The organism is Arthrobacter halodurans, assembly GCF_041877255.1.
In the GTDB taxonomy this organism is placed as follows: Bacteria; Actinomycetota; Actinomycetes; order Actinomycetales; family Micrococcaceae; genus Arthrobacter_N; species Arthrobacter_N halodurans.
This window is the reverse complement of record NZ_JBHDLJ010000002.1, coordinates 1-55260: the sequence shown is the minus strand read 5'-3', so window position 1 is coordinate 55260 and position 55260 is coordinate 1. Positions and strand designations below refer to the sequence as shown.

Sequence of the window (55260 nt, the reverse complement as noted above, 5' to 3'; positions counted from 1 at the left end):
CGGGGCGGGGACGCCGCGGACGGGGCCTTGGCCGTGAACAACCCGCACTACGGCATGGAGGCACACCGGCATGGAGACCCCGCGGACACCCCCGGCCCACAGCTGGAACGCGTCGCTGCTGGACCAACTGGCCTGGCATTGGCGCAGCCAACTGCGGCCCCGCCTGGACGGACTGAGCGACGACGAATACCTGTGGGAGCCCGCCGCGGGCGCCTGGAGCGTCCGTCCCCGCGGGGCGGCGTCGCCGGACTACCCCGGGGCCGTGGCGGTGGGCGCCGGCGACCTCGTGATTGACTTCGCGTTTCCGGAGCCCCGGCCCGCGCCGGTGACCAGCATCGCCTGGCGGCTGGGGCACCTCGTGGTGGGGGTGTTCGGCGCGCGCAACGCGGCGCACTTCGGCGGACCCGAGGTCCGGTACGAAACCCACGACTACGCCGCCACGGCGGACGGCGCACTCGCCCAGCTGGACGCGGCATACGGGCGCTGGCACGACGGCGTCCTGGGGCTCGGGGAGGAGGGTCTCCTGCGTCCCTGCGGGCCGGCGGAGGGGCCGTGGGCGGAGGCCCCGCTGGCCGATCTGGTGCTGCACATCAACCGCGAGGCGATCCACCACGGCGCGGAGATCGCGCTGCTGCGGGACCTGTACGCGCACCGGCCCTAACCGGTTCCGCGGGCTCCGCGCGGGGCGTCAGCCCTTCGGGACCGGCGGGCCGAGGACGAGCAGGACGGCGGTCACGACGGCGACGAAGACCACGCCGGCGACGGCCGCCGGGATCGGGTGCCGCAGACACAGGGCCTGCGCCCGCTCGATCGGGCCCTGCGGGTGCTGGCCCCCGGGCGCCAGCCGCCAGCCGCCCTCAAGCAGGCCGCGCCGTTCCGCGTCGCGCTCGAACGGGACCGTGCAGAACGGAACCACCGCCGAGGCCAGGCCGGCGACGCCGCGTCCGAACGACCAGCGCTGGTTGACCCACACGAAGCAGGTGACGACGCAGTAGGCGATGAACACGACGCCGTGAATCGGACCGAAGACCGGCACCAGGGCCTCGGTGACGCCGGAGTACTTCAGGACCATGCCCAGGATCAGCAGGGCCCAGGTGAACATCTCCGCCAGCGCCAGCGCGCCGTAGAGCCTCTTCGGCGGGAGCCTGGTCGCGGATGGGGCGGGTCGGGTCTCGGTCATGGTGTCCTTTCGTCCACCATCCAGCATGTCACGGCCCGCCGTAGGCTGGGTCCATGAACGATGCGACGACGGACACAACACGCGCCCCGGCCGCCGGTCCGGGACACCGGCCGGTGGCGCTGGTCACGGGCGTGGGACGCTCGGTGGGACTCGGTGCGGCGATCGCCCGGGCGCTGGCCGCCTCCGGCTGGGACCTCGCCCTGGCGTCGTGGGGTGCCTACGACGCCCGCATGGCCTGGGGGGAGAGCCCGGCGGACGGGCCGGCCCTCGCCGAGGAGTTGGAGGCCACGGGCGCGCGCGTGGTCCTGGCGCAGGAGGACCTGCGGGACCCGGCGGCCCCGGAACGCCTCTTCGCGGCCGCCGCGGAGCTGGGTCCGGTCTCGGCGCTCGTGCTCTCGCACTGCGAGTCCGTGGACTCCTCGCTGGTGGACACGGAGATCGAGTCCTTCGACCGGCACTTCGACGTCAACGCGCGCGCGTCGTGGCTCCTGGTCCGGGCCTTCGCCGCGCAGTTCCCCACCCAGCTGCACGGCAGCGGACGGATCGTGGCGCTGACCAGCGACCACACCGTCGGCAACCTGCCCTACGGCGCCAGCAAGGGCGCGCTGGACCGCATCGTGCTCGCGGCCGCGCGGGAGCTCGGCGCGCTGGGCGTCAGCTCCAACGTCGTGAACCCCGGACCCGTGGACACGGGCTGGATGGACGACGCGACCCGCGCGGCCCTGGCCGCGCGCCAACCCGGCGGGCGGCTGGGCACGCCCGCGGACGTGGCCGGCGTCGTGTCGTTCCTGCTTTCCCCGCCCGGCGGCTGGGTCAACGGCCAGCTGCTCCACGCGGACGGCGGCTTCTCCGCCTGAACCCGGCGTCCCCGGCGGGTTTGCCGGAGCATCGGGACGCCGGGCGGACCCTGGCGGCGCCGTCGTGCGGTCCCCGGACGCTAGTCCTGGTGGAGCTGGACGAAGTTGCCGACGGTGTCGTCCAGGACGACCGAAACGCCGGAGGGGTCCTCGGCCGGTTCGCCCTGGAAGACCACGCCCTGGCCGCGGAGCCGCTCGTAGGCCGCGGCGACGTCGGGGACGCCGAACACGATGGCGGGCATCCCCAGGGCGTGCAGTCCCTCCATGTAGGCCTTGGCCACCGGGTGGTCGCTCGGCTCGAGGAGGAGACCCGTGGCCATCCCCGCGTCCCGGGACCGCACGATGTAGAGGTTGTGCTCCGGCATCGCCATGAGCGTGTCGAAGCCGAGCACCGAGGTGTAGAACGCGTGCGCCTTGGCCGGGTCGGTGACGTGGATGGAGGCCATTTTCACGCGCACGGGAGCGCCTTCCGCCGGCATGCCGCTAGCGCCAGCGCGTGGTCATCACGAAGCCCACCATCGCGAGACCGAAGCCGATCACGATGTTCCAGCCCCCGGCCACGACGATGGGCAGCAGGCCCTGGGAGATGTAGTAGACGATGATCCACAGCAGGCCCAGCAGCATCAGGCCGAACATCACCGGCTTGTACCAGACGGGCAACGGCTTGTAGTCGGCGGTTCCGGTGGCCGGCTCGGCGGCTCGGCGCGCCTTGCGGCGCGTCTTCGACTCTGGCACTGCGTCTCCTGACGTCGCGCGCCGGAACTATCCGCGGATCCGGCCGCTGGGCGATATTGTGGCTGGTGGGGCCCGATGGCGCGAACCGCCGGCCGGGCACCGATGGTGCCTCAATAGTAGCGGGTGCCGGACGCGGCGTGCCGGATACCGGGACGCCGCGCGACGGTGCGGACCGAGGGAGACGCAGTGCGGGCGGAAACGGCGAACGGGGACGGCGGTGGCGCGGCGCGGCGCATCGCCGGCGTGCTCGGCGAACTGCTGATCACGTGCGGGTTGATCGTGCTGCTCTTCGTCGCCTGGGAACTGTGGTGGACCAACCTGGAGGCCGACCGCAAGCAGGACGCCGCGACCTCCGCGCTGGTGCGGCAATTCGGCGACGTCCCCCTGCCCGAGCGGCCGTCCGCGCGTCCGCCCGCGGGGACGGCCGGCCCCGAGGCGCCCTCCTCGGCAGGCCCCCAGGCGCCGGCCGCAGCCGACCCCGGAGCGTCCTCGAAAGCCGACCGGGAGGAGTTCGGGGCGCCGCCCGCGGCCCGCCTCGACCTCGACGGAGCGACCTTCGCGGTCATGTACATCCCCCGCTTCGGCGAGGACTTCGCGCGGCCCGTGACCAACGGGGTCGGCCTGGACGTGCTGAACAACCTGGGCATCGGCCACTACCCTTCGACGCAACTGCCGGGCGAGAAGGGGAACTTCGCGGTCGCGGCGCACCGCCAGACCCACGGCCAGGTGTTCTACGACATCGACAAGCTCGGCGCGGGGGACCGGATCTACGTGCAGACGCGCGAGGGCTTCTACACCTACGCCTACCGCTCCACGGAGATCGTGCACCCGACGCGCTCGGAGGTCCTCCTGCCCGTGCCGCACCGTCCGGGGGCCGAGCCGACCACGTCCATCCTGACCCTGACGAGCTGCGATCCTCCGTTCAGCACCGCGATGCGCATCATCGCGTACGCGGAGCTCGAGTCCTGGCGGCCCGCGTCGAGCGGTCCGCCCGCCGACATCGCCAACGCCGTCGCCCACACCCTCGCCGGATAGGAGGAACGCACCGTGTACGCCTGGATCTTCCGCCACCTGCCCGGCCCGCTGTGGGTCCGCATCCTGATTTCGCTGGTGATGATCGCCGCCGCCATACTTGTCCTGATGGAATACGTCTTTCCGTGGGCCAACCAGTTCAGCCCCTGGACCGATTCGACGATTGGCTTGGTGCTCCCCCGATGACCGCCCCCGCACGGATCCTGGTGATCGACAACTACGACAGCTTCGTGTACACGCTGGTCGGCTACCTGCAGGAGCTCGGAGCCGAGACCACCGTCGTGCGCAACGACGACGTCACGCTGGCCGAGGCCATCGAGCTGGCCGCGGCGCGCGACGGCGTGCTCGTCTCGCCCGGCCCGGGCAACCCGGCCGAGGCCGGCGTGTGCAAGGAACTCATCCGCTGGTGCGGCGGAGCGAAGAAGCCGATGCTGGGCATCTGCCTGGGACACCAGGCCCTTGCCGAGGAGTTCGGCGGGACGGTGACGCACGCCGAGGAACTGATGCACGGGAAGACCTCGCTCATCCACCACGGCGGCCACGCCGTGTTCCGCGACGTCTCCGACCCCTTCACGGCCACCCGCTACCACTCGCTCGCCGCCCTGCGGGAGACGATCCCTGCCGAGCTGGAGATCATCGCCGAAACCGAGGGCGGCGTGGTCATGGGGCTGGCGCACCGAGAGGCACCGCTCTGGGGATTGCAGTTCCACCCCGAGTCGGTCCTCACCGAGGGTGGCTACCAGATGCTGGGCAACTGGCTGGAGTCCCTCGGGGTGCGCGGGGCGGCGGCACGCGCGGCGTCGCTGAGCCCGCTCATCAAGGACTAGCCGGCCCGCTCAGGGACGGTTGCGCCCGGGCGCCGCGCCGGCCTTCCCGGCCGAATCCGCGGAGGATCCGGACCGATTCGACCGGTCCCGCGATTCACCGGCGTCCTTCGACGCGGGTTCGCTGGCCGCGGAATCCCCGGATCCTGGTTCGTCGGCGTCCGGTTCGCCGGCGGCCGGCTCGCTGGCGGCCGGTTCGCTGGGTGCCGTTTCGCTGGGCGTGGGTTCGTCGGACGACGGCGGTGCGGGCGACTCGCTGTCCGCGTCCTCACTCGGCGCCGCCGGGGGGGCCTTGGCCACCGTGACCGTGACGACGCCGCCCTGCGGGAGGTCCGTCCCGGCCTCGGGCTCCTGGCGCGTGATCGTGCCCGGCTCCAGGACCGTGTTCACCACCTCGCGTACGTCCAGGCGCAGCTGGACGGCCTCGTCCCCGAGGACCTCGCGGGCCTGCTCCACCGTCAGGTCGTCGTCGATGAGGTTCGGCACCGTGACGTTGCCGGTCGAGAGCACCAGGTCCACGGTGCTCCCGGACTTCACCTGCTCGCCCAGGCGCGGATTCGTGTCGATGAGGCGGTCCCCGGGGACGGTGGAGCTGTTGGCCGTCCCGACGTCGCCCACGACGAGCCCCAGCTGCTCCAGCTCGCTGCGCACGGAGGCCTCGGTCTGGCCCGCGAGCTCGCTCGGTAGCGTCATCTGCTCCGGTCCCTTGGAGATCAGCAGGGTCACCTCGGACTGCACGCGCGCCGCCTCGGTGGCGGCGGGGTCCGTGCCCACGGCCAGCCCGGAGCCGATCGAGTCGTGGAAGACCTCCTCGGTGATGGGGATCAGATTCGCCGACAGGAGCGCGTTCTGCGCCTCGGTCAGCGTCAGGTTCGCGACCGACGGCACGGCCACGGTGGCGGTTCGCGCGCGCTCCTGCTGCGTCCACGTCCAGAGGAACCACGCGCCTGTGGCGAGGACGACGACGGCGACGATCGCGAAGACCGTCATCCACGCCCCCTTGCGGCGGCGCTCGTCGTGGCGGAACGCCTCCAGCTGGGCCCGCTCGTCGTCGCGCTCCTCCAGCGAGGCGAGACCCAGCGGGAGGGACCCGCGGGGCGGCTCCGGCCCCGCATCGTTCGGCGTTTCCGAGGCCGCCGCGCCGGCGGCCAACGCCGCGGCACCGAACCGCCGTGTCGTGTGTCCCGCGTCGGTCGCCGGACCGGTCAGGGCGTCGGCGGGGGCGTCCGTGACGGCGACGGCGCCCATCGCGCGCGTGTCCGGAGCGGACACGGCCAGGGCGGCCGTGGCGTCGCCGAGGTCTCCCGGGATCTCCGCTCCCGCCAGCCCCGCCGCGAGCGCCCTGCCGAACGCGGCGGCGTCCTGGTAGCGGTCTTCGCGGTCCTTGCGGAGCGCGGTCGCGATGACCCGGTCCAGCGCGGGCCCGACGTCGGGGTTGAAGTCGCTGGGCGGCGCCGCGTCCTCGCCCACGTGCTGGTACGCGACGGACACGGGACTGTCGCCGATGAAGGGCGGCCGTCCCGCCAGGAGTTCGTAGAGCAGGCAGCCCGCGGAGTAGAGGTCGCTGCGGGCATCGACGGTCTCGCCGCGCGCCTGCTCGGGCGAGAGGTACTGCGCGGTGCCCACGACCGCCTGCGTCTGCGTCATGGTCGCGCCGGAGTCGGCCATGGCCCGGGCGATCCCGAAGTCCATCACCTTCACGGCGTCCTCGCCCGTGACCATGACGTTCGCGGGCTTGATGTCCCGGTGGACGATCCCCTTGCGGTGGCTGTACTCCAGCGCCTTGAGGACCCCCAGCGTGTAGCGGCCGGCCGACTCGACCGTGATCTCGCCGGCGCGGAGCAGGTCGCGGAGGGTGCGCCCCTCCACGTACTCCATGACGATGAAGGGGGCGCGCACGTCGTGGTCGGCGGCGCCCTCGACCTCCTCCTCGCCGGTGTCGTACACGGCGACGATGGAGGGGTGGTTCAGTCCCGCGACGGCCTGCGCCTCGCGGCGGAACCGCGCCTGGAACATCGGGTCGCGCGCCAGGTCGCTGCGCAGCAGCTTGATCGCGACCTCCCGTCCCAGGCGCAGGTCCCGGCCGTGGTGCACGTCGGCCATGCCGCCGCGCCCGATCAGCTCGCCGACGTGGTACCGCCCGTTGAGGATGCGGGGCTTCGTCACGGTGTCCCTTCGTTCACCGGCGCCTAGCCTTCCTCGGCGGGCGGCGTGGACGTTGGCGGCACCGACTCGGAGGCGGACGCCGATGCCGATGCCGTCGGCGACGGCGTGGGCGTCGGGGTCGGGGTCGGGGTGGGCGTGGGCGACGGTGTGGGCGTCGGGGTGGGTGTGGGGCTCGGCTCGGCCGGTCCCTCCGAGAGGACGTACTGGACCTCGGAGCCCGGATCCAGCTCGGTTCCCTCAGCCGGCTCGACGCTCACGACCGTGTTGGCCGGCTGCTCGCTGGGCACCGTGCCGCCGCTAACCGGCACCAGGCCGGCCTCGCGGATCGCCGCGGCGGCCTCGCGTTCCCCCAGCCCCACGAGGCCCGAGGGCACGGCCACCTGGTCGGCGGGGACGGCGTAGACGAGGTTGACCGTGGCCCCGCGGTTCAGCTCGCCCGTCGGGGAGACGTCGAGGACCGTGTTCTCCGGCTCGTCGCTCTCCTGGGGCTCGTCGGTGACCGCGAAGCCGAGCGCGGTGAGGCGCGCCCGGGCGTCCTCGAGGCTGGCCCCGAGGTATTCGTTGGCGTTGACCGTCACCGTCTCGACCGGCGCGGGGGCAGATGTCCGGGGCGCCTCGCTCGTCGGTGCCGAGGACGACGACGACGCGCTGCTCGATGCCGACGTGGACGGCGAGGCCGAGACGCTCGGCGGCGCGGTGGTCGGCCCCGGATCGTCGTCGCCGGCGGTGAGCAGCGGCAGCAGCCACGCGCCGAGGACGGCGAAGAGGACCAGCGCGATGAGCACGATCAGCGGCAAGGTCCAGGGGCTGCGCCGCTTGCGCTGCTCCTCGGCGTCCGCCGCCGCGTCCTCGGGTTCCGCGGCCTCGTCGTCGTCCGGGTCCCAGCCGCGGCTGGCGCCCACGACGGAGTCGGCGTCGTCTTCCCGCGACGCCGCAGCGGCACCCACCGCGGCGCCGGCCGCGGCGGCCCCGACCACGGGCAGGGCGCTGGTGCTCGGTGCGGAGGATCCGTTGCCCGCCGTCGTGGGGTGGGCCTGCGTGGCCACGTCGTCGACTCCGACGGCGGCCGTCGGGGAGGTGTCGGCCTCGAACAGGAGCATCCCCGGCACGGCGGCCTCGGCGGCCTTGATGTTGCCGGCGCGGATCGCGTCGGCGGCCTCGGCCAGCTTGGTGGCGTTTGCCGGGCGGTCGGAGGGGTTCTTGGCCAGCATGGACATCAGCAGGGCGCGCACGGGGGCGGGAATGGAGTCCGGCAGCGGCGGCGGGGTGTCGTTGACCTGCGCGAGGGCGATCGCGATCTGCGATTCCCCGGAGAAGGGGCGGCGCCCGGCGAGGCACTCGTAGCCGATGACGCCGAGCGAGTAGATGTCGCTGGATCCGGTCGCCTGCTGCCCGGTGGCCTGTTCCGGCGCGAGGTACTGGGCGGTGCCCATGACCTGGCCCGTCGCCGTCAGCGGCACCTGGTCCGCGATCCGCGCGATCCCGAAGTCGGTGATCTTCACCCGGCCGTCCGGGAGGATCAGCAGGTTCCCGGGCTTCACGTCCCGGTGGACCAGGCCCTGGGCGTGCGCGGCGGCCAGGGCGCGCGCCGTCTGGCTGATGATCGAGAGGGCGCGGTCCGGGGACATGACCTTCTCCCGCTCGATTAGCGCGGAGAGCGGCTGGCCGGGCACCAGTTCCATGACCAGGTAGGCCGATCCGCCCTCCTCCCCGTAGTCGAAGACGTTCGCGATGCCGCTGTGGTTCAGGAGCGCGGTGTGGCGGGCCTCGGCGCGGAACCGCTGGAGGAAACCGGGGTCACCGGTGTACTCCTCCTTGAGGACCTTGATGGCGACCGTGCGCCCGAGGATCTGGTCCCGGGCCTTCCAGACCTCGCCCATGCCGCCGATGGCGATGCGGTCGGTCAGCTGGAATCGTCCGCCCAGGGTGATTCCGGATGTTGGCCTCACTTGTTGAACACCGCCTCTAGGATCTTCTTCATGTTGGGACTGGTCAGCGTGCGGCCTGTCGCGTAGTCGATCTTCTCGACCACGATGGTGACGGCGACCTGCGGGTCGTCGGCCGGGGCGAACCCCGTGATCCACGAGTTCACCAGGTCGGAGTCGCCGATCTCGGCGGTGCCGGTCTTCGCCGCGATGTCCAGGCCGGGGATGTCCGCGGACGCCGCGGTGCCGCCGTCGAGCGGCCCGCGCATCAGCTCGGTGACCTGGTCCGCGACCTCCTTCGACGTCGCCGTGCTGAACTCCTCGGGCTGCGTCTCCTCCAGGACCCGAAGGTCCGGGGCGACCACCTTGCGCACCAGGTTCGGCTTCATGATGACCCCGTCGTTGGCGATGCCCATGGCGACCATGTTCATCTGCAGCGGCGTGGCCTTGACGTCGAACTGGCCGATGGCCGACTGGGCCAGCTGGGCGTCCGTCAGCTCCGCGGGGAACACGCTCGGCGTGACCCGCAGCGGGGTCTGCAGCTGCTGGCCGAAGCCGAAGCGCTCGGTGACGTCGCGCAGCGCGTCCTGCCCGACCGTCTGGCTGATCTCCACGAACGGCGTGTTGCAGCTCTGCGCGATGATGAAGCTCAGCGTCGCCTGCGGCTGCTGGACGCAGATGCCCTCGCCGAAGTTGCTGAGCTGGGCGCTGGAGCCGGGCAGCGTGACGGTGGCGGGGTTGTCGATCACGGTCTCGAGGTCGTATTCGCCCGACTCCAGGGCCGCGACGACGTCGAGGATCTTGAACGTGGACCCCGGGGGGATCAGGTGGCCGATCGCGGGGTTGATGTTCGGGCTCAGGCCCGGCGTCTTGAGGATCTCCTGCATGTTCGCGGCGGCCCGGCCCGTGCTGTGCACGGCGAGGTCGTTGGTGTCGTAGCTCGGCTTGGACACCATCGCGAGGATGTTGCCGGTGCTCGGCTCGGAGACGATCGCCGTGGCCTGGACGCCGTCGGGCAGGATGTCGTAGACCTCGCGCTGCAGCTCGTCGTCGATGGTCAGCTCCACCGAGGCCCCCTCGTTGGTGCCGCCGGAGAGCAGGGCGACCATGCGGTCGTAGAACTGGCTGTCGCTCTGCCCCGTGAGCTCCTCGTTCATCACGGATTCCAGGTGCCGCGAGCCGAAGGCCAGCGAGTAGAACCCGGTGAGGTGAGCGTAGAGCTCGGGGTCGTTGTAAACGCGCTGGAAGTCGAACTGCCCCTCGGACTCCACGGACTCGGCGACCGGCTCGCCGTCCACGAGGATGGCGCCGCGCGCGAGGTCGAAGTCGCGGAAGAGCTGTCGGTTGTTCAGCGAGTTCGCGTTCAGCTCCTCGGCCGCGAAGAACTGGATGTAGCTCAGCGAGCCCAGCACCAGCACGAAGAGCGCCATGATGGCGATCCAGACGTTGCGGATGGCCTGGTTCATGGGGTGCCCCCTTCGGTGGCGGCGGACTGGCGGCCGGGTCGTGCCGACGGCGCCGAGGTGGCCTGGTCGACGTCGGACGTCGGCCCGACGACGGCGGGGCGCCGCGCGTTGTGCGAGACCAGCAGGAGCAGGGCCACGATGATCCAGTTGGACAGCATGGAGGAGCCTCCCGCGGACATGAACGGCGTCGTGAGGCCGGTCAGCGGGATCAGGCGCGTCACGCCCCCCATGACGACGAAGCACTGCAGCGCGATGGTGAAGGACAGTCCGGCAGCGAGCATCTTGCCGAACGCGTCGCGGGTGCCCAGCGCGGCGCGCATGCCGCGGCTGACGAGCAGCACGTACAGCAGGACGACGGCGGTGAGGCCGATGAGGCCGAGCTCCTCGCCGAGGGCGGCGACGATCATGTCGGAGTTCGCCAGCGGGACGAAGTCCGGCCGGCCGTTGCCGATCCCGGTCCCGGCCAGGCCCCCGTTGGCGAGGCCGAAGAGCCCCTGGACGATCTGCCGGCTGCCTCCGTACTGGCGGTCGTAGATCTCCGGGTCGAACGCGTTGAGCCAGGAGTCCATGCGCAGCGACACGTGGGACATGAAGCGCGCGGCGAGCACCCCGGCGACCGCGATCATGCCCAGGCCGATGAGGATCCAGCTGATCCGGGCCGTGGCCACGTAGATCATGACCATGAACAGGCCGAAGAAGAGGATCGAGGATCCGAGGTCGCGCTGGAAGACCAGCACGCCGATGCTGACCAGCCAGGCGAGGACCATGGGGCCCAGGTCGCGGGCGCGGGGGAATTGCAGCGGGCCGAACTTGCGTCCCGCGAGCAGGATCAGGTCCCGGTTGCTGGAGAGGTAGCCGGCGAAGAAGATCGAGAGCGTGATCTTGGCCAGCTCGCCGGGCTGGAAGGAGAACGGGCCGAGGCCCACCCAGATGCGGGCGCCGTTGATCTCCACGCCCACGCCCGGGATGAGCGGCATGAGGAGCAGCGCGGCGCTGACGGCCAGGAAGATGTAGGTGGCGCGGCGCAGCACGCGGTGGTCGCGGATCGCCCAGAGCGTGATCATGGCGGCGGTCATCGCCACGCCGGTCCACAGCAACTGTCGGGTGGCGGCGGTGCCGTCGTTGACCAGGTCCAGGCGGTGGATCATGGCCAGGCCGATCCCGTTCAGGGCCACCACGCAGGGCAGGATGATCGGATCGGCGTAGCGGGCCCAGATGCGCAGCACCACGTGCATGGCGACGGCGAGGCCGGCGAGGATGGCACCCTGGGTCGCGAAGTCGGGGTCGAGCCCGTCCGGGTTGCTGAGGCTCACCAGGTAGTTGGCGCCCACGCCGACGGCGAGGGCGAGCATCAGCAGGACAAGTTCGGTGTTGCGGCGGGCGACCGGCGCGGTCTGGACGTCCATCACGGTGCCACCTCCTCGCAGTAGGGGGGCACGTCGGGCGTGGGGGTGTCGGAGCCGGGCGCGGCGGGCACCACTACGGGGCAGGCCTGTTTGGCGCTGATGAGCAGGTCGCCCACGATGTCCTGCGCGTGCCGCAGGTCGCGGGCGGGCAGCGACGAGGTGAGGCGCTGCTGCGTGTAGGCGGGAAGCGCGTCGAGCGGGATGTCCGTGACGGTGTCGACGCGGGAAAGCGGGACGAAGCCCAGGTCTTGGGAGATGCCGTTGAAGATGGCCACCTTGCCGCCGTAGTTTCCGACGTAGTACTGCGTCTGGGTCCACGCGTAGCCGAACCAGAGCACGGAGGCGAGGATGAGCGACATGAAGGCCAGGAACGCGGGGATCAGCCAGGAGCGGCGCGGGCCGCGGTGGTCGTCGGCCGGCACGGCGTCGTCCTCGGACGGCAAGGCCGCCTTATGGGTGAGGATGGCCGCCGCGCGCTTCTGGGCCGAGCGCTGGGTCACCATGGGGATCTGCCCGCTCAGGGTGGCCAGGGCCGCGGAGCCGACGAGAGCGTGGGGGCGGTGGGCCATCTCGTGGCGGATGATGGCCGCGCTCGCCTCGAGGTCCCCGTTCTGGGCGATCTGCAGCGTGCCGGTGTCGGGGGCGGCGGCGTCGTCCGTGGTGGGCAGGGGCGCCGGGGTCGCGGGGTCGTCCTCGACCACCTCCACCATGACGATGGTGACGTTGTCGGGAGAGCCGTTGGCGAGCGTCACGTCCACCAGGTCGTCGACCGTCTCCTGCAGCGACGCCGTGCCGCGCACGATGCGTTCCGTGACGGTGTCCGGGACGACGGCGTTGAGGCCGTCGGAGCACAGCAGCCAGCGTTCGCCCGGCTGGACCGGGAACTGGGCGATGTCCAGCTCCGGGCTGGCGTCGGAGTCGCCGAGCACGCGCATCAGGACGTTCTTGTGGGGGTGCGTCTCGGCCTCCTCCGGCCGGAGGCGCCCCTCGTCCACGAGGCGCTGCACGAACGTGTGGTCCTTGCTGACCTGCTCGAAGACGCCGTCCTTCAGCCGGTAGGCGCGCGAGTCGCCGATGTGGGCGTACTGGAAGCGGTCCCCGGTCAGGAGCAGGGCCGTGACGGTCGTGCCCATGCCCGAGAGTTTCGGGTTGGCGCTGACGAGTTCGTTGAGGATCGAGTTCGCGGTCTGGATCTCGTCCGGGAGCACGGTCTCGGCGTCGGCGGCCGGGGTGTCCTGGTCCAGGTGCACGAGGTCCAGGACCGCGGACGCCGAGGCGACGTCGCCGCCGACGTGTCCGCCCATGCCGTCGGCGACCACCGCAAGGTACCGCCCGGCATAGCCGGAGTCGTCGTTCTTGGCGCGGACCTTTCCCACATCGGACCGTGCCGCGAACCGCAGCGTGAGAGCCATGCTACGGCCTCAGCTCCATAACGGTTTTCCCGATGCGGATCTTCTGTCCGGCCTCCACCGGCTGGGCGCGCGTGAGCTGGGTGTCGCCGAGGTACGTCCCGTTGGTCGAGCCGAGGTCCTCGATGAACCAGCGGCTGCCCTGCGGGAAGAGGCGGGCGTGGCGGCCCGACGCGTAGTCGTCCTCCAGGACCAGGGTGGCCTCCTGGGCCCGGCCCAGCAGGATCGGGCTCGCGGCCAGCTCCACGGTGGTGCCGTTGAGGGGCCCCTCCACGACCTGCAGGGAACGGAACGGCTGCCGCGCGGGCTGGGCCGGCTCGGGCGCGGACGCCTTGTGGGCTTCCCGCACGGAGGGAGCACCGGTGTTGGCGCGCTTGCCGACCACCAGGTCGCGGCGCAGGGCGCCGACGATGCTGAGCACCAGGACCCACAGCAGGATCAGGAAGCCGAGCCGGAGCGCGGTCAGGACGAGTTCGGTCACGGGCGGCCTCCAGGCCGTTGGGGCAGTAGCCGGAAGGTGATGCGCGTGCGGCCCATCGCGATGATCGAGCCGTCGAAGAGTTCCGCCCGCCCATCCACGCGTTGGCCGTTGACGTAGCTGCCGTTCGTGGATCCGAGGTCGACCGCCCACGCGGTGCCGCCCTCGCGGAGGATCTCGATGTGTCGGCGCGAAACCCCGGGGTCGTCGACGGGGATGTCGGCGTCGGAGGAGCGCCCCAGCACGATCGAATCCGAGTTCAGCGCGTAGCGCTGCCCGTTCAGGTCCAGCACCGGCTGCAGCCTCGAGGGCTGCCGCGCCGGCGTGGCGGGGCGGGGGGGCTGCGGCGCCGGCGCCGCGTCCTTGGTCATGGTGGCGGTGACGGTGAAGTGCCCGGCCTTGAGGTCGGCGTCCTTCTTGAAGGACACGCGGACCGGCCCCTGCAGCGTGTAGCGCTGGCCCTTGGCGTGGTTGACGACGACGTCGCACAGCTCCTCGGCGAGGGTCGGGCCCCACTGGCGCGCCTTCGCGAAGTCGTCGGCGGAGAGCCGGATCTCGAAGGAGTTGGGCGCGAGGGTGCGTCCCTGCGAGAGCGTGAGGGACCTGGTGTCCATCTCATGGCGCAGGCGGCTGGCGAACTCCACGGGCTTGACGTCGGAGGAGCCGGACCCCCGGAAGACGTTGGTCACCAGCTTTTCCAAGCCGCGCTCAACGTTGTCGACTAGACCCATGGGCGCTGCTCCTCTCGCGGTTGTTGGCGTGCACCGAGGCCCCCCGCATCGCGCGGTGGATCGGCGGGCCCGGCGGCCCGTGCCTTTCCGATACTACTTGCCCCGCCTGAGAAAGCTTTCGGGCGGTGCGCAATCGCATCCATTTTGAAACGAACACGCGGCGCCCCGGGTTCCTCGGCGGGACCGTCCCGCACGGCGACCCGGCACGGGGCCCCGGAGCCCGATTAGGCACGGAGTCGCGATGCTGGTTATGATTGATCTCGCTGTTGAGGGGATAAACCCCGAGGCGGTGCATGCGCGAGTGGCGGAATTGGCAGACGCGCTGGCTTCAGGTGCCAGTGCCCGCAAGGGCGTGGGGGTTCAAGTCCCCCCTCGCGCACCGAGGGATGTTTGTGAAACACGGTATGCCGTGTTTGCGAAACGCCCGAAGTGCGAATGGAAAAGCCGGTCATCCCGAGGGGATGGCCGGCTTTTTCGTGCTTTTCGGTTGAACGTGTTGCGAGACGTCGTGCTCGAGGGGCAAGGGTCTTCAACCGGCTGCGTGCGGGCGGCGCGGCGTTCCCCGGTCAGCTTCGGCGAATCGTCCGGATTCGGGGCCGGAACACTTGTTTGTTCCTGCTGCCATTTCCGGATCTTGCGCAGGTTCGCCGAAACGACCGACAACATTGGGAGCAGGAGTTGCTTGGCGAAGCCGCGGACCCGCCGCCGGCCCGGGTTCTCGAGGTCCTCATGGGCCGCATCCTTGAGGTGGGCGTTGGAGCCTTCGATGGTGTTTCGATTGGGGCCGTACATCTTCTGCCACGCGTCGCTCTTGTACTGGAGTTTTTGGGCGTACTTGGCGCCCGCGGTGGCTGGGAAGGACGCGCCCGAGGCGTTGGTGCAGATCCGGTCGGGCTGCGCGGGAGGCTCGATGACGGGGGTTAGCGCACGGAACCTGGGCATCCCGAGCCCGGTCTTTCTCGGCTTAGTGGCCTTCGCGGGGCGCAGGTCGCACGAGAGCGTGGGGTACGGTCCCCTTGCGGGGCTGCTCATGCGGTAGGCCCCCTTTTCGTCGCGCGTGTCCTTGGGCGACAAGAGGTATTTGGCACGCTGCGCGATGCGCTGAGCAACGACGACTCTGTTGTGGGAATCGCGGAACCAACAGCGGATTCGGCGCTTCAACCGGTTCACCTCTGGGAACCGGGACCTGACACTGGGGCTCTCGCTGGCTTCGGTGGCGGTGGACGTCTACGGGATCTCCGGCATCCCCCAGATGTCCCGGGGTTGACCTTCACACCAGCGCGACGGTCTGGCCTCATGCTATGCACACGACCCCTTCTGAACCCGTACGTATCGCACGCGCTGTCATGGTCCACGGCTACACCGCCGATCCCCACCGACACTGGTTCCCCTGGCTTACGAACCAGCTCGCGTCGCGCGGCGTCCAGGTCCAAGCCGTGGTGTTGCCGAACCCGACGGCCCCGGACCCGAGAGCATGGCTCGGCGCTTTCGCGGCGGCCCTCGCGACACCCGACGACGACACGTGGGTCATTGCCCACAGCCTGGGCGCGATTACCGCGTTCGGCCACCTCGCTACCCTGCCGCTCCCGTGGTCGTTGGGGGGCCTGGTGGCCGTTTCCGGGTTCACCGACCCCTTGCCCGGCCTGCCGGAACTGGATGGCTTCGTTTCCTCCGGCGTCGATTTCCAGCCGATCGTCGCAAACGTCGCCCGCCGCATCGTGGTGCGCTCCGACAATGACACCACCGTTCCGCCCTCCGCCACGGACGCCCTGGCCAAACGGCTGAGGACCGAGCCCGTCGAAACTGGGGCCGCCGGGCGCCCCCACCCGTGGTGGCAGCCGAAGGCCTCCGGGCGTGGGGGGGGTCCCAGCGCCGCTGCGCAGGGTGAAGGCGCCGGCCGGGAGGGCCGGGTACCTTTTCCCCACTCGCACCTTGAGAGGAATTCCAACGTATCGGGCCGGACTGAGCGCGGCCGCTGCGCCATGGGGTGGTGGGCGGCGTCGGTGGTGGTTGCGTGTGTTCGGTCGTGCGGGCGGTTTCGGGGTAATCGCCCGGAGCGCCGTCGGATTCGAAGCGAGGAGGCATGCTAGGGCCGGGGTGCATGCGCCCCGGCCCTAGCATGTTCCTATCAGAGGGGACGGGTATCGCTGGAACCCGGGGAACCGCCGGCGTCGCCGACGTTCTCCTTGGCTTCCTTGGCGCGGTCCCCGACGTCCTTGGCCCCGGACTGGGCCTCGTCCTTGACCGTCTGCGCGGATTCCGCGGCGGTGGACTTCATGGATTCGGCCGCGTCGCGCGCAGGTTCCTTCATCTCCTCCGCGACCTCCTTGGCCGCGCTCGCGAGTTCGTCGGTCAGCGGCTGCGCCTTTTCCTTCAGGGCGGTCGCGGCCTCGCGTTCCTTCTGGCTCGCCGGGATCAGCGACGCGGCGAGCATACCCGCGCCGAATGCGATCAGGCCCGCGGCCAGGGGGTTCCCCCGGGCCTGGCGGATCACCTGGTGCGGGGCGTCCTGAACCGCGCTTCCCACTCCGTGGACGGCGTCGCCCGCGTCGTGGAGCCGATCAGAGGCGCCGCCCCTCACGTCGTCAGCGGTGCCCATGACGTTGGCGCGCACGTCGCTGGCGGTGCCCATGACGCTATCGCGGACCTTGTGCGCCGCGCCGCGGACCTTGTCGGTCTGGCGCTGCGCGATCGCGGACGGGTTGACCTTGTCGGAGAGCGCGTCCACGTCGGAGCTGAGGTCCTGGCGCGTGCGTTCGATGTCGGCACGAATCTCATCGGGTGTCTGGCTCATGGCGTGGTCTCTCCTGGTTTCATGGTGGGGGGGATTTCCTTCACGGTGGCCGCCGTTTGGGGCAGGCCCTTCACTTCCTTGAGTTTCTTCTTGCCGACGGAGGCGAGGATCGCGGCGGCGATTCCCCAGAGGACCGCGACGACGAGCGCGGACCAGCCCAGGTGCATCACCGAGCCCAGCGCCCACATCAGGGCCAGGGACAGGAACAGCAGGGCGAAGTGCCCCGCCACGCCGGCACCGCCGAGCATGCCGCCGGCCTTCCCCGCCACGGACGCGGACTCCTTCATCTCGGCTTTGGCCAGTTCGACCTCCTGGCGGATCAGCGTGGACAGGTTGCGCGTCAGCTCCCCGAACAGCTCGCCCAGCGAACTGGTTTCCGCCCGCTCGCCCGGGGTCGTCCGCGGGACCCCGGCGGCGGGCGAACCCTGTGGTTCGCCGGAGGCCATCGGCGTGAATCCGGGCACTTGTGGTCCCTGTTCGTAGCCGCTCATGGCCGCGGGTACCCCCGGTCTGTGGTCCCCGGGAACCCCTCGGGCCCGTCGGCGGCGGCCGCAGGGTACGTTGCCGTGGGAGGGTGCGTTTCCGCGGGCTGGTACGCGGGTTCGGCCGGCGTGCGCACGCCGGCGGCGGGGGTCGCGTACGTGGACGGCGCGCCGCCCGTGGCTGCGGTCCCGGCACCACCCGTGGACGTGTCCTTGGCGGTCGCGCCGCGGGCGAGGCGGCCCGCCAGCAGGCCTGCGCCGGCGGCCACGGCGAGGAAGACGCCGGGGCGTCGGCGCGCGAAGCCCCTGACCTCTTCGAGTAGCGAGCCGGGATCGCGCCCGTCGAGCCAGTCGGCGATGTCCCCCGTCTTCCCGGCGGCCTGGTCCACGAGGGAGGTGGCTGTGCCGCCGTCGGAGCCGTCGGCCATCTTGCGCAGCTCATCGCTCATGGCCCGCAGGCCCTCGGCGACCTTCTGCTGCTGGGCACCGGCCTGGGACTTGAGGTCCGAGCCGAGCTCGGCGACGAGGTTGCTCACCTGGTCCTTGGCTTCGTGGGCGACCTTCCCGGCCTCTTCCTTGGCCGTCTGGCCGACGTGCTTCGCGGCCTCGACGCCCTCATGGCCGACCTCGCGGGCCTCGTCCTTGGCGGCGGTCTTCGTGTCCTGGCCGCCGGTGCCGGAGGTCCCGGTGCCGCCCGAGAGTGGGACGGTGCCGGGCGCGTGCTGGCCGGTGGTGCCGGCGACCGGGGCGGTGCCGGGTACGTGCCTCGCGGTGGGGGTGGCCGGCGGGCCGGCGGACGGCTCCGTGAACGGATCCTCGGGAACGATCGCAGCCGACTTCAGCGGGCCCTTGCCGCTCGGCGTCGGTGTGGTGCGGGACGGATCCCGCGGGAAGTCCTGTGTGCTCATGGTGTGGTCTCCAATGGGGGTGGTTTTCACGCGATGGACGAATCGGGTGGGGCGGCGTCCCTCACAATCTCTACGCTGTAGACGTTACGCGTAGAGTATCTGGTTGGCAATACCCGGCGCGGGCGGATTCCGAGGCGAGCGTCGGCCTCGCGGGGGCTTCCGGGTCGGTGTCGCAGTCTCCGGGAGCCCGATTCCGCAACCCTCGAACCGCAGGACGCGGGCCCGTGCGGATCGGGGTGCGCCGCGTGTTCTCCTGGTCATTCGCCGCATTACGGCCGGGTGAGTTCCGCGCGGCCGCGCACGGCGCAATCTCCTCCGCTCTTCGTTCAGCCCGCCGCGCGGGGACCGCGACGGCCGCCCCCGGCCGCCATCGACGCCTTTGGCCCACGTGAGGCTGACCAAACGTTGCGGCCCTCGTTTCCCCGACGGCTGGAGTGCGCCCATGTGCGGTCAAGGCAGTGCGGGAGGCGTCGTCGAGGTCGCGCCCAGGGGGCCGCCTGCCTGTCCATTGGCCGCGCGGGGGCGGCGAATCCGCCGCGGACGGGTGGATGTCGCCGCTCGTCGAGCGCCGGGGCCGCCTAGTGGGCAGGGACCGCTTTGGGGTGGAGGCGTTCCTGGAGGCCTGTGAGGAGGATGGTGATCCCCTGGTCGAGCTCGTCCTCGCCGTCGTAGTCCGCGAGGAGGTGGGCCATGCCGCGCAAGTTGGGGAATTCCTTGGCCGGAAGCCGGTGCAGCCCCAGCCGGAGCAACGCCTCGTTTTCCTCGGCATCCACCACGAGCTCCTGCAGCTCGTTGAGGATGTGCCCGTAGAGGTAGCCGTAATAGGCGCGGTAGACGTGCAGGGCGTTCTCGGGGGAGAAGCCGGCGCGGGTGAGCAGTCCCAGGATCTGTTCAAGAGGGCGCAGCGCCCCCGGGGGCCGCAGGCCCAGGGGCGTGGACAGGGGTCGGGTGACCAGCAGCGGCACCACGTGCGGGTGGGCCAGGGCCATCCGCCGGAACGCGTGGGCGGTCTTGCGCAGCTGGGACTGCCAGTCCGGGTCCGCGGGTTCGATCACCAGTTCCTGGATCACCTGCTCCGCGACGCCGTCCAGCAGCGCGCCCCGGTTCGGCGCGTACCGGTACAGGGCCATCGGGTCCCGCTCGAGGGCCTGTCCCAACCGGCGCATGGTGAGTGCGTCCAGGCCGTCGGCGTCCACCAGGCGCAGGGCCGCTGCGAGGACGATCTCCCGGGTCAGGCGGGCGCGCTTCGGGGAAGCGCCCTTGCCGGGCCGTTTCTGCGGTTCCGCTGCGGCCTCTTTGCCGGTCGGGTTCTCGGGCATGCGGTGATCAGTCTCCTGAGGTTGCGTTCCCCTCCACCTTACGGCTCCGGAAGGTTCGGGCGGTGTTTGCCAATACAAAAGTCTACGGGTAAAGTCTACAGCGTAGATATCTCTTGCGCGGTCTAGGCGCCGCCTCGGGACCCCGGCCGATCCGGCCCACCCACAACTCTTCAGGAGCCACGATGACCACGAACACCACGAACCACCAGAACGCAGAGACCATCCACACGAGCGGCCACAAGAACGCCGGGACCAAGGCCGCGACGAAGACCACCGAGTTTTTCGTCTACGTCGCCATGGTCATCGCCACGGTAATCACCGCTCTCGTCGTGGGCGACAACGGCAACAACGGCGAAAACGCCGGGGATCCGTTCGATGCCGCCCAGGCGATGCAGTACATCACCTACCTGACCATCGGCTACATGCTCGCCCGCGGGCTGGCCAAGTCCGGCAACCGCAGCGGCACCCACGCCTAACACGCGTGGCTGCGCCCGGACCCACGGGACGTCGGCGCAGACAGGCGGCGGGAGCGCACCGGACCGGTGTGCCCCGCCGTTTGCTTTAAGCGCACCCGCACGGGGTGCCGACATGATCCGCCAATGCCGAGGCCCAGATATCGTTGCGCGACTTCCGCGACCAAACGCTCTGCGAGGTCGCGCACAAACCGACCCGGTGCGAACGGCCGCCTCAGACGGCGAAACGCCAAGTCCGCGCCGGCCGTCCGCGGGGCTGAGCGCTGAAGGAAAGTACACAAAGAGGGTCCGCTGCGGCGCACCCGTAATCGAGAGGGGCACGCCGTGTTTCTGTTGTTCGGCATGAATTCCATCCACCGCACGTCGATGGCCGGTCCATCGACCTGTCGCTTCTGTGGCCGCAGGGCCCTCCAGGAGGTCAGCGAGCACGGCACCCGCCTGACGGTCTTTTTCGTCCCGGTGTGGACCTTCGGCCGCGGCCGCCGCGTGACGTGCTCCGCCTGTGGCCGGCAGTCAAGCCTCGGCCGGCGGGAAGCGGCGGCGCTCAGCCGCGGCTGACAACCGCCCCGGGCCATTCCACGGGACCGCGCCGGATACCCGTCCCGCGCAAGGGTGGGACTTCCCCGTGGGAAGCGGGGGTGGCAGGCGCCGCGCGGCACCCTCGCCCGCCGCCGGGCCGGCGTGCTCCCTAACCGATGGTGGGCAGGGCGCGGGGCACGTTGCGGACGCGGACGTCGGTGTCGGCGGGACCGACTTCACTTCGCCGTCGATCTGGTACGGCATCGGCTTGATGGTGGTGAACTCATAGCGCTCGACGCTGGGCTTGTCACCCAGACCCTTGAGCGCGGCGCGCGCGGCGGTCACCACGATCCGCCACTTGGGCATGTGCGGGAAGGCGATGACCCCGAACTTCCCGTCGCGGGGCTGCTCGTCGGCGTCGCTGAGCGTGGCGTGCTTCGCCATCTCGGGGATGTCGGCGAACACCAGGCTGTCCAGCGTCTGGCGCGTGCCCTCGGAGTGCCGGATCTCAAAGGGCTGGAACTTCGAGGGAGCGGCCGCCGCGTTAGAGGAAGGGGCGCAGCGGAACCAGGATGGTCTCGCTGACCGGCGCGGCGACGTGCCGTTCCTTCCATTCCGACAGCGTCAGGACCCGGCAATTGGCGCTGTCGATGCCGAAGATCCTCTCCATGTCCGCCGCGAACGCCTCGTCGTGGATCTCGAGGTTCGTTTCGTAGTTCCCGGTCAGGCTCAGGCGGTCGATGTTGGCGGTGCCGACCGTGGACCAGAGACCGTCGACGGTCGCGGTCTTGGCGTGGATCATGGCGTGGCGGTAGAGCAGCACGGTGACCCCCTCCCGCAGCAGGGAGGTATAGAACCCCCGGGAGAGCCAGTCCGCGAGGACGTGGTTGGAGTCCTCCGGGAGGATGAGCCTGACATCGACGCCCCGCGCGCTGGCCGCGAGCAGCGCCCGGAGGATTTGCTTGTCCGGGATGAAGTAGGCGGTGGTGATGTAGATGTGGTGCCGCGCGCGGTTGATCGCGTCCAGGTAGATGCCCCGGATCGGATACACCAGATGCGCCGGGATGTTGTTGACCGCGCGGATGTGGGGATCCCACGCCCGGGGCGGGTCGTACGAGATTTCCGGGACGGCGCCTACGGTGTTCCACACTCCCACGAAGGCCTGGCGCAGGTCCCAGACCGCCGGACCGTTGATCCGGACGTGGGTGTCGCGCCATTCGGTGGCGTAGACGTCGCCGATGTTGTAGCCGCCGACGAAGCCGGTTTCGTCGTCCACGACCAGCAGCTTGCGGTGGTCCAGCCCGGTGCTGCGCAGCGGGGTGAACAGCCTGGACGGGCGCAGGACCGGGAACCGGTAGACGTGGATGTTCGGGTGGAAGCGGTAAAACGCCCGGGGAACAACGAGGTTGGCGAACCCGTCGTAGACGACGAACACCTCCACGCCGCGTTCGGCCGCGTCGGCCAGTGCCTCCCTGAACCGCCGCCCGGTCGCGTCGGACTTCCAGATGAACGTCCCCAGGAAAACCCGCGTCCTGGCGCCCCGGATGGCGGCCAGCATGGCCGCGTACAGGTCCTCGCCGTAGGTGTAGATCGTCACGGCGGAATCCGCGACGTTCCCGTCGAACACGCCCGGATGCGGGAAATCCGGACGCCTCGTCCTCCGGCGGTGCTTCAGGGCATCGAAGAGCACCAGGCCGCCGATCACCGCGGCCTGCACCCCCAGGAACGCCAACAACAACCTGGCGGCAGATTTTCTTGCCACGGCCACGAAGGGGCCCGATATGACGGGAAGCATGCCCCGAGCCTAACCGGGGCCGGGCCATGTGCCACGAAACCGGGCACACACGCCTCGGGGGACCGCAAACCACTCCGGCCCCGGACGCCCGAGAGTGGTTGCGCGGTATGAGGCCGGGAGGTTTGGTGGCCAAGGATTTCCCCACCTGCTCGGTCTGGCCCCCCGTCTTCGCCCACTACGGCGGCGCGGACGGGCTCCACCGGGGCATCACCATCCTCCTCACCGGCCTCCGTGAACGCCTCGACTTCGAGGCGGTCCCGTAGCGCAAGGCACCCCGCCGTCTGGGGTTCCCGGGGCCTCAGGATGTCCCGGCGACCCACCGCTCCACGGTGGCGAGCAAGCGCGGGTCTCCGACCGGCCGGAAGTGGCCCATCGTTGGCAACTCGATGTTCACGGCACCCTCCAGATAGCTTCCCCCAGGGATGTGCGGGTCGAAGACGCTATACAGGGAGACGATGCGGTGGTTGGCCTTCGGGTTGCGGGCCAGCTTGAGCAGTTCGGCGTCGCCCGGGGAGAAGTCCCGCACGCTGCGTAGCGGCGCGAAGCGTGCGAAGAATGAGCCGGAGAACGGGGTGTTGATGGCCGTCATGCGGGACACCCGCCATGCCCGGTCTGACGCGCTCATCACGTACTTTCCGATCAGGCCGCCCTTGCTGTGCGCGACGATTACCACGCCGCGCAGGTCGTTTTCCTCCAGGTACCGTGCCATGACCCGAGCCATGGCGGGCACCGTGCCCTGGTTGTGTCCGAGGCCCTCGATCACGTGGACGGGGTGCCCTGAGTTGTGCAGTCGTTCGGCGATAGGGCGCAGGAATTGCCACGTCTCGTAGACCCCCGGGATGAGCACCACCGGGGCCGCGCCGGGCTTCGTGCCCGCAAGGAAGTGGTGGTGCGCTGCGGGAAACAAGAATGCGTGGACCTGCCAATGCGCGACGTAGAGGTAGTCCAGGCACCATGCGCGGCCCCGCCGAAGGAGCTCGACGGGGTGGATCATCCGGGGACGGCGAGTCCGCGGCACAGCCGGGCCACTTCCGGCGCTGATTTCATCATGAGCACGTGCGCCTCGCCCGCAACTTCGGCGGTCTCGGCACCCGGTCTGAGCTCGGCCAGTTCCTCGATCCAGCGCCGGGGAACGATCGGATCCCGGGCGCCGCGGGCGATGAGCAGCGGCGCCCGCACGCCGCCTATGCCGTCCTCGATGTGGTGCCCGAGCATCGACGGCGTGGTCTTCAGGTACCAGGACAGGCCACACCGGAACCCGTAGTCGCTGAACACGACGGCGTTGACGGACGGCGGCTCGCGCAGGGTGTCCTGTCCCAGCCGAAGCGCCTGGCGCCAGAAACCGCGCTCGGGCGGGAAATTCGTCGGTCCCAGCAGGACGACGCCGTCCAGCGGGCGCCCGTCGAGGGCCATCTCCACGACGACCTGTGCGCCCATGGAGTGCCCCACAAGGACCGGGTGCTCCACGCCGAGCCTATCCAGGGCCGTCCACACCACCCGGGCGTAATCCGGGACGGATAGGCGACGGGCCGGCTTGGGGACCCGCCCGTGGCCGGGCAGGTCCACGCTGTGGACCCGGGCGTCCCGGGACAGCTCCTCCGCGAGGGGGCGGAAATAGCGCGAGGAGGTCCCGAGGCCGTGGACCAGGACGTAGGTCGCGGGTCCGGCGCCGGAGGTGTGGATGTGCACGGTGGCGTCTTCGAGGACAACCTCGCTGTGAACTGGCGCTGCTCTCATGGCCCGGTGGCTCCTTCGTGCGTGATCACATCGTAGAGCACCTATGGCCAGACAATGTGGCGTGGGATTTTTTCGGGCTAAGCGTGGGAAGTGTCGCGGGAACAGATGCCATTAGCCGCGTGATCTGGGGTTTCGCAAACGACCCACCGAGGGATGTTTGTGAAACACGGTATGCCGTGTTTGTGCAACTCCTCAAGTGCGAATGGAAGAGCCGGTCATCCCGAAGAGGATGGCCGGTTTTTTCGTGTATGGGGTCGGTGCGGCCGTGGTCCGGGGCTGGATCGCGGCGGCGGTTCCTTTGTGCTTCGGGATCTGCGTGATGTCGGGCACGACGACAGCGTTGGACCGCGCGCCGCGCGGAAGCCGGCGGCAGGTTTCGCGCGCTTCGGCTGGAACGCGGTCTATCCGAGGAATCGGTCGCCCTCGAGGCGGGCATGAGCCGCAACTCCGTCATTGGCATCGAATGGGGACGCAAGAGCATCGCCTACGAACGCCTGAGGGACCTCGCGGACACACTGGACGTCAACATCACCGAGATCGTTGGAAGTGCGTGAGAAGTTCCTGCCCACGGTAACGTGACGATCGGCTCTCCCGACCGAGGTCGGGAGCGAAGATCCTAGGTGAACGTCGGGTGTGCTGAATGGCGACGATGCGAGTCCAACCGCGCCACTTCCGCGGCCCTCCCGTCCCCACATCAGGTCCAGGTCCCGGTGGGGACTCCTGCCGATTCGGTCGCCCGGACCGCTTCCAGTGCCAGATTGCGGTCGGCTTCGCGGTCGCCGGCGGCTCGGGCGGGTGGGCGGTGGAAACACCGGGAGTCCTGGCCACCCGGGTCCTTCGTGGATGTGTTGCTACCGCGGATCGTGGGGGGATTTCCCACTGTTCGCGGCAGGCGCCTTCGGGGCGGGCGCGCTCACGGTCTCGCCCGTGGGGTTGCCTTGGTAGACGTCGGGGATCCCGTCGCCGTCGGCATCGACGCTTTCCTCGGCCTCGATCATCCGGTAGTGCTTGTTGCGGGCTCGGAGGATGACCGCGGCCAAGAGGGCGGCCAGGATGGAGGCCGCGAGGATGCCGACCTTGGCGTGGTCGTTGGTGGTTCCGCCGGGGGCGAAGCTCAGGTCCGCGATCAACAGCGACACGGTGAAACCGATCCCGGCCAGCAGCGCCACGCCGACGAGGTCCACCCACCGCAGGGCCGGATCCAGATTGACCCTGGTCGTCTTGGTGAGGAGCCAGGTGGTTCCGACGATGCCGATGGGCTTGCCGACCACCAGACCCAGGATGATGCCCAACGCCACCGGGTCGGTAACCGCCGAGACGAACCCGTTCCAGCCGCCGATCGTGACCCCGGCGGAGAAGAAAGCGAAGACGGGAACGGCGAAACCCGCGGACAAAGGACGGAACCGGTGTTCGAAGAGCTCGGCCAGACCGGGCCCGGCGTCTGGTCCCGCGTCGGCCTTGCGGTGCAGGACCGGGACGGCGAAGCCGAGGAGGACCCCCGCGACCGTGGCGTGGATGCCGCCGGCGTGGACCAGGGCCCAGACCACGAAGCCGAGGGGCAACAGGATGAACCACGCGGCCGCGGGCTTCAGGTGGAAGAACTGGCGGTACTTCTGCGCCAACAGCGCGTATAGGGCGAAGGGGATGAGGGCCAGGAGCAGGGGGGTGGCCTGGATGTTGTCCGAGTAGAAGAGGGCGATGATCGAGATGGCCAGTAGGTCGTCGACGACGGCGAGCGTCAGCAGGAAGATCCGCAGCGCGCTGGGCAGATGCGAGCCCACGATGGCCAGGACGGCGACGGCGAAGGCGATGTCGGTGGCCGTGGGGATGGCCCAACCACGCATCGTGTCGGGGCTGAAGATGTTGATGCCCACGTAGACCAGCGCCGGAACGACGACGCCGCCGATGGCGGCCGCGACGGGCACGATCGCCTTGGCGGGGCTGCGGAGATCGCCCGCGACGAATTCCCGTTTCAGCTCCAGGCCCACGAGGAAGAAGAACACGGCCAGCAGCCCGTCGGCCGCCCAGGCGCCCAGGCTCAGTTTCAGGTGCCATGGCTCGTAGCCGAATGTGAAGTCCCGGAGCGCGAAGTAGCTCCCGGAAGCGGCGGAGTTGGCCCAGATGATCGCCGCGGCCGCGGTGATCACCAGCAGGATGCCGCCGACGGTTTCCTTGCGGAGGATCGCGCCGATTCTGAGGGACTCGGAGTAAGTGCCGCGGCCCAGCACCTTGGAGGGTGGTTTCGGGGTGGGCTCGGATGATGGTTCTGCCATGGGGGGCTCCTGGATCGGGGTCGTCAATGGACACTGCCGACCAGTCTTCCCGGCTCACCTTCTTCCCAGTCTACCCGTGTACGGCGCATCCCACCTCGGCGGGCCGTTTCTGGCGCGCACCGAAACGACGGGTTGGACGGTGTACCTCTCCTCGCTGCGCGGGCTGCGCCCCCGAACGAGGGGATGTCCGGCAGACGGTTCGACGGGAACGCGACGGCCTGCCTGTGGAGGCGGCGGGGATGGCCGGCACACGGCTTCCGCGCCCGCTGGGCGGCTCTCTCCCGCGCTCGCGCATCCGGGGTTTGGAGCAGGGGGCCGGGGCTGGACGCCTTTGCCGCGGCCCGGCACACTCAAAAGCGGGGGTACCCGAAGCATCATGACCGGGAGAGGGGCCCAATGGAGCACCTCCAGCGATTCGGGCATGAATTCGGCACGGCGCTGAAGAATCTCGTGCCGATCGTGGCCGTGGTCGTGGTGTTCCAGCTGCTGGTGTTCCGTTCCGTGCCCGAGAGACCCCTGGAGTTGGTCGCCGGACTCCTGATCGTGGCAGTGGGGATCTCCCTGTTCCTCTACGGACTCGAGTTGAGCATCTTCCCGGTCGGCAAGAACCTGGCCAACCAGTTCGTCCGGCGCGGCTCCCTGGGACTGCTCCTGCCCTTCGGTTTCGCCATCGATTTTGCGGCGTCCATCGCCGAGCCGGCGGTGATCGCCGTCGCGGAGCAGGCGCAGGCGGTCAGCGGGGGGCGCATCGACGGGCTGGTGCTGCGCTTCGTCATCGCCGTGTCCGTCGGCCTGGTGATGACCCTGGGAATCCTGCGTGTTCTGCGGGGCTGGGCGGTCCACAAGCTCCTGATCGCGGGATATGCCGTGGTGCTCTTGCTGACGTACGCCGCACCGCCGGAGATCATCGGCCTCGCCTACGATTCGGGGGGCGTCACCACGAACATCGTCAGTGTTCCCCTGATCGTGGCCATCGGTCTGGGACTGGCCAACTCGATCCGGGGGCGCAGCCTCGTGGCGGATGGCTTCGGACTGGTGGCCCTGTGCGTGATGGTGCCGATGGTCGGGGTCCAGCTCTACGGGACCTGGGTGTACGCCTGGGGCGGCGCCGGGGCAGCCGCGCCGACCACCGATGCGGGCGCGGATTCGGCCAGCTGGGTTGTCGGCATGATCCTGGGACTGGCTTCCATGGTCCGGGAGGTCCTGCCCATCGTCGGGGTGGTCCTGTTCTTCCAGTACGTGGCCCTGCGGCGGCGCCTGGCGCACCCGGCGCGCGTCGTCGCGGGATTCGTCATGGTGCTGGTGGGGCTCTATGCCTTCGTGGTCGGGCTGAAACTGGGGCTCTTTCCCATCGGGACGCTGATGGCCGAGCAGCTCATCGACCAGGGCGCGCCCGTCCTGATCGTGCTGTTCGGACTGCTGATCGGTTTCGCCACGACCATGGCCGAGCCCGCTCTGTTGGCCATCGGCGCCCAGGCCGAAGCCGCCGCGCCTGGCCGAATCAGCGGGGTCGCCATCCGGGTGATCGTTGCCGCCGGCGTGGGAGTGGGCATCGCCTTCGGGGTCTACCGCATTCTGACGGGTGGCCCGTTCCACTACTTCATCATGGCCGCCTACGCGGTCGCGGTGGTGTTGGTCTTCCTCGCCCCGAAGCGCATCATCGCGCTGGCGTTCGACCTCGGAGGGGTGACGACATCGGAAGTGACCGTGCCGTTGGTGACGGCCCTGGGCATCGGCCTGGCCGCGGCGGTGGAGGGAAGGGACGTCCTGATCGACGGGTTCGGGCTGATCGCCTTCGCCTCGGTCTTCCCAGTCGTGGCCGTCATGCTGTATGCCATGGTGATGGAGAGATTTCCCCGGCTGAGGAGGGAAACGGCATGAAATTCACCGCCATCGTCGTCATCGCCCCGGACGATCTCGAGGACCGGGTCATCGAGCGGGCGCAGCAAGCCGGCGCCGCGGGGGTGACGATCCTGACCGGAAAGGGAATCGGCGGGGAAGCCAAGAAGACGTTCTTCGGACTGACGTTCGAGGGAACGCAGTCCGTGCTGCTGATGGTCGTCGGGGCGCACCTCGCCGCCACGATCCTGAAGGAGCTCCATCGCGTCCTGGTGGGCGGGACGGAGAGCCGCGGCCTGGCCTTCGCAGTCCCCATCGAGCACCTCACGGGAATCGACATGCGGCAGGTCGTGAAATTCGAGGAACACCTGCGCCAGGACGACGCGTAAGCCGCACGACGCTTCACGAGGAGGAAGAGATGCTCACTGTTAAGGATGTGATGGTCGCCCAGGTGCTGACGATCTCCCCGTACAGCACTCTGCGCGAAGCGCTGTCCATGATGCGGGACCGCCAGGTGAAGAGCCTCGTGGTGGACCGGATGCACGCCCACGACGCCTACGGGCTGTTGGGCTACCGGGAACTTCTGGACACCGTCGTGGCGCAGGAGGGCGACGTGGACCTGCTCAACGTCTACGACGCCGCCACTATCCCGGCGATCACCGTGAACGAGCACCTGTCCGTGCGCCAGGCGGCGGCCCTCATGAGCCGCTACCACCTCAGCCGGCTCGTGGTGGTGGAGGGCAACCAGCTCGTGGGGCTGCTTGCGATGAATGACATCCTCGCGCGCCGCATGGAGGAACTGGCGTGACCGCAGCCGGTGGCGGAACGCTCACTCTTCCCCCGAGACGAGGACGTCCGCGGGAGGACCGGCAGCACTTGTTGTGTCAGGCGTCCCAGGAGCACCTGTTCCGGCGGGACCAAGTCACCGCGGCGGTCAGGACGCTGTTCCCGTGTGCTCCCACGATCGCCAGATCTGCGGGCAAGTCTTCGGCGCGGGCCTCGATTTACGCGAAGGCATTGCCGAAGGCGACGTGGGTGCCGGCGGCGATCCCGTGCTCCGCGTGCGACTCCCCGGCAGGGCCGGCCAGCTGTTCGCGGGCGGCGTCGATGACGTGCAGTTCCAGGTCCTCCGGGACCCCGGGAACAAGGCGGCGCAGCTTCTCCCAGCCGGAGAGACTGGCCGCATGGAACAGTTCGAGGTCCGCCCCCACTTCCTTCGCAAGGAGCGCGGCACGGTGCGCGGCCTGCCCTGCCCCGATGAGAAATCGGTATCGACGATGAGCTGACGCGGCGTGTTCATGCCCCGGCTTCCCGTCCGTCCTCGCGATGGCCCCGCTGAACTGTGGATACCTGCGATTGATCCGACGGGTCGTTGCGGTGCGACCAGCGGCGCACGCCCTTCTCGGCCTCGACGATGATGAGGACCGTGGATCCCACCGCCGCGCACGCGAGCCATTCCCCGGCGGTCAGGGGCGTGAGCTCCAGGAGGCCGGCGGTGGCGGGCCAGTTCATAACGGCCCAGTGCAGGCCCAACGCGGCCAGAGACGTGTAGAGGAGCGGCTGGTTGGCCAGCAGCCTGAGTTGGAAGAGGGACTTGTTCTCGGCCCGGGAGCTGAAGACCTGGAAGAAGCTGAGCATGACGAACATGGTCAGCGCGAGGGTCCGTGCGTGGGCCTCGGGGTAGCCGGCGTGCAGCGACACCAGAAAGCTGAGAATGACCGCGAGGGCCATCCAGGCGCCCGTGATCCCGGCCCGGAACCAGAGCGTGCGGGAGAGGATGCCCTCCGACGCCGGCCGGGGCGGACGGTCGAGCTCGTCGCCCTCGGCGGGTTCGAAGGCCAGGGCAATGTCCTGGACGCCGTTGGTCACCACGTTCATCCACAGCATCTGCACCGGAAGGAACAGCAACGGCGTGCCGGCGAAGACGCTGAGCGTCACCGCCACGAGGGCGGCCGCCCCGGTGGAGAGCAGAAAGTACGTCGTCTTGCGGATGGCGGCGAAGGTGACGCGGCCCTCCTCCACCGCGTGCACGATCGTGACGAAGTTGTCGTCGGTCAGGACGACGTCAGCGGCCTCGCGGGCCACGTCCGTGCCGGACCGGCCCATGGCGACGCCGATGGCCGCGGCCTTCAGGGCCGGGGCGTCGTTGACGCCGTCGCCGGTCACCGCGACGATTCTGCCTCCCCTCTGGAGCACGCGGACGATCCTGAGCTTGTCCACCGGGGAGACCCGTGCCACGACGCTGACCTGTTCGAGCGTGGCGGCGAGCATGTGGTCGTCCAGGTCGGCCATCGCGGCGCCGGTGAGGGCCGGCCGCTCCGTCGGCAGGCCGATGCGTCCGGCGATGGCCAGTGCCGTCACCGGGTGGTCTCCGGTGATCATCACGACCTTGATCCCGGCCCGCCGGCACTTCGCGATCGCGTCGGACACCCCGGCCCGCGGGGGGTCGGTCATCCCTTCCATGCCCAGGAACGTCAGCCCGGAGGGCGGCGACAAAGGCGTGGGAAGCCGCTCGTCGTCGTCCAGGACGCGGGAGCCGGTGGCGATGACCCGCAGTCCCTCGCGGCCCATCTCCTCGTTGGCCGCGTGGATCAGTGCCGGGTCCAGGGGTACGTCGCCGTCGTCACGCGCCAGGCTTTTGGAAGCCGCCATCAGGGCCTCGGGGGAACCCTTGACGTACAGCACCCGGCCCCCCGCACCGTGGGAATGGACCGTCTGCGAATACCGCAGGTGCGGTTCGTAGGGCTGGTGGGCCAGCGGGGTGGCGGCCCGGTCCGCTTCGCTGATGGCGCCGCGGCTGACCGCCGCCTTGGCCATGGCGGCGTCGACGGCGTCGCCCGAGTACTCCAGGTCCTCGGCCTCGGCGGAGAGCGTCGCCTCGTTGGTCAGCGCGCCCGCCCGCAGCACGGCCCGCACCGGTGCCGGGTCCGCGGCGCCGCCGTCGGGCCCGGCGGACACGTCCAGCAGGCCCGCGGCGGTCCAGATCCTCTCCACGGTGAGGCGGTTTTCGGTCAGCGTCCCTGTCTTGTCCGATCCGATGACTTCCGTGGAACCGAGGGTCTCCACCGCCGGCAGCGTGCGGATGATCGCGTTGCGCCGGGCCATGCGGGACACGCCCAGACTGAGCGCCACGGTCAGGACGATGGGGAGCGATTCGGGGATGGTCGCCACCGCGAGCCCCACGGCCGTGCGGAACATGGTCGAGACGTCGTTTCCGAGCACCAGCCCTGCGATGAAGATGAAGACGAGCGCGGCGAGCACGATCAGCCCGATGCGCCGTTCCAGTCCATGGGTGAGCAGTTGGAGCGGCGACGTGCCGCCCGGGCCCTGGACGAGGGTGTTGATCTCGCCCAGCGCCGTGTCGGCGCCGGTCGCCACGACGACGCCCCTCCCGCGGCCACTGCCGACAAAAGTGCCACTGAACGCGATGTTCGAACGGTCCGCGTCGCCGGTCTCGGCGGGAATCCGTCCCGTGTGCTTCGTGGCGGCGAAGGGCTCGCCCGTCAGCAGCGACTCGTCCAGCTGGAGGCCGTTGGCCTCGAAGAGCCGGAGGTCGGCGGGGACGCGCTCGCCGCTTTCCAGGAGCACGACGTCCCCGGGCACCACGTCGCGCCCGGGTACCACCCGTTCCGCGCCGTCACGGAGCACGCGGCAGGTCGGCGTCGACAGGGACTGCAGCGCCCGCACGTCGGACTCCGCCTTGCGCTCCTGGACGAAGCCCAGGGCGGCATTGATGCAGAGGATGACGAGGATCGCGCCGGCGTCCACCCAGTGCTCCTGGACGAGGGACACCAGCGCGGCGATCAGCAGGATCCCGATGAGGGGGCTGATGAATTGGCGCAGCAGGATCCGCCACCAGGGGGTGGCGCCGGCGAAGCTCAACTCGTTCGGTCCGGCGTCCTCCAGACGGAGGGCGGCTTCGGTGGCGGTTATTCCCTCCGTTTCCGAGGACAGGCGGGTGAAGACGTCTCCGGGTTCGAGGGAGTGCCACGGGACGGGTGGCGGCGGGGCCGCCGCGGACGCCTTGCGGGGGGCGTTCATGGTCCCAGTCTTCATGTGCCGTCCCGGCGCGGCAATGCTTGTGGGGTGCCGTCGTCGATCCTTCGTGGACTGGTCCGGACGCGGTCGGCGGAAGCCGGCCGCCGACGGGCAGCGTCCGGCACGGCGTAGGCGCTCAGGGCCCTGTCGCGGAGAGTTCGGCCTCCAGGCGTTGGACGTCGCCAGGGCGGCACAATTCCGTGGCCGGGGTCATCGCCGCCGCGCTGCCGGCGGCGATGGCGCTGCGGAAGGCGTTCTGGACCGAACGCCCCTGCGCGAGCCGCAGCACGAAGGCGCCGAGGAAACTGTCCCCTGCGCCCACGGTGCTGACCACCGGCACCTCCGGGACCGGCAAGCGCACGACGCCGGCCCTAAACGCGAGGACCGCACCCGCCTCCCCGAGCGTCAGGGCCACGTACTCCGCGCGTCCGTCGGAGACCAGCGAAGACGCCGCGTCGACCTGGCTCTGCTCGCTGTCCAGCGCCGCCCCGACATACTCTCCCAGTTCGCGCCTGCTGGGCTTCACCAGGAACACCCCCTCGGCAAGGGCGGCGGCGAGGGCGGGCCCGGAGCTATCCACGACGCAGCGTGCACCGCCCTGCCGCGCCGCGCGGACGACCCGGGCGTAGAAGTCCTCCGGAACGCCCGGCGGCAGGCTCCCGCTGGCGACCACGTACCCGCCGTCCGGGACCGCCCGGGTCAGAAGGTCCAGGCAGGCATGCCATTCGGCGGCACTGAGTTCCGGGCCTTCGAGGACGAACCGGAACTGTCTTCCGGTGGAAGTCTCATTGACGGTGAAGTTCTGGCGGGTACCGCCCTGGATCGGTGCCACGAGGCTGGGGATGCGTTCGGCCTCGATGAGCCGCCGGTACGCCTCTCCCACCGGGCCGCCGGCCGTGTATACCGCCAAGGTACGCCCGCCGAGCCGCTGGACTACACGCGAGACGTTCACGCCGCCGCCGCCGGGGTCCACCCGGCTCGCGCCGCAGCGCAGCTTGTGGAGGCTGACCACCTCCTCCGTGGAGGTACTGACGTCGAGGGCCGGGTTCACGGTCAGGGTGAGGATCTGGTGGCCGCCCGGGATCCGCGAGGCTTCCATGCGCCCAGCATAGGGCGATCCGGCCGCAATGGCGTATGGACGCGATCTCTGGTGGACCTGTCGGTTCTAGCGTTGTTTTTGTCCGGTGCCCCACGTGGAACGCTGGTCCCATCTCATGGACTTGCCAAGCGAATGACACGGCTTTCACGATGCACGGTGAGGCCGAGCACTTTTGCGTCGCTCATTTGCCGCGGCGAGGTTGTCAGCTCTTTCGGGTATTGATCCAGTTCTTGCAGTCGCGGCCTGCGATCCCCCGGTGAAGTGTCGTCCGGGACACGAGGCAGTCGCGAGAGTCGTTTGCGCGGATTGTCAAAGTTCGCGTGCGCCCGCGGGGCGACTCATCCCGAACGGGTGGACGGTTCCCCAACCGCAGATCTTCGTGCCGCCTGCCGCTCGGCGAGGCGCGTCTCTTGGCGTCGGAACTCCTTCGCGGCGGCGGGGTTGGTCGGTGTGACCCCACCGAGCGTGCAACGGCCGAGAACAGCGCTGCGCCATCAGTGAGGAAGAAGCGTTCAAGCGATCCACGTCCCTTTGCGCATCACCCGGGCTACCTGCAGATCGCTCCCGAGAACCACTGCGTCCGCGTCCAGTCCCGGGGCCAGGCGCCCGACGTGTCCGGTCAGGCCGAGGACCCGGGCCGGGACCACGGTCGCTGATCTGAGTGCGTCGCCGAAGCGGACCCCTGCCTCCACGGCTTCCTTCAGGACGCGGACCATGGTCGCGGTGCCGCCGGCAATTGCCCCCGTCGTCTTCAGGGTCGCTTCCGCACCGGTGACGCGGACTTCGGCCGGTCCCAGCCGGTAGGTGCCGTCCGGTAGTCCGGCGGCTGCCATGGAGTCGGTGACCAAGGCGATGTTGTCCGCTCCCACGAGCTCGAACACGGCTGCGACCATGTAGGGATCCACGTGGGTCCCGTCCGCGATCAGCTCCACGATTGCCTCGCCCCTGGCAGCCAACCGGAGCGATGCCAGCGCGGGTCCCGGGTTGCGGTGGTGGATTGCCGGCATTGCGTTGAAGAGATGGGTCACGGTGGGGAGCAGGTCGCGGTTACGGCCGGGGCCACTGCGCAGGAGATCCCGCGCCGTGGCCAGCGCCATCTCCGTGGTCGGCGCGTCCGCGTCGGTATGGCCGATCGATGGCACGACGGCATGCGCCGTGAGGAATTCGACCAGTTCCCGGGAGCCCGGAAGCTCGGGGGCATAGGACATCACCCGGATCGTTCCCCGGGAGACACGGATCAGTTCCTCGGTCAGTGGCAGGTCCGGTTTCCGCAGCCACTGCGGATCCTGGGCCCCACACCGGATGTGTGAGAGGAAGGGGCCTTCCAAATGTATGCCGGCCACCAAGCCTTCCGTGGCCAGGGAACCGAACAGCGAGACGGCGCGCAGCAAATCCTCTTCCGACGCGGTGACCAGGCTGGCCACCGTGGTTGTCGTGCCGTGCCGGTGCAGGAGATCCAAGGCTGTCCGCACCGGCGCCTCGCCGGAGGAGGGGAAGTCGGCACCGAAACCACCGTGGCAGTGCGCGTCGACGAGTCCGGGGACGAGCACCTGTCCCGGTTCCAGGACGTGGGGCGCGGGCCAGCCTGCCGGGTCGAAGCCGTCCCGGGGGCCGGCATGGCGGATGCGCCCGCCTTCGACGGCGAGCACTCCCTCCGCGTGGTCGGCGCGTCCGGTGTGGAGTCGTCCCGAAACGACCTGTCGCTGTCCGCTGCTCACTGGGCTCCTGTGCTGGGGTTGAGTTCTGGGGGGTTTCCTGACGCGGCTCCGAGCAGGGCGGCCCCGAGCAGGCCCGCCCGCGGTCCGGCCCGGGAGAGAGCCAGGGTGGGGGGCTCCCGCCAGCCGAGCATGTCGTCGACCGTGGCGCGCAGCGGGCCGAGCAGGAGGGGGCCCGCCGCCGAGAGGCCGCCACCGAGGATGACGTCGGTGGGGTCGAGCAGTGCCGTCAGGGTGGTCACCGCCGTCGATAGCGCGCCCACCGCGTCGGACCACACCCGGTCGGCCACCGGGTCCATTCCGAGCAGGCCGGCGACCTCGGCGGCGTTCCGGGCCCGGCGTCCGCCCGCGGCGAGATACCGGGCCCGGATGCCCTTGCCCGAGGCGTAGGCCTCGAGGCAGCCGAATTGCCCGCAGGGGCATGCCTCGCCGCCGGGCACGACCGGAATGTGCCCCAGTTCGCCGGCTTGTCCCCGCGCGCCGCCGATGATCTGCCCTCCGAGAACCACGGCGGCGGAGATCCCGGTGCCGATCGGCACGAAGACGAAGTCCCCGGCGCCGGACCGGAGGGCCATTTCCGCCCGGGCCGCGGCCCGGGCGTCGTGGTCGATGGACACCGGGAGGGCGAATCGGGTCTCGAGGAGCTGGGCCAGCGGCAGGTGCGCCCATTGCAGGTTTGCCGCGTAGACCACCACCCCGCGGCGCGCGTCGACCAGGCCGGGAACGCCGACCCCGATCGCGGTCGGTTGGAGGCCGAGCCCGCGGGCCGTCTCCGCCAGCTTCGCGAGGACTGCGAGGACCGTGTCCAACGCGCGCGAGGAGACGGAGAACGTCGGGGCGGTGTGCCCGCCCGCGACTTCCCTGCCGTCGGCGAAGATCGATCCTTTGATCGTCGTTCCACCGATGTCGAGGGCCAGGACCACGCCGGGTCGCGCCATGTGCACTTCCGGTGTGCCGTTACTTCAGCAGGCCGTTCGGGGACTTCCGAATCGACAGGTCCGCGACGATGGGCAGGTGGTCGGACGCGGACGTCTTGATGACAGCGGCCGATTTCACCGCGATGCCGCGCGAGGCGAGGATGTAGTCGATGCGCAGGCTGGGGTTCTCCACGGAGCCGCTGCCGGGAGCGCCCTCGAGATCCGGAGCGAAGGTGTAGTCCTGGTCCTGGCCGAGCGCGGCGAAGGTGTCCGTGAGGACCGAGAACAGCGGCTGCAGGGAGGCCTCGTCGGGCTCGGCGTTGAGGTCCCCGACGACGACGGCCGGGCGCCTGCTCTCCTGGGTGATCCCGGCGATTTCGCGGGCCTGCAGTTCGCGCTGTTCCGCGCGCTGGTGGTCCAGGTGCGTGCTGTAGAACGAGATGTGGTTGCCCCGCACGTTCACCACGGCTTCCAGGAGCCCGCGCTGTTCGGTGGGCATCACCGGGTAGTCGATGCTTTCGAGCAGGTGGTTCTCCGAGGAGATGATCGGGTATTCGCTCAGGACGGCGTTGCCGTATTGCCGGTTGTCCGCCGCACCGTCCAGGGGTGCCTCGTCCAGGTTGGCGCCGTAGGCGAAGTGCATGTCGAGCCGGTCGGCGAGCCAGGCCGCCTGGTCGACGAAGTCGCTGCGCGAGGACCAGTGGTTGTCCACTTCTTGGAGCCCGATAATCTCGGCGCCGGATTGCTCGATGACGCGCGCGGTGCGCTCGAGGTTCAGGTCATCCTCGCCGTCGGCCCCGTGGTGGATGTTGAAGGACATGACCCTCACCTCCGTGGTCTTCGCGCCGGGGTTGCCGGGCGCGGCGAGGGCCGAGGCCGATCCGAGGACCGCGCCCGCCGCGACGAGCGCCGCTACCGAACCGGTTGCCAATAGTCTGCGGAACATGGTGGTTCTCTCTTTCACTTGTTTTGGTGGTTCTCTCGGTTGCTGGTCGTGCGCTCGGCGGGGAAGAGGTCCCCGCCGGCCAGGATTTCGGACAGGGGCACGGGACTGGGTATCTCGCCCACGAAGAGGCCGTCGACGCTGTTCTGGAAGCCGAAGACCATCCACTCGCCGTCGCGTTTCGGGAACATCTGCGCGGCGTAAAGCCCGGGAACGAAGAAGCTGGAGCTGCCCTCCAGGTCCCAGGGTCCCAGGAGGCTTTGCCCCCGGGCGATCCAGGTGCCCGTGTTGGAGGCGTTGGACGCGATGCCGGGGGCCTTGTCGGGCAGGCAGGAGAAGAGCAGGAGCGCCTCCCCGTTGATGTCCCGCGTTTGGATGACTTCCATCTCGCCGAATCCCGCCGGCCGCGACAGCGGCGGGCGGATGTCCCACTCGTGCAGATCCTCGCTGACGGCGTGTCCGACGACCGCGCGCTGGTCCGGGTTCCCCGTCGCCGCGCGGGCGGTGACCAGCATGTTCCAGAGGTTCGCCGCCGGGTCGAAGAACACGAACGGATCGCGCCAGGCCTCGTCCGGCCACGTGCCGTGTCCGAGCTTCTCGTACCACCTGGGGTCCGCCTCCAGGGGCGGCATGGCGGACCGCGTCCAGGTGATGAGGTCCTTCGAGACGGCGGATCCGATGCGTTGTTGGAGGCCGTCCTCGTTCCGGCTGACGCCGGTGTAGAACAGGTGCCAGGTCCCGTCCGCGGCGCGGACCGTCGAACCTGTCCAGGTCGCCAGATCGTCCCAGGCCGGCGTGTCGGCGGCCCGGAGGGCGTCCGGCAGGAGCTCCCACTCCTCGAGGTCGGCGGACACCGCGTGCCCGATCACGGCGCGGTGGTGTCGCTTCTGGGGGTCGGCGAGCGACCGGCTCGCCCGGAGGAAGAACAGGTGGTAGTTCTCCCCGTCGTCGGCGATCCAGCTGTCCCAGACCCAGTGGTCGTCCAGCCGGAAGCTCATGCGAGTGCCCCGATCGGGTTGTCTTTCGCCGCGTGGACGCCGCGGTAGTAGTCCGCGAGGGCCAACCTGCCGGCGGAGGCCTCGTCCAGCACCACGGTCACGCGGCGGTGGAACTGCAGGACCGACGCCGGGCACATGCTGGCCACGGGGCCCTCGATGGCGGCGGCGACGGCCGCGGCCTTGCGTTCCCCTTGGGCCACCAGCACGATCTCCGCGGCGTCCATGATGGTGCCGAGCCCTTGCGTGATGCAGTGCGTGGGCACGGTGTCCCCCGAGGGGAAGAAGCGGGAGTTGTCCTTCCTCGTCTGTTCCGACAGCGCCTTGACGCGGGTTCGCGAGGACAGGGACGACGTCGGTTCGTTGAAGCCGATGTGCCCGTTCGTCCCGATGCCCAGGATCTGGAGTCCGATCCCTCCGGCAGCGGCCAGGTCCTCCTCGTAGTCGATGCAGGCCCGCGCGATGTCCCCGGCGCTGCCGTCGGGAACGCGGACGTTCGCCGGCGCCAGGCCGAGCGGACCGGTGATTTCCCGGGCCACGAAGGCCGCGTAGCTGCCCGGATGGTCCGGCGGCAGCCCGACATACTCGTCGAGGGCGAAACAGCGCAGCCCGTCCAGGCTGATGGCCTCGCGCGCGCGCAGGCGGGCGAGCTCGCGGTAGATCCCCAGCGGAGACGATCCCGTGGCCACCCCCAGGACGGTCCCGGGCGAGGCGGCGACCCGGCGGCCGATCAGCTGGGCCGCGAATGTTCCCACGTCTGCCGGGGTTGGCAGGATGACGACGTCCAACGCCTGTCCTTTCGTTGCTGTTGGCGGGCGGCGCCAGGAGCGGCTCAGCCCTTGACGGCCGAACTGGCCACACCCTCGATGAACCATCGCTGGAAGGTGAGGAAGACCACGATGACGGGGACCACGAGCAGGACCCCGAATGCCATGACCTGGCCCCACGCCGGGGGGAGCTGGCCAGCGAAGACGCTGATCTGGAGCGGAAGCGGGCGCAGGTTCGGGTCCGAGATCATCAGGACCGGCCACAGGAACGAACCCCATTGGGTGAGGAACGTCAGGATGGCCACTGAGGCGTAGGCGGGCTTGCTCATCGGGGCGACGATGCGCCAGAAGATCCGCCACGGGCCGGCGCCGTCCATCTTGGCGGCCTCGTCGATGCTCCGCGGGATGCCGGAGAAGAACGAGTAGAAGAGGAAGATCGACAGGGCGTTGCCGATGAAGGGCACGATCTGGATCCACAGCGTGTTCCGCGCGTCGTTGTAGAGGTAGAACATCGGGACCGCGACCGCTTCGAACGGGACGATCAGGAGCAGCAGGATCGCCAGCAGGGTGATGCCCCTGCCCCGCCAGGCCAGCCGGGAGAGCGCGTAGGCGGCCATCGAGTTGACGATGAGGCCGAATCCGACCACCGCGATGGTGACCGTGAAGGAGACCGCGAAGAAGCGCCACAGGTGTCCCGTGCTGTCCGAGGACAGGCTGGAGGCGACGCCGGAGTAGTTGTGCAACCCCCACTGTGTGACGTCGAAGACCTCGAAACCGGCCAGGGTCCTGCTCGCCGGGGCGAGGGATGCCGCGACCATGTATGCGACGGGGGCGAGGAACAGGACGCCGGTCACCAGCAGGGTGACGTAGTGCGGCACGCGGGAGGCCAGCGCGCGGCGGCTGGTCCTGCGCCGGGGTGCGGTTGTCTGGACGGTCATCTCAGCTCTCCTTGTCGCGGGTGGCGCGGCGCTGGACCAGGGACAGGACCACGACGATGACGAAGAAGACCACGGAGATCGCGCTCGCCCGCCCGATGTTGTTCTCGTCGAACGCCGCGGTGACCGCCTCGTACATCACCGTTCGTGTCGCTCCCTCGTTGAGGCCGCCGCCGGATTTCGCCAGCACGTAGATCTGGTCGAACACCCGCAGGGAAAGGATCATCGTGTACAGCGCGACGAACACCAGGGTGGTCTGGATGCCGGGCACCGTGACGTGGATGAAGCGTTGCCACGGACCTGCCCGGTCGAGTTCGGCGGCTTCGTAGAGCTCGGCGGGGACCTGTTGGAGGGCCGCCAGGAGGATGACCATCTGGAACCCACAGCCCTGCCATATCGACAGGACCATCACCGAGGCCAGCGCCGTCATCTCGGATCCGAGCCAATCCTGGGCTCCGAACGTCCCTCCGGAGAAGAACGCCAAGGCAGAGTTCAGCAGCCCCTGGTCGCCGCGGGCGAGGATGAGCCGCCAGATGATCGCCACGAGGGCGATCGGGAAGACGACAGGAAGGAAGTAGAGCGAGCGGAAGACCCCGATGCCCGGGATGCTCTTTTTGACCAGCAGCGCCAGGGCGAGGGCCAACGCCGTCTGCACGGGGACCACGACGGCGGCGAAAATCAGGTTGTGCAGCAGCGCGCTGAGGAACTGCCGGGACACGTCGGGGTCGGTGAGGATCCGCGCATATTGGGTCAGGCCCATGAAGGACGGGGGACGGGGGTCCCCCAACCGGACGTTGTAGAGCGAGAATCCGATGGCGGAGGCGAAGGGAACGCCGACGAACAGGACCAGGAGCAGCACCGCGGGAGCCGCCATGAGGGGCCCGGCGAACCCACCGTTCCTCTTCGTCCTTCTCGGGCCCAGTTTCGTTGCCGTGCTGGCCGGTGGGGGTTTCAGGCCTGTTGAGATGGCGATGCGAAGCTCCTCTGACAGGGAAGCGGGGCCGGTCCGGCCCCGCTCCGCGCTTGGTTAGTCGTCTTGGTACCCGTTGTTGTCCGAGAAGTCGGAGTCGATGGCGCGGGTGGCCGAGTCCAGTTCGCCCTGGACGTCCGCGCCACCCCAAATGGCCAGCAGCGCGCTGCCGAAGGCACTGGTCACGGACGGGTAGCCGGGGGTGACCGGACGGGCCACGGCGACGCAGTCCGCGGTGACGCTCTCGGACCCGCACGCCGAGGCGAGGTTGGTGGCGAACAGCTCCAGCGGCTTTCCGGACCCGTACAGTTCGCTCTGCTCCAGGGCCGTCGTGCTGCCCGGCACGGCCGCGTTGGCCTCGACCATCGAGGTGATGCTCTCGTCGGTGAGGAGGTGGTCCAAGAAGGCGCCGGCCGCGTCCGTGTTGCCCTCGGCCGCCGGTGTCACGCCCCACTGCCAGGAGCCGTGCCCGGACTTCGTCCCGCTGCCGAAGTCGGGCAGCGGCATGAGCACCAGGTCCTCCCCGAGCGCTTCGCTGAACGTCGGGTACATCCAGTTGCCGGTCACGGTCAGTGCGATGTCCTCGTCCGGGAACGCGCTGCCGCTGGTGTTCGGGTCCGTGTGTTCCTTCCAGGACGCCCATTCCGTCAGGGCCGCCACGTTTTCGGGGCTGTTCAGCACCCCGTCCGCGACGCCGTCCTTGATGATCGTCCCGCCGGCGGACCAGATGACCGGCGTCGTGGTGAAGGTTCCCCATTCCGCGGCGAACCCGTTGGCCTCACCCAGATCGATCGCGTTGCCGGAGGGTGTGACATCGGCCAGTTTCGCCAGGTTCGCGGAGAACTCCTCGGTCGTCCAGGCGTCCTCGGCGACAGTCGGGATGTCGATCCCCGCCTCGTCCAGGAGCTTCTTGTTTCCCCACAGGCCGAGCCCCACGTCGAACATGCCGACCGCGTAGGTCGCGTCGTTGTAGGTGCCGCTCTCTGCGACGCCCTGGATCCTGTTCTCGAGGGTCTCGGGGGAGACGATGTCCTCCAGGGGGACGAGCTTGCGGTCGTAGGCGAAGGACGCCATGGTCGGGGCGTCCATCTCCATGACGTCGGGCAGTTCCTCGGCCGACGTGGCCTGGATGGTGCTGGTGTAGTCCGCCTCCGGAATGAGTGTCAGGTTCGCGGTCACCTCGGTCTGCGAGGAGTTGAACTCCTCCACCAGCTCCTGCAGAGCAGCCGTTTCCGAAGCCTGCCCGGTGTGGGCCCACACCTCGATGGTCCCGTCGGCGGACCCCTCTCCCGCTGAACCGCCCGCGCACGCGGAGAGCATGAGCGCCGCCGAGAGGCCGACGCCAATAGCCGCGGCGGAATGCCGGGACCTCCTAGGTGAAAGCATTGCGATGTTCCTTTCGATTCCCCGGTGAGTAGTTGCCCTATCAATCCAATTAGCTTGGCCTAGACCAATTTGGAAGTCAACAGATTGGCCTAGGCCAATTCGCGATCGACTGCGATAGCATCGTCTGATGGACAACTCCGCGCCGGCAGCACCGAAGTACTACCGGCTCAAGGAGGAGCTCCGCGGCCTGGTGCGGGACGCCGAGCCGGGGTCGCCGATCCCGACTGAGCGGGCGCTGGCCAGCCGTTATGAAACGTCCCGGACGACGGTGCGCCAGGCCATCGCGGAACTGGTCGCGGAAGGGGTGCTCAGCCGCACCCAGGGCAAGGGCACCTTCGTGGCGCCGTCGAGCCCCACCTACGTCCGCCAACTGACGTCCTTCACCGACGACGCGGCCGCGCAGGACCTCCGGAGCTCGTCGCGGATCCTGGGCATTGAGCACGTCACCGCGGACGCGTCGCTGGTGTCCCGTTTCGGCATGCCGATGGCATCCGAGCTGACGAGGGTTGAGAGGGTGCGCCTGATCAACGGGGAACCCCTAGCGCACGAGGCGGCCTACCTGCCCGGCGTGCTCGACGGGCTTCGGGGGCACCTCGAAGGCAACGGGTCGCTGTACGCGACCCTCAGCGCCCACTACGGAATCGACATCGCCGAGGCGGAGGACACCGTGGAGACCATGGTCGCGGGGCCGGAGGACGCCCTACTGCTCAAGACCGAGATGGGCGCGCCGCTCTTGCTGATACACCGGCGGGGCTTGGACGCGGAAGGCACCCCCGTGGAATGGACCCGGTCGGTGTTCCGGGGGGACAGGTTCCGCTTCTTTGCGCGGACCCGCCGCTGAAGCGAAGGCCGGTCCCCGGCTGAGGAACCGTGGTTTGCCTGGTTTCGGTCGTTTCGTCGTCAGGGTTGTGGCGCTCGCCGTAGGTCCCTGGCCTGGTCCAAGGATTTCGGACAGTTGTCCCCGCAGCCGGACCAGCAGTGTCGGGGCATCCCGGCTCCCGGGTTGCGCGCGTCCATGTCCGGCAAGGCGGACGGGTGTGAAGGGGCGCTAGTCCCTGAGCGTGAGCAGGAGTTTGGCGGCGGCGGCGAACGACCAGAATGCGGTCCAGAAGAACGCCCGGCGGCGAGCGAAGTCCCACGCGGCGATGGACGCGACGCCGATGCAGGCCGTGATCAACACCCTCCTCTACGCCGAAGTCGACGCGATCGTCGGCGCCGAGTGGGGAAGCCCACTCCGTCCCGCACCGCCTCTACGCCCTGGTCGACGACCACGTGAACCATGTCATCCGTGACACCATCGCCCACAGCCGGGAACCACACCGCGGCACCCGGGCCAACGGGTTCCGCATCAAGAGGAGCCGTCATGACCGAGGAAACGAAGATCGAGCACACGCTGTCCGAGCACACCCACGGCACGGACGGCTGCAAGCACGAAACCTTGACGCACGGGGGCCACGTGGACTGCGTCCACGACGGGCACCGCCACGCTGAGCACCGGGACCACTACGACGAACACTGACCGCGCGGGCGGGATCCCGGGGCCCGATGCCCGACGGCAACCTCCGTCGGGCATCTCGGTGCCGGTTTGGGGGCTTCCGTCGGCTTGGCGCGGCCCTGCCTGCGCGGCAGGGACGGCCGCGAGCCCTGGAGGGAAGCGGCCGCCACCGCGATAACCGAAATGAGGATCAGCGCCGCGGCGGGCGCCGCCGTCGCCCCCGGTCCGCGCTCGACGTAGTCGATGCCCTCGGCCAGCAACCGCCCCCACTCCGGTGCCGGAGCCTGCGCGCCGAGCCCCAGAAAGCCCAGGGAGGCCAAGGCCAGCGCGACTCCGGGCAGGCGCAGCATGCCGTGTCGCGCCAACGCCGGGGCCACGACGGGAACCACGTGGCGGACCATGACCTCGAACGGGCGCACGCCCGCCAGGGGCAGCCATTTCACGTGCGGCATCGCCTTGGCCTCCTCCACCAGGGCCACGGCGTGCGAGGCGAGCGGCGGCCAGCTCACCCAGAGGACGGCCGCGGCGGCCCCGCCGATCGTGGGACCGGTGAGCGCGGCGATGACGACGCCGGCGATGATCGGAGGGGTGGCGTTGGCAACCTCGATGGGCCCGCGCACCGCGTGGGGAGCGAACGCGAGGACCATGCCGATCGCGATGGCCGCCACCACGATGGACAGCGCCGGCACGAGTGTTCCGAGCGCGCCGTGGGCCACCCGGGCCAGCAGGTCGCGGCCGCTCGCATCCGCCCCGAACGGCAGTCCCGGCGAGGGTGCCTGCAGGCGGGCGTGGGCGATCTCGAACGGGTCGCGCGGTAGGCCGAGGACCAGCAGCAGCACCAGCACCGCGCACCCGATCCCGAACGTCCACTGCGCCGCGCGGTCCCCGTGCGGGCGTTCCGGCGGCGGGGAGACCGCCCCTGCGGGCAGCGGTCCGCCCAGCAGACACAGCCGCGCCGCCGCGGCGGCCATACCGATGACGACGGCGGCGCCCGCCATGGCCAGGACGCCGGCCTGCAGCGCCGGCAGATCCTGCGCGTTGGCGGCCCCCAAGAGGTAGCGGCCCAGTCCGGGCACCGCGAAGATCTGCTCGACGGTGACCGCGCCGCCGATCACGCCGATCACGATCAGGCCCAGCTGGTCCAGCACCGAGGCCGCCGCCCGGCGCAGCACGGCGGGCAGCAGCGTCCGGCGCGGCGCGCCCGCTAGGCGCCAGACCTGGACCCAGGTTTCGCGGGAGGAGCCGGCAAGGGCGTCCCCGAGCAGCCGGCCGAAGAGTCCCCCGGCGGGGATGCCCAAGGCCAACGCGGGCAGGATTGCGGTGTCCAGGCCGGTCCAGCCGTAGGGCGGTAGCCAGCGCAGGCGCACGGCGATGACCACCAGGAACCCGCTGGCGAGCAGGAACTCCGGCAGCGCCGTCAGGGCCACGCCGGCGGGGCCGGAACCGCGCACCGTCCTGTCGCGGGCGATCGAGCCCAGGACGGGCGCCACCAGGGCCGTGGCAACCAGGACGGTGACGACGAGGGCCAGGAGTGTCAGCGTCGCGGAGACGCCCACGGCTTGGGCAAGACCCGGGCCGATCGGTCCGCCGGAGACCCACGAGGATCCGAGGTCGCCCCGCAGCACGCCTCCCCACCAGCGGGCGCTGATCGCCAGCGGGCCGCCGTCGAGCCCGAGCTCGGCGCGGACCGAGGCCAGCGCTTCGGGGGTCGGTTCCAGCTCGGCGTAGCGGGCCCGCAGCACCGACAGCGCGGGATCGCGTTGGGAGAGCCAGGGCAGCGCGCCCACGACGGCCAGCAGTGCCAGGCCGGCGACGGTGCGGGAGCCGAAGGCGGTCCGGTTAGCGCTGCGTTTCAACCTGGGTCTCCCCGGTCACCAGGAGCCGCTCGCGCGGGTCCCGGGCGGTTCCGGTGACGCCGGCGGCCTCGCCCTGGATGACCCGTTCGTGCAGCAACGGGATGGCGGTGTCGGTGGCGAGGATCCTCGCCTCGGCGGCCATGATCGCTTCGCGGCGCTTGTCGCCGGCGTCCGTCTGGGCCGCCGCGGCGATGGCCTGGTCCACCGCGTCGTCGCAGAGCTGGGAGATGTTGAATCCGCCGTCGCAGGTGAAGTCGGCGGCGAAGTAGGCGACGGGGTCCCCGGAGTCCAGCACCGTGGCGCGGGAGAGGATGAACGCGTCGAAGGCACCCTCGAGGGCGTCGGTCTCGATGAACTGGTACTCGCGCACGTCCTGCTCGACGATGAAGCCGGCTTCCTCCAGTTGCTGCTCGATGAGCACGGCGACCTCGGGCAGCTCGGCCCGGTCGGTGAACGTGCCGAGGGAAACCTTGACCCCGTCGATCCCGGCCGGGTCCGGACGTCCGGCGAGGATCTCCCGGTAGGAGGCGTCGTCGCGCATGTCGACGGTCCACGGCAGGGCCGGGCCCAGCAGGCCCGAGGCCCCGTCGGCACGGTCCTCGTAGGTGGACGCGATGATCTGCGCCCGGTTGACCGCTTCGCGGGCCGCGGCCCGGACGGCCGGGTCGGAGAATGGGCCGGTTTCGGCGTTCAGGTAGAGCGTGTTGGTGCGCGGCATGGGGACCTCGTTGATGAGTCCCTCCTCGATGGAGGCGGCCTGCCCTGCGGGGACGGCCTCAACGATGTCCGCGGTGCCGGTGCGCAGCGCGGCGGCGCGGGCGGTGCCGTCCGGAACGAAGTCGACGTCGATGCCGGACGCGGCGGCCGGTTCGCCCCAGTAGTCCCCGTAGCGTTCCAGGGTGGCGCTGGAGGTGCCGTCCACGCGGGTGAGTTCGAACGGCCCGGTGCCCGTGCCGACCGGGTTCACCGCGCCCGTGGCGTACGCGGCGTCGGACAGGATGGACAGCTGCGGGCTCGAGAGCCGGTTGGGCAGGAGCGGGTCCGGATCCGCCGTCGTGAGGACCACGGTTGTGCCGTCGACGTCGACCTGGAGATCCACACCGTCGAGGATGCGCGGCACGGGGCTGGCTTCGGTTGCCTTGCGCAGCGAGTTGGCGGCGGCCTCGGCGGTGAGTGCGCTGCCGTCGTGGAAGGTCACGCCCTCGCGGATCGTGAAGCGCCATGTCAGTTCGTCGGTTTGGTCCCAGCCGGTGGCGAGTGCCGGCAGCGGGTCGCTGGCGTCGTCGAGGACCACGAGGGTTTCGGCGGTGCTCCAGCGGGAGAGTTTGAAGGCGTCGTCGCTCAGCGGGCTGAGTCCGGAGCGCGGGGGCTGGAGCATGGCGAGGGAGATCCTCCCGCCGCCCGCGGATGCGGCGTCGCTCGTCCCGCTGGAGAAGCATCCGGACAGGGCCAGGGTGAGCGTGAGTGCGCCGGCGGCGAGCGTGCCGGGGCGGAGGCGGTGGTTCATGGGAGTCGTGCCCTTTCCAAGGTGATGCCGGCGGCTGCCGGCGTGCAGTGCGTGTGGTGGTGGAGTTCGTGGGCCGGTCGCAGCGCGTACCAGGCCAGCGGCAGCATGGCCGCGGGCAGTGCCGCGGCGAGCGGCCAGGCGGCCGCGGTGAAGGCGTGCTCGGCGACGGCACCGGTTGCGAAGCCCGCAGCTGGAGCCCGGGGGTGGCCCGCAGGGGGCGGGGTGTCCCTCACCGGCTCTGCTCCACTTTTCCCTCCCGCACAGTGAAAACGCGGTCGCAGCGAGTCGCGAGGGCATCGTCGTGCGTGATCAGCAGCAGCGCTCCGCCGGTGCGCCCGGGCAGCGCCAGTAGCGCGTCGGCGAGACCCGCGGCCGTGTCGGCGTCGAGGGCGCTGGTGGGCTCGTCGGCGACGACCACGTCCGCGCCCACGGCGACGGCGCGGGCGATCGCGGCGCGCTGCGCCTGCCCGCCGGAGAGCTGGTGCGGGGCGCGCTCCAGCAGCGCCGGGTCAATCCGCGCAGTCTCGGCCGCCCGGGCCAGGCGGGCGCGGGGGTCGCCGTCGACGCCGAGCCGCAGCAGGGCCCGCTCGATGGAGCGGCGCACGGGCACCCTTGGTGGCAGCGAGGCGCCCGCGTCCTGCGGCACGCCCTGAACCACGTGGCGCAGGTGCGCCCGCGGGCCCCGGGCGTGGCCGCAGAAGTGCTCGCCGTGCACCAGGACGTCGCCGGCGCTCGGACGGCGCAGGCCCAGAAGGATCTCCGCGAGGGTCGACTTGCCGGCGCCGGAGCGGCCGACGACCGCGACCGACTCGCCCGCCCGCACCGTGAAGTCGGTGGGATGCAGGGCCGTCACGGGCCGCCGGCGGGTCCCGTAGGCCATGCCGATGCCGCGTGCCTGCAGGACCGCGCGGCTCACGCGGCCACCCCCGCGGCGTCCCCGACGCACACGCGGCCCGCCTCGACCCGGACCAGCCCCGCGTCGAGCCCCGACTGGACCAGGGGATCGTGCGTGGCGACGACCAGGGCGCTGCCCGTGGTGTCGGAGAGGCCACGCAGCATGGCCAGGGTCTCGTCGCGGGAGGTGTTGTCCAGGGCGCTGGTGGGTTCGTCGGCGATGACCAGCGCGGGGGATCCGAGGAACGCGAGCGAGATGGCCACGCGCTGCAGCTGCCCACCGGATAGCTCTGCCGGGCGCCGCCGCCCCAGCGCCCCGGCATCGAGTCCGACGTCGGCGAGGACCCGGGCGACGCGGGCAGCGCTCGAGCCGGTCACGGCGCGCAGTTGTTTGCCGATCGGCAGGAGGGGGTGCAGGGCCTCGGCTCCGCGCTGGGGGACGAACCCGATGCGCAGACGGTCCGCCGCGGTCCGGGTGCCGGCCAGGACGACGCCACCGGGCAGCCGGCCTGTCAGGGTGGAGAGCAGCATGGACTTCCCGGCTCCGGATAGTCCCATGACGACGGTGCGGGAACCAGGCACGACGGCCAGCGCGGGGATGGCCAGGAGGGTCTCGCCGGTCCGCCGGGCGGTGACGGACACGCCGCGGAGAGACAGGAGGGGGGTGGACGGTGCGCTGCGAGCCATCACGGGAGAGGTTCCTTGCTGAGAACGGGACCGGGAGGGCCAACCACTGTAGGCGTGGCACCCCGACTAGTGAATGCGAATGAGTCTCATTAAAGCAGACGGACGGTGCGGTAGAGAACGGTCCAGTGGAAGTCGTGGCAAAGGGGGTGGCCACGGGATCGGGGGAAGGGACCTTCGGATGGAGGTCCATCGGACGGTCTGGGTGGTGGCGCCGTCCGGACTGAGCCGCGAGGACGACCACTGGCGTCTCAATCGCTGAAGTTGCTGCAGCCTCAGGCCGCAAGGTGGTGCTGATCGATCTGGATCCTCGGGCGGCAGCGACGCGGTGGTTCAACGTGCAGCCGACAGCGGAGGGACTCCACGGCGGAGCCATCCTTGCCGACGCCGGTCCCGAGTGCTGGGTTGAGGAACTCGCCGTTCCTTTGGGATGGTTTAAGGAGCTCCGTGTCGTGCCGTTGGCGCGATCCCTGTCTAATAGGGAGGCCGACAATTCGGACCACCTTGAGGTCCGGTTGCGTGTCGCGCTGGAAGGACTAAACGCCGATCTGAAGGTGTCGCCGGAGGAGGAGGCACTTCTGCTGCGCGCTGCACTTGCCCAGGGCGTCACGATTCCGCGCCTCTTGGTGGAGTCCGCTCTGACCGCGGACCGCAGCGAGACCGCTACCGAGCGCAAGCAGCTGGCCGCCGAAATTTTCAAGGCGATCCGCCTGCTTGCGGCGGTCTCCAACAACGTGAACAAGATCGCCGGCACGCCAACGCATCCGGGGAGATCTCCGCCGAAACACAGGCCACGCTCACGGCAGTGCGCCGCGTGGCCATGCGCGTCGAGGATGCCATCGAAGGGATCACGTTCTAATGATTCCCAACGTGACGCGGAGACCGAGCCGCCAGCCTGATGGGCTACCTTGTCGGCCCCGGCAAGAGGAACGAACACAGCGATCCGCACATCTTGGGCGGAGACCTGGCGCTCATGGCGTGGCACGACGACAACGAACTTGGCATGGCCGCGGCGATGGGCATCGCCCGGCACATCGAGGCCCCGCGCAAGGCGTTTGGGACCGAGGTCCCCGGCGGGCACATCTGGCACTGCTCGCTGTCCATCGGCGCCGACGAGGGACAGCTCACCGACGAGCACTGGCGCGAGATCTCCGAGGAGTTCCTCAAGCGCATGGGGCTCGACGATAACGAGGGGGCCAAGGCGCCCTTGCGGTGGGTAGCGGTGCGCCACGGGCTGTCCTCCAACGGCAACGACCACATCCACCTGGCCGTGAACCTGGTCCGCGAGGACGGAACCCGGGCGAGCATCCACCACGACTACCAACACTCCCAAGACATCGCGCTGGACCTGGAGAAGCTGTTCGGACTGAAGGAAAAACAGGGCAAGGAACACGGCCTCGCCACCCGGGGATACCACCCCGCCGAACGCCAGGCCCAGGCACGCGCCAAGGCGCGCGCCCGGTACGAGCAGGGCCTGAAGCACGGAGAAGTCACTGTCCCGTGGAAGCCCATTCCGAAGACCGAACGCGAAGCCCTGGCCGCCACCGCGATGATCGCGGACCAGCCGCGGTTCGAGCTCGCACGCACCGTGCGCGGCTGCTCTACCGCGTCGGTGGACGAGGCGGAGTTCGTGCGGCGCCTACGCCGGGCCGGACTCATCCTGCGCCCCCGGCTGGCCGACGGAACCTAGGACGTCGTGACCGGCTACTCGGTCGCGAGGCGCCCCGAGTTCGGCGAGCAACCCATCTGGTACGGCGGGGGACAGCTGGGACGGGACCTGACCCTGCCCAGGCTGCGTCAAGGATGGCCCGACACCCCGACCGGGGCGTCCGACGCGGCCGCGGAATGGACCGCGGCGAAACGCCACCGCCGCGCCGTGAACCCCGGACGCGAAACGCGGCAGCCGGCACCAGAACTGTGGGAGCAGTACGGCAAGGACCTCGACCGGCTGGCGGCGAGACTGCGCTCCATCGACCCGGTGGATCGGGACACCTGGACACAGGTGGCCCGACGCACCGCCGGCGCGTTCGCCGCGTGGTCGAACCAGGTCGAACCGACCCCCGGACCGATCGCCCGCGCGTCGGACAACCTCGCACGCTCGGCTCAGACCCTACGCCGGGACGTGGACCCGAAACCAAGGAGCATGGCGTCCATCGGCAACGTCGCCATGCTGCTTGCCTCCGTCGCCCACGGGGGCCAGGGGCCGGTCGCGCAGATGGCCTTGCTGCGCCAGCTCGCCGAGCTCGCGCGACAGCTCCACCACTCCCACCGGCAACGGAACCAGACCCAGCGGGCACAGGAACTCGCGTCCATGTCCCGCCTCGAACTCAACCAGATCCGCGACGGACTCCAGGGCCTCGTGGCGACCGGCGAAGCCGCCGTCGCACCGAAGTCGGAGGCCGCGGGGCTGGACCCGGACCTCGCCGCCGCCGGGGACGCCGCCCTGCGCGGAACCATCGCGCCACGGGTCCAGGGTTCCCTCCTGCCGAACCAGCTCAACCCGGACCGGCAGGCGCTCCACACCCACGAACCCGACGGTGGTATCGAGCGCTAGAACAGTAGCTAGTGATTTAGCTAGAGGAAACGCTAGGGAAAGAGGCAGCACGCATGGCGAACACCGAATCCGACGGCATTGAAGAGGGCCTCGACGGCGCACTGCGCATGGGCATTACGGTGGCCGCGCAAATCGGCCAGGAGGTTAGCCGGTTGCGCGAGGAGAACCTGCGTCAGGCCGAGGAGGAAGCAACCCGGGAAGCCGTCCGGGTCCGGGCTGAGCACGAGGCCGAGCGGACCATCGCGCACGCCAAGCTCACCCCGACCGCCAACGCGGAATGGTGGGACAGCGCCAGCCCGGAACGCATCGCGGAGGCACACCAGTATGCGACAACGTGGAAGGAACACGATCCGCAAGCCCAAGCCGCCGCCGAACGTATCCGCACCGAAGTATCGAACCGCTATGGGATTGACGTGGACAACACGGGGATCGACCCCGCCCGGATACGGGAAGGGGCAGCTAAGGGCGACGCTCTGCGTGACGAGGCCGCGAGCGGGCGAGGCGGCGGAGCGAGCGAAACCGCCGAGGCCCAGCGACTGTCCGCAGCGGCAGACCGCCTTGACCGTGAACGTGACAGCCATCTGACCAAGGAGGAAGAGAAACTCGAACCCAGCGCCCGTGCAGACGAGGAGGCCCTCAAAGACTTCCTTGAGGGGGAACGGTCGCGCACCGCATTCGCAGCGAAATAGACCTACGACAGCGCGGAACGACGCCTAGCGTTCGCGTCCAGCCTGGAGGGGAAGGCCGACGCGGAAACCGTCGACGCCCGCTTACGCGCCGACCGCGACCATGGAACACACCCGAGGAGTGCCGTGCGGACCGCGCCGAGGAAGGCGACTCGGAGGAGTCGGGGCGATGCTTCCGGGCAGCAACGGGGCGCTGAGCTCGGACGATAGCGTGCCGAGCGATACGAATATTCGCTCCTCGCCAGAGTCGGGCGCGCGTCACGAATGGCGTGGGCTGGGGCATATTCTCTGGTGGACACGAAGTAGAAATTGGGGAAGTGCCAAATGATGGTGAAGCCACATGGTCCCGGAATACGTCTTGTAGTTTGTTTCTGGGGTCTCCCGCTGCTGTGAATATATTGGGTTGCCGCCTCCCGGACAGATACTGCTTGCATTCCATCGAGGAAGAGGATCGATGCCCGCTCCAACCGCGTCCAAGCTCACGAGTGCGTGGGATACAGATCGACATGCTGGGAAAGGCTGGCCGCAATTTCTCTCATCTGTTCAAGTCCAAGGATTGCGCGGATGGGATGGTGAAGCAGTCGAGTTCAGATATCCCGTGGTCGCTATTGCGGGCACTAACGGTGCCGGAAAGAGCACAATTCTGAAGGCCGCAGCTGCCGCATACCGCGCGCCCTCCGTGGGCAACGCGTTGACCTACTACCCCGACGATTTCTTTCCGAATACACCTTGGGAAGCAGTTCACGGCGTGGTCCTCACCTACACGATTCGTCAAGGCGACGCCACCGAAACGATCACAGTGCGAAAGCGGACATCTCGCTGGCGCGGGGCCCCGGAGCGAAAGCAGCGACCATCTTTCTTCCTCGACATCTCAAGGATTCAGCCGGCGAACACCCAGATTGGCTACGGGCGTACGGCGCAGGAAGTTATCAGTTTGGGTACCACGGAGGCTCTAGCCAAGGAGCAGGTAGCTCAGCTCAGCCGGACCCTAGGACGCAACTATGAGAAAGCGAGAATCGAGCGCAGTGAGGAAAAACAGGTTGGTGTAGTCACGCATTCCGGCGTGGAGTACTCAAACTTCCATCAAGGCGCCGGGGAGGACTCGATACTCGACCTCCTCGCTCTTGTCTCTGCGGCCCCGCAGAAGTCGCTGGTTATAATCGACGAGGTTGAAGCATCGCTCCACCCTCAAGCGCAGCGGGGACTTGTAACTGAACTTCTGAGAATGGCGACAGACAAGCAGTTACAGATAATTCTTTCGACCCACTCGCCCTATATTCTCGAGCAACTCCCGCCGATTGCGAGAGTGTTCATTTCCGTTGACCGCGAATCGAAGCGCGATGTTCTGTACGGGGTAAGCGCCGATTTTGCCCTCAATCTCATGGATGACGAACGTCATGAAGAGCTGGATATTTATTGTGAGGATGAGTCGGCCGTTTATCTCATCGAACGCATTCTTGCTGCGGGGGCACAGGAGACCCTGAAAAGGATCCGCTTGGTTTCGGTTGGACCCGCCAACACGGTCATTGCGCTCGCATCGATCGCTTCTGCCGGCAAGCTTCCCCGCGCCGCCCTCTGCGTCGTGGACGCAGACCAGAAGCAAAGTTCTGATTATCTACGGCTTCCCGGAACGGAAGCGCCTGAGAAGGAAGTTTATTTCGCACTAACGGATGACCATTGGGCCGCCGTGGGAGAACGCCTGGGAAGGTCTGGAGGCGAGGTTCTCGACGCGAAAGACCGCGCCATGGCGATTGAGAATCACCACGCGTGGAATGGCGAAATTGCACGACTGATCGGCGGCACGTTGAGACCCTCAAGAGTCTGGGAGGCAATAGCGGATGTGTGGGTGAGGGACGTATTAGGAACAGCAGAAGCCGAACTCTGGAGTGAGCCCATTGTTGCGGCGTTGCGGGATCACACTTAGGCGTGGCTGCAGGCATTCGAACGGGACATATGCCACGCCAAGAAGATCTACGTCGTGGGCGATGCGTATATCTGGAAGCCACCGGCTTTAGGTCTTGAGCCATGAGATAGTTCTTTCAAAATGCAATTCATAACTCAATGGGGGAAATCTTGCGCGCAGTCGGCTCCGGGCGTCGAATCTATGGTCATGGCCGCTCACTTGTCGGAGGTTTGATTGTCTCGGGACTACTACTGTCGTTGATCGGGCATCCAGCGGCCGCCGTCGAGGAGGACCTTGATCCGCCAAGAATTCTTGATATTTGGTTCTCGAGCGACGTAGTCGACGTGGTCGATGGATCCGCTGAATGGACCGTAAGACTCGAAATAGAAGACGCTGGATCGGGACTGGCTCCCGGGTCACCCGCCTTAGATCCTCGCGCCATGACGTGGCGGGAGGACCCAATTGAGTACAAGGAGCTGCGCAGAATTGCGGGTGATGCCCACCATGGAATTTACGAAGCAGCCTTTACTTTTCCCGAGGGTATTGACTCCGGCCAGTGGATGTTCGACGCATCTATCTATGACATGTCAGGGAACTATTACTCCGCTTGGCGCGATTTCTATAAGGAGGGTATCGACCGGGAAATAACTGTTCACTCTCTACCTGACATGACTGCACCGCGCATCGTGCAGTCCAGCGTCCCGGGGCACATCATCGACATTACGGATGGTGATGCCAGCGCGACCATCACAGCCGAAGCCAGCGATCAGGGCGTTGGATTCCGTCGGGACGCCACAGTGAACCTGTCGACGAGGTTTGGACAAAGCGGCACCGGACGAAGTGCGCGTAATAGCTCAACCGACCCCCAGAAAGCACTCTTCAGCTGGACGCTCGAGTATCAGAAGTACAGTCCACACTACGACCAGCGAGGTACTCACAGGCTCTCGTTAGGGGATATCCGAGATGCGAACGGAAATGCCATCTACGGTGCCGACCTTCCGTCCATTACCGTGGGAACGAGGCCGCTTAGAGGCAAACGGCCTAGTGCTATTCCCGATGGTGCCGCGCTTGCAATTTCTTGGGAGTCGAATCCCGACCCGTTGGGCGTGAAACAGTACGAGGTTGAGCTTGCCGGAAACGGCTCTGAGCAAGTCATCTCCGCAAGCAACACATCGCTCGTCACAGACACCTTGCCCGGCGGCTACTATTCGGCGCGAGTACGCGCTCAGAACGTACTTGGTTGGGGCGAATGGAGCACATATTCCGCTCCTATCGAGGTAGTTGTCCCGAAAATAACCAACAGCCAGATTCCCTCCGTCTCAGGCGGCTTGCGCGTGGGTGATGAAGCTTTTGCTGAAACTGGTATGTGGGAACCAACCCCGACGTCTTACCGCTACCAATGGTTCCTAGATGGTTCTCCTGTGCCAGGCGCAACGTCGAATGCCTTCACACCACTTTCCATCGCTGAGGGCAAATCCCTCCGGGTAGAGGTCACGCCGCAAAGGGATGGTTATGTGGCCGAGCCAATGAGCTCTATTTCGGCCCTACAAGTACAACCGCGGCAAATT

General features: G+C 69.3%; 55 protein-coding genes, 1 tRNA gene and 2 pseudogenes. 21 read left to right on the top strand and 37 right to left on the bottom strand.

Annotated features, from left to right (window positions below):
• Nucleotides 1-70 precede the first annotated feature (70 nt).
• On the top strand, nucleotides 71-661 hold the full coding sequence (locus tag ACETWP_RS02610; protein WP_373970639.1) for a DinB family protein: 591 nt from the start codon (nucleotides 71-73) through the stop codon (nucleotides 659-661).
• 27 nt (nucleotides 662-688) lie between these two features.
• On the opposite strand, the gene ACETWP_RS02605 is transcribed toward ACETWP_RS02610, so the two are convergent.
• On the bottom strand, nucleotides 689-1180 hold the full coding sequence (locus ACETWP_RS02605; RefSeq protein ID WP_373970638.1) for a DUF3817 domain-containing protein: 492 nt from the start codon (nucleotides 1178-1180) through the stop codon (nucleotides 689-691).
• A gap of 53 nt (nucleotides 1181-1233) precedes the next feature.
• Between ACETWP_RS02605 and ACETWP_RS02600 the strand changes: the two genes are divergently transcribed.
• Nucleotides 1234-2037, top strand: coding sequence for an SDR family oxidoreductase (locus ACETWP_RS02600; protein WP_373970637.1), 804 nt, complete (start codon nucleotides 1234-1236; stop codon nucleotides 2035-2037).
• A gap of 80 nt (nucleotides 2038-2117) precedes the next feature.
• Here the strand turns inward: ACETWP_RS02600 and ACETWP_RS02595 are convergent, their stop codons facing one another.
• Both ACETWP_RS02595 and ACETWP_RS02590 read right to left on the bottom strand, forming a co-directional pair.
• On the bottom strand, nucleotides 2118-2495 hold the full coding sequence (locus tag ACETWP_RS02595) for a VOC family protein (protein WP_373970635.1): 378 nt from the start codon (nucleotides 2493-2495) through the stop codon (nucleotides 2118-2120).
• A gap of 25 nt (nucleotides 2496-2520) precedes the next feature.
• Nucleotides 2521-2772: a cell division protein CrgA gene (locus tag ACETWP_RS02590; protein ID WP_373970633.1), complete on the bottom strand. Its 252-nt coding sequence runs from the start codon at nucleotides 2770-2772 to the stop codon at nucleotides 2521-2523.
• Nucleotides 2773-2958: 186 nt separating this feature from the next.
• Here ACETWP_RS02590 and ACETWP_RS02585 point away from each other — a divergent pair, with 186 nt between their 5' ends.
• From ACETWP_RS02585 to ACETWP_RS02575, 3 genes are read left to right on the top strand one after another with little or no spacing between them, the layout of a single operon-like run.
• Entirely contained in the window at nucleotides 2959-3807 is an 849-nt protein-coding gene (locus ACETWP_RS02585) for a class E sortase (RefSeq protein ID WP_373970632.1), read from the top strand.
• Between the two features lie 12 nt (nucleotides 3808-3819).
• Nucleotides 3820-3990 carry a hypothetical protein gene (locus tag ACETWP_RS02580; RefSeq protein WP_373970631.1) on the top strand — a complete coding sequence of 57 codons (171 nt, stop codon included), beginning with the start codon at nucleotides 3820-3822 and terminating at the stop codon, nucleotides 3988-3990.
• Nucleotides 3987-4631, top strand: a complete 645-nt coding sequence (locus tag ACETWP_RS02575) for an anthranilate synthase component II (RefSeq protein ID WP_373970630.1) — start codon at nucleotides 3987-3989, stop codon at nucleotides 4629-4631. Before ACETWP_RS02580 ends, ACETWP_RS02575 begins: the two co-directional genes overlap by 4 nt.
• Nucleotides 4632-4640: 9 nt before the next feature.
• On the opposite strand, the gene pknB is transcribed toward ACETWP_RS02575, so the two are convergent.
• Genes pknB through ACETWP_RS02540 form a run of 7 tightly spaced genes read right to left on the bottom strand, consistent with a single transcriptional unit; the run spans nucleotide 4641 to nucleotide 14209 of the window.
• Entirely contained in the window at nucleotides 4641-6794 is a 2154-nt protein-coding gene (pknB, locus tag ACETWP_RS02570) for a Stk1 family PASTA domain-containing Ser/Thr kinase (protein ID WP_373970629.1), read from the bottom strand.
• Nucleotides 6795-6817: 23 nt separating this feature from the next.
• Nucleotides 6818-8743, bottom strand: coding sequence for a protein kinase domain-containing protein (locus ACETWP_RS02565; RefSeq protein ID WP_373970628.1), 1926 nt, complete (start codon nucleotides 8741-8743; stop codon nucleotides 6818-6820).
• A complete protein-coding gene (locus ACETWP_RS02560; protein ID WP_373970627.1) occupies nucleotides 8740-10185 on the bottom strand; it encodes a peptidoglycan D,D-transpeptidase FtsI family protein in 1446 nt (481 codons plus the stop codon). The genes ACETWP_RS02565 and ACETWP_RS02560 overlap by 4 nt, the downstream gene beginning before the upstream one ends.
• Complete coding sequence (locus ACETWP_RS02555) at nucleotides 10182-11594, bottom strand: FtsW/RodA/SpoVE family cell cycle protein (protein WP_373970626.1); 1413 nt, start codon at nucleotides 11592-11594, stop codon at nucleotides 10182-10184. The genes ACETWP_RS02560 and ACETWP_RS02555 overlap by 4 nt, the downstream gene beginning before the upstream one ends.
• Nucleotides 11591-13003, bottom strand: a complete 1413-nt coding sequence (locus ACETWP_RS02550) for a PP2C family protein-serine/threonine phosphatase (RefSeq protein ID WP_373970625.1) — start codon at nucleotides 13001-13003, stop codon at nucleotides 11591-11593. The genes ACETWP_RS02555 and ACETWP_RS02550 overlap by 4 nt, the downstream gene beginning before the upstream one ends.
• Before the next feature lies 1 nt (nucleotide 13004).
• Nucleotides 13005-13481: an FHA domain-containing protein FhaB/FipA gene (locus tag ACETWP_RS02545; RefSeq protein ID WP_373970624.1), complete on the bottom strand. Its 477-nt coding sequence runs from the start codon at nucleotides 13479-13481 to the stop codon at nucleotides 13005-13007.
• Nucleotides 13478-14209, bottom strand: coding sequence for an FHA domain-containing protein (locus ACETWP_RS02540; RefSeq protein WP_373970623.1), 732 nt, complete (start codon nucleotides 14207-14209; stop codon nucleotides 13478-13480). Before ACETWP_RS02540 ends, ACETWP_RS02545 begins: the two co-directional genes overlap by 4 nt.
• 295 nt (nucleotides 14210-14504) lie before the next feature.
• Here ACETWP_RS02540 and ACETWP_RS02535 point away from each other — a divergent pair.
• Nucleotides 14505-14588 (top strand) — tRNA-Leu (locus tag ACETWP_RS02535).
• Here the strand turns inward: ACETWP_RS02535 and ACETWP_RS02530 are convergent.
• Complete coding sequence (locus ACETWP_RS02530) at nucleotides 14570-15370, bottom strand: hypothetical protein (RefSeq protein WP_373970622.1); 801 nt, start codon at nucleotides 15368-15370, stop codon at nucleotides 14570-14572. The genes ACETWP_RS02535 and ACETWP_RS02530 overlap by 19 nt on opposite strands.
• Nucleotides 15371-15510: 140 nt before the next feature.
• Between ACETWP_RS02530 and ACETWP_RS02525 the strand changes: the two genes are divergently transcribed.
• A complete protein-coding gene (locus ACETWP_RS02525) occupies nucleotides 15511-16299 on the top strand; it encodes an RBBP9/YdeN family alpha/beta hydrolase (RefSeq protein ID WP_373970621.1) in 789 nt (262 codons plus the stop codon).
• A gap of 38 nt (nucleotides 16300-16337) precedes the next feature.
• Here ACETWP_RS02525 and ACETWP_RS02520 read toward each other — a convergent pair whose 3' ends face one another.
• The 4 genes from ACETWP_RS02520 to ACETWP_RS02505 all read right to left on the bottom strand — a co-directional run bounded on the left by ACETWP_RS02520 (nucleotide 16338) and on the right by ACETWP_RS02505 (nucleotide 19712).
• On the bottom strand, nucleotides 16338-17003 hold the full coding sequence (locus ACETWP_RS02520) for a DUF3618 domain-containing protein (RefSeq protein ID WP_373970620.1): 666 nt from the start codon (nucleotides 17001-17003) through the stop codon (nucleotides 16338-16340).
• Nucleotides 17000-17449 (bottom strand): phage holin family protein, encoded by a 450-nt coding sequence (locus tag ACETWP_RS02515; RefSeq protein WP_373971009.1) that lies wholly within the window; start codon nucleotides 17447-17449, stop codon nucleotides 17000-17002. The genes ACETWP_RS02520 and ACETWP_RS02515 overlap by 4 nt, the downstream gene beginning before the upstream one ends.
• A 41-nt stretch (nucleotides 17450-17490) precedes the next feature.
• Nucleotides 17491-18393 carry a hypothetical protein gene (locus ACETWP_RS02510; protein WP_373970619.1) on the bottom strand — a complete coding sequence of 301 codons (903 nt, stop codon included), beginning with the start codon at nucleotides 18391-18393 and terminating at the stop codon, nucleotides 17491-17493.
• 578 nt (nucleotides 18394-18971) lie between these two features.
• Nucleotides 18972-19712, bottom strand: a complete 741-nt coding sequence (locus ACETWP_RS02505; RefSeq protein ID WP_373970618.1) for a TetR/AcrR family transcriptional regulator C-terminal domain-containing protein — start codon at nucleotides 19710-19712, stop codon at nucleotides 18972-18974.
• A gap of 182 nt (nucleotides 19713-19894) precedes the next feature.
• On the opposite strand from ACETWP_RS02505, the gene ACETWP_RS02500 reads away from it, so the two are divergent.
• Nucleotides 19895-20188 (top strand): hypothetical protein, encoded by a 294-nt coding sequence (locus ACETWP_RS02500; protein ID WP_373970617.1) that lies wholly within the window; start codon nucleotides 19895-19897, stop codon nucleotides 20186-20188.
• Nucleotides 20189-20698: 510 nt separating this feature from the next.
• On the opposite strand, the gene ACETWP_RS02495 is transcribed toward ACETWP_RS02500, so the two are convergent.
• On the bottom strand, nucleotides 20699-21169 hold the full coding sequence (locus ACETWP_RS02495) for a hypothetical protein (RefSeq protein WP_373970616.1): 471 nt from the start codon (nucleotides 21167-21169) through the stop codon (nucleotides 20699-20701).
• Between the two features lie 79 nt (nucleotides 21170-21248).
• On the bottom strand, nucleotides 21249-22499 hold the full coding sequence (locus ACETWP_RS02490) for a phospholipase D-like domain-containing protein (RefSeq protein ID WP_373970615.1): 1251 nt from the start codon (nucleotides 22497-22499) through the stop codon (nucleotides 21249-21251).
• Nucleotides 22500-22624: 125 nt separating this feature from the next.
• On the opposite strand from ACETWP_RS02490, the gene ACETWP_RS02485 reads away from it, so the two are divergent.
• Nucleotides 22625-22762: a hypothetical protein gene (locus ACETWP_RS02485; RefSeq protein ID WP_373970614.1), complete on the top strand. Its 138-nt coding sequence runs from the start codon at nucleotides 22625-22627 to the stop codon at nucleotides 22760-22762.
• Between the two features lie 35 nt (nucleotides 22763-22797).
• On the opposite strand, the gene ACETWP_RS02480 is transcribed toward ACETWP_RS02485, so the two are convergent.
• The 3 genes from ACETWP_RS02480 to ACETWP_RS02470 form a co-directional block, all read right to left on the bottom strand.
• Entirely contained in the window at nucleotides 22798-23493 is a 696-nt protein-coding gene (locus ACETWP_RS02480) for an esterase/lipase family protein (protein ID WP_373970613.1), read from the bottom strand.
• Complete coding sequence (locus ACETWP_RS02475; protein WP_373970612.1) at nucleotides 23490-24236, bottom strand: alpha/beta fold hydrolase; 747 nt, start codon at nucleotides 24234-24236, stop codon at nucleotides 23490-23492. Before ACETWP_RS02475 ends, ACETWP_RS02480 begins: the two co-directional genes overlap by 4 nt.
• Before the next feature lie 192 nt (nucleotides 24237-24428).
• On the bottom strand, nucleotides 24429-24566 hold the full coding sequence (locus tag ACETWP_RS02470) for a hypothetical protein (protein WP_373970611.1): 138 nt from the start codon (nucleotides 24564-24566) through the stop codon (nucleotides 24429-24431).
• 44 nt (nucleotides 24567-24610) lie between these two features.
• Between ACETWP_RS02470 and ACETWP_RS02465 the strand changes: the two are divergent.
• A pseudogene (locus ACETWP_RS02465) lies at nucleotides 24611-24790 on the top strand (helix-turn-helix domain-containing protein); the annotation flags it as partial.
• Between the two features lie 297 nt (nucleotides 24791-25087).
• Here ACETWP_RS02465 and nhaA read toward each other — a convergent pair.
• On the bottom strand, nucleotides 25088-26509 hold the full coding sequence (gene nhaA, locus ACETWP_RS02460) for a Na+/H+ antiporter NhaA (RefSeq protein ID WP_373970610.1): 1422 nt from the start codon (nucleotides 26507-26509) through the stop codon (nucleotides 25088-25090).
• 396 nt (nucleotides 26510-26905) lie between these two features.
• Between nhaA and ACETWP_RS02455 the strand changes: the two genes are divergently transcribed.
• Genes ACETWP_RS02455 through ACETWP_RS02445 form a run of 3 tightly spaced genes read left to right on the top strand, consistent with a single transcriptional unit; the run spans nucleotide 26906 to nucleotide 29156 of the window.
• On the top strand, nucleotides 26906-28390 hold the full coding sequence (locus ACETWP_RS02455; protein ID WP_373970609.1) for a DUF1538 domain-containing protein: 1485 nt from the start codon (nucleotides 26906-26908) through the stop codon (nucleotides 28388-28390).
• Nucleotides 28387-28737, top strand: coding sequence for a P-II family nitrogen regulator (locus ACETWP_RS02450; RefSeq protein ID WP_373970608.1), 351 nt, complete (start codon nucleotides 28387-28389; stop codon nucleotides 28735-28737). The genes ACETWP_RS02455 and ACETWP_RS02450 overlap by 4 nt, the downstream gene beginning before the upstream one ends.
• 29 nt (nucleotides 28738-28766) lie before the next feature.
• On the top strand, nucleotides 28767-29156 hold the full coding sequence (locus tag ACETWP_RS02445; RefSeq protein WP_373970607.1) for a CBS domain-containing protein: 390 nt from the start codon (nucleotides 28767-28769) through the stop codon (nucleotides 29154-29156).
• Between the two features lie 196 nt (nucleotides 29157-29352).
• Here ACETWP_RS02445 and ACETWP_RS02440 read toward each other — a convergent pair whose 3' ends face one another.
• The 11 genes from ACETWP_RS02440 to ACETWP_RS02390 form a co-directional block, all read right to left on the bottom strand.
• Entirely contained in the window at nucleotides 29353-29559 is a 207-nt protein-coding gene (locus ACETWP_RS02440; protein WP_373970606.1) for a hypothetical protein, read from the bottom strand.
• A gap of 85 nt (nucleotides 29560-29644) precedes the next feature.
• The gene (locus ACETWP_RS02435; protein WP_373970605.1) at nucleotides 29645-32389 is read right to left on the bottom strand and encodes a cation-translocating P-type ATPase; all 2745 of its coding nucleotides are present in this window, start codon (nucleotides 32387-32389) and stop codon (nucleotides 29645-29647) included.
• Between the two features lie 133 nt (nucleotides 32390-32522).
• A complete protein-coding gene (locus tag ACETWP_RS02430) occupies nucleotides 32523-33485 on the bottom strand; it encodes a 1-phosphofructokinase family hexose kinase (protein WP_373970604.1) in 963 nt (320 codons plus the stop codon).
• Nucleotides 33486-33997: 512 nt separating this feature from the next.
• The gene (locus ACETWP_RS02425) at nucleotides 33998-35134 is read right to left on the bottom strand and encodes an N-acetylglucosamine-6-phosphate deacetylase (protein WP_373970603.1); all 1137 of its coding nucleotides are present in this window, start codon (nucleotides 35132-35134) and stop codon (nucleotides 33998-34000) included.
• Between the two features lie 65 nt (nucleotides 35135-35199).
• A complete protein-coding gene (locus ACETWP_RS02420; RefSeq protein WP_373970602.1) occupies nucleotides 35200-36138 on the bottom strand; it encodes an ROK family protein in 939 nt (312 codons plus the stop codon).
• Nucleotides 36139-36157: 19 nt separating this feature from the next.
• Nucleotides 36158-37063: an endonuclease/exonuclease/phosphatase family protein gene (locus tag ACETWP_RS02415; protein WP_373970601.1), complete on the bottom strand. Its 906-nt coding sequence runs from the start codon at nucleotides 37061-37063 to the stop codon at nucleotides 36158-36160.
• Nucleotides 37064-37077: 14 nt separating this feature from the next.
• The gene (locus tag ACETWP_RS02410; RefSeq protein ID WP_373970600.1) at nucleotides 37078-38058 is read right to left on the bottom strand and encodes a glycoside hydrolase family protein; all 981 of its coding nucleotides are present in this window, start codon (nucleotides 38056-38058) and stop codon (nucleotides 37078-37080) included.
• On the bottom strand, nucleotides 38055-38843 hold the full coding sequence (gene nagB, locus ACETWP_RS02405) for a glucosamine-6-phosphate deaminase (protein WP_373970599.1): 789 nt from the start codon (nucleotides 38841-38843) through the stop codon (nucleotides 38055-38057). The genes ACETWP_RS02410 and nagB overlap by 4 nt, the downstream gene beginning before the upstream one ends.
• Before the next feature lie 44 nt (nucleotides 38844-38887).
• Nucleotides 38888-39760: a carbohydrate ABC transporter permease gene (locus tag ACETWP_RS02400; RefSeq protein ID WP_373970598.1), complete on the bottom strand. Its 873-nt coding sequence runs from the start codon at nucleotides 39758-39760 to the stop codon at nucleotides 38888-38890.
• Between the two features lies 1 nt (nucleotide 39761).
• Complete coding sequence (locus tag ACETWP_RS02395; RefSeq protein ID WP_373970597.1) at nucleotides 39762-40631, bottom strand: carbohydrate ABC transporter permease; 870 nt, start codon at nucleotides 40629-40631, stop codon at nucleotides 39762-39764.
• 153 nt (nucleotides 40632-40784) lie between these two features.
• Nucleotides 40785-42113, bottom strand: coding sequence for an ABC transporter substrate-binding protein (locus ACETWP_RS02390; RefSeq protein ID WP_373970596.1), 1329 nt, complete (start codon nucleotides 42111-42113; stop codon nucleotides 40785-40787).
• Between the two features lie 127 nt (nucleotides 42114-42240).
• Here ACETWP_RS02390 and ACETWP_RS02385 point away from each other — a divergent pair, with 127 nt between their 5' ends.
• Nucleotides 42241-42954, top strand: a complete 714-nt coding sequence (locus tag ACETWP_RS02385) for a GntR family transcriptional regulator (protein ID WP_373970595.1) — start codon at nucleotides 42241-42243, stop codon at nucleotides 42952-42954.
• A 207-nt stretch (nucleotides 42955-43161) separates the two neighbouring features.
• On the opposite strand, the gene ACETWP_RS02380 is transcribed toward ACETWP_RS02385, so the two are convergent.
• Nucleotides 43162-43290 carry a hypothetical protein gene (locus ACETWP_RS02380; RefSeq protein ID WP_373970594.1) on the bottom strand — a complete coding sequence of 43 codons (129 nt, stop codon included), beginning with the start codon at nucleotides 43288-43290 and terminating at the stop codon, nucleotides 43162-43164.
• 186 nt (nucleotides 43291-43476) lie between these two features.
• On the opposite strand from ACETWP_RS02380, the gene ACETWP_RS02375 reads away from it, so the two are divergent.
• Nucleotides 43477-43632: a zinc transporter permease gene (locus tag ACETWP_RS02375; RefSeq protein ID WP_373970593.1), complete on the top strand. Its 156-nt coding sequence runs from the start codon at nucleotides 43477-43479 to the stop codon at nucleotides 43630-43632.
• Here ACETWP_RS02375 and ACETWP_RS02370 read toward each other — a convergent pair.
• The 4 genes from ACETWP_RS02370 to ACETWP_RS02355 all read right to left on the bottom strand — a co-directional run bounded on the left by ACETWP_RS02370 (nucleotide 43617) and on the right by ACETWP_RS02355 (nucleotide 48552).
• Nucleotides 43617-45464, bottom strand: coding sequence for an ABC transporter permease subunit (locus tag ACETWP_RS02370; protein WP_373970592.1), 1848 nt, complete (start codon nucleotides 45462-45464; stop codon nucleotides 43617-43619). The two genes, ACETWP_RS02375 and ACETWP_RS02370, sit on opposite strands and share 16 nt — an antisense overlap.
• Nucleotides 45448-46971: an ABC transporter substrate-binding protein gene (locus ACETWP_RS02365; RefSeq protein ID WP_373970591.1), complete on the bottom strand. Its 1524-nt coding sequence runs from the start codon at nucleotides 46969-46971 to the stop codon at nucleotides 45448-45450. Before ACETWP_RS02365 ends, ACETWP_RS02370 begins: the two co-directional genes overlap by 17 nt.
• 229 nt (nucleotides 46972-47200) lie before the next feature.
• Complete coding sequence (locus ACETWP_RS02360; RefSeq protein ID WP_373970590.1) at nucleotides 47201-47887, bottom strand: ATP-binding cassette domain-containing protein; 687 nt, start codon at nucleotides 47885-47887, stop codon at nucleotides 47201-47203.
• Nucleotides 47884-48552, bottom strand: coding sequence for an ATP-binding cassette domain-containing protein (locus ACETWP_RS02355; protein WP_373971008.1), 669 nt, complete (start codon nucleotides 48550-48552; stop codon nucleotides 47884-47886). Before ACETWP_RS02355 ends, ACETWP_RS02360 begins: the two co-directional genes overlap by 4 nt.
• A gap of 284 nt (nucleotides 48553-48836) precedes the next feature.
• Here ACETWP_RS02355 and ACETWP_RS02350 point away from each other — a divergent pair, with 284 nt between their 5' ends.
• The 6 genes and pseudogenes from ACETWP_RS02350 to ACETWP_RS02325 form a co-directional block, all read left to right on the top strand.
• Nucleotides 48837-49448 carry a ParA family protein gene (locus ACETWP_RS02350; RefSeq protein ID WP_373970589.1) on the top strand — a complete coding sequence of 204 codons (612 nt, stop codon included), beginning with the start codon at nucleotides 48837-48839 and terminating at the stop codon, nucleotides 49446-49448.
• Nucleotides 49448-50239 carry a relaxase/mobilization nuclease domain-containing protein gene (locus ACETWP_RS02345; protein WP_373970588.1) on the top strand — a complete coding sequence of 264 codons (792 nt, stop codon included), beginning with the start codon at nucleotides 49448-49450 and terminating at the stop codon, nucleotides 50237-50239. Before ACETWP_RS02350 ends, ACETWP_RS02345 begins: the two co-directional genes overlap by 1 nt.
• Before the next feature lie 6 nt (nucleotides 50240-50245).
• On the top strand, nucleotides 50246-51103 hold the full coding sequence (locus tag ACETWP_RS02340) for a hypothetical protein (RefSeq protein ID WP_373970587.1): 858 nt from the start codon (nucleotides 50246-50248) through the stop codon (nucleotides 51101-51103).
• Nucleotides 51104-51156: 53 nt separating this feature from the next.
• Nucleotides 51157-51792 (top strand): hypothetical protein, encoded by a 636-nt coding sequence (locus ACETWP_RS02335; RefSeq protein WP_373970586.1) that lies wholly within the window; start codon nucleotides 51157-51159, stop codon nucleotides 51790-51792.
• Between the two features lie 451 nt (nucleotides 51793-52243).
• Nucleotides 52244-53713 (top strand): ATP-dependent nuclease, encoded by a 1470-nt coding sequence (locus ACETWP_RS02330; protein ID WP_373970585.1) that lies wholly within the window; start codon nucleotides 52244-52246, stop codon nucleotides 53711-53713.
• Nucleotides 53714-53850: 137 nt separating this feature from the next.
• Nucleotides 53851-55260 (top strand): annotated as a pseudogene (locus ACETWP_RS02325) (hypothetical protein); the annotation flags it as partial.

Excerpts from the sequence above, each read along its gene's own strand:
- ACETWP_RS02610 (WP_373970639.1), top strand. The coding sequence starts at position 71 with ATGGAGACCCCGCGGACACCCCCGGCCCACAGCTGGAACGCGTCGCTG.
- ACETWP_RS02605 (WP_373970638.1), bottom strand. The coding sequence starts at position 1,180 with ATGACCGAGACCCGACCCGCCCCATCCGCGACCAGGCTCCCGCCGAAG.
- ACETWP_RS02600 (WP_373970637.1), top strand. The coding sequence starts at position 1,234 with ATGAACGATGCGACGACGGACACAACACGCGCCCCGGCCGCCGGTCCG.
- ACETWP_RS02575 (WP_373970630.1), top strand. The coding sequence starts at position 3,987 with ATGACCGCCCCCGCACGGATCCTGGTGATCGACAACTACGACAGCTTC.
- ACETWP_RS02560 (WP_373970627.1), bottom strand. The coding sequence starts at position 10,185 with ATGAACCAGGCCATCCGCAACGTCTGGATCGCCATCATGGCGCTCTTC.
- ACETWP_RS02550 (WP_373970625.1), bottom strand. The coding sequence starts at position 13,003 with ATGGCTCTCACGCTGCGGTTCGCGGCACGGTCCGATGTGGGAAAGGTC.
- ACETWP_RS02540 (WP_373970623.1), bottom strand. The coding sequence starts at position 14,209 with ATGGGTCTAGTCGACAACGTTGAGCGCGGCTTGGAAAAGCTGGTGACC.
- ACETWP_RS02525 (WP_373970621.1), top strand. The coding sequence starts at position 15,511 with ATGCACACGACCCCTTCTGAACCCGTACGTATCGCACGCGCTGTCATG.
- ACETWP_RS02520 (WP_373970620.1), bottom strand. The coding sequence starts at position 17,003 with ATGAGCCAGACACCCGATGAGATTCGTGCCGACATCGAACGCACGCGC.
- ACETWP_RS02515 (WP_373971009.1), bottom strand. The coding sequence starts at position 17,449 with ATGGCCTCCGGCGAACCACAGGGTTCGCCCGCCGCCGGGGTCCCGCGG.
- ACETWP_RS02510 (WP_373970619.1), bottom strand. The coding sequence starts at position 18,393 with ATGAGCACACAGGACTTCCCGCGGGATCCGTCCCGCACCACACCGACG.
- ACETWP_RS02505 (WP_373970618.1), bottom strand. The coding sequence starts at position 19,712 with ATGCCCGAGAACCCGACCGGCAAAGAGGCCGCAGCGGAACCGCAGAAA.
- ACETWP_RS02500 (WP_373970617.1), top strand. The coding sequence starts at position 19,895 with ATGACCACGAACACCACGAACCACCAGAACGCAGAGACCATCCACACG.
- ACETWP_RS02490 (WP_373970615.1), bottom strand. The coding sequence starts at position 22,499 with ATGCTTCCCGTCATATCGGGCCCCTTCGTGGCCGTGGCAAGAAAATCT.
- ACETWP_RS02480 (WP_373970613.1), bottom strand. The coding sequence starts at position 23,493 with ATGATCCACCCCGTCGAGCTCCTTCGGCGGGGCCGCGCATGGTGCCTG.
- ACETWP_RS02475 (WP_373970612.1), bottom strand. The coding sequence starts at position 24,236 with ATGAGAGCAGCGCCAGTTCACAGCGAGGTTGTCCTCGAAGACGCCACC.
- nhaA (WP_373970610.1), bottom strand. The coding sequence starts at position 26,509 with ATGGCAGAACCATCATCCGAGCCCACCCCGAAACCACCCTCCAAGGTG.
- ACETWP_RS02455 (WP_373970609.1), top strand. The coding sequence starts at position 26,906 with ATGGAGCACCTCCAGCGATTCGGGCATGAATTCGGCACGGCGCTGAAG.
- ACETWP_RS02450 (WP_373970608.1), top strand. The coding sequence starts at position 28,387 with ATGAAATTCACCGCCATCGTCGTCATCGCCCCGGACGATCTCGAGGAC.
- ACETWP_RS02445 (WP_373970607.1), top strand. The coding sequence starts at position 28,767 with ATGCTCACTGTTAAGGATGTGATGGTCGCCCAGGTGCTGACGATCTCC.
- ACETWP_RS02435 (WP_373970605.1), bottom strand. The coding sequence starts at position 32,389 with ATGAACGCCCCCCGCAAGGCGTCCGCGGCGGCCCCGCCGCCACCCGTC.
- ACETWP_RS02430 (WP_373970604.1), bottom strand. The coding sequence starts at position 33,485 with ATGGAAGCCTCGCGGATCCCGGGCGGCCACCAGATCCTCACCCTGACC.
- ACETWP_RS02420 (WP_373970602.1), bottom strand. The coding sequence starts at position 36,138 with ATGGCGCGACCCGGCGTGGTCCTGGCCCTCGACATCGGTGGAACGACG.
- ACETWP_RS02415 (WP_373970601.1), bottom strand. The coding sequence starts at position 37,063 with ATGTTCCGCAGACTATTGGCAACCGGTTCGGTAGCGGCGCTCGTCGCG.
- ACETWP_RS02410 (WP_373970600.1), bottom strand. The coding sequence starts at position 38,058 with ATGAGCTTCCGGCTGGACGACCACTGGGTCTGGGACAGCTGGATCGCC.
- ACETWP_RS02400 (WP_373970598.1), bottom strand. The coding sequence starts at position 39,760 with ATGACCGTCCAGACAACCGCACCCCGGCGCAGGACCAGCCGCCGCGCG.
- ACETWP_RS02395 (WP_373970597.1), bottom strand. The coding sequence starts at position 40,631 with ATGGCGGCTCCCGCGGTGCTGCTCCTGGTCCTGTTCGTCGGCGTTCCC.
- ACETWP_RS02390 (WP_373970596.1), bottom strand. The coding sequence starts at position 42,113 with ATGCTTTCACCTAGGAGGTCCCGGCATTCCGCCGCGGCTATTGGCGTC.
- ACETWP_RS02385 (WP_373970595.1), top strand. The coding sequence starts at position 42,241 with ATGGACAACTCCGCGCCGGCAGCACCGAAGTACTACCGGCTCAAGGAG.
- ACETWP_RS02375 (WP_373970593.1), top strand. The coding sequence starts at position 43,477 with ATGACCGAGGAAACGAAGATCGAGCACACGCTGTCCGAGCACACCCAC.
- ACETWP_RS02365 (WP_373970591.1), bottom strand. The coding sequence starts at position 46,971 with ATGAACCACCGCCTCCGCCCCGGCACGCTCGCCGCCGGCGCACTCACG.
- ACETWP_RS02355 (WP_373971008.1), bottom strand. The coding sequence starts at position 48,552 with ATGGCTCGCAGCGCACCGTCCACCCCCCTCCTGTCTCTCCGCGGCGTG.
- ACETWP_RS02345 (WP_373970588.1), top strand. The coding sequence starts at position 49,448 with ATGGGCTACCTTGTCGGCCCCGGCAAGAGGAACGAACACAGCGATCCG.
- ACETWP_RS02335 (WP_373970586.1), top strand. The coding sequence starts at position 51,157 with ATGGCGAACACCGAATCCGACGGCATTGAAGAGGGCCTCGACGGCGCA.
- ACETWP_RS02330 (WP_373970585.1), top strand. The coding sequence starts at position 52,244 with ATGCCCGCTCCAACCGCGTCCAAGCTCACGAGTGCGTGGGATACAGAT.